The sequence below is a fragment of the Pseudothermotoga hypogea DSM 11164 = NBRC 106472 genome (assembly GCF_000816145.1).
In the GTDB taxonomy this organism is placed as follows: domain Bacteria; phylum Thermotogota; class Thermotogae; order Thermotogales; family DSM-5069; genus Pseudothermotoga_A; species Pseudothermotoga_A hypogea.
This window is the reverse complement of sequence record NZ_CP007141.1, coordinates 461,374-519,044: the sequence shown is the minus strand read 5'-3', so window position 1 is coordinate 519,044 and position 57,671 is coordinate 461,374. Positions and strand designations below refer to the sequence as shown.

The window sequence follows — 57,671 nt, the reverse complement described above, 5'->3', positions numbered from 1 at the left end:
CACCACCGCAAAGTGTGAAACTTCGTCGCCTTCATTCAGCTCCAGTATCTTGACCCCTTTCGCGGTCCGCCCGACGACGCTTACGGCCGAAACTTTGAAGCGTATCGAGTGTCCGTTCTTCGTGAGTACGATGACGTCGGATTCGGGATTACTGATGAGTTCAGCACCGCAGAGAAAACCGACCTTTTCGACGCTCGGCATCGTCTTCACACCGACTCCGCCACGGCTCTGAATTCTGTACTCGCTCAATGGCGTGCGCTTTCCAAAGCCTTTGGTGGTGATCGTCAAGATGTCACCTTCGTTGTCGGAAAGCACGACCATTCCAACGACCTCGTCACCATCCCTCAGTGAAATCGCTGTGACACCCATCGCGGAACGTCCCATCTGTCGTACCTCGTCGATGGGAAACCTTATCGACATTCCGTTTTTCGTGATGATCAGAATCTCCTTGTCCTTCTCATCACAGACGCTCGCTGCGACGACAGAATCTCCGTCATCGAAATTTATGGCTTTGATACCCCTTGCGGTTGCGTTTTCAAACTCCGACAGGGGCGTTCTCTTGATTTTACCCTTTTTCGTGACCAAGACGAGGTCTCCATGCCACTCGTTGAAGGGAATCATTGTGAGGACGGACTCGTCCTCCTCGAGGTTCAGATAAGCCCTGATTGGCTTACCCTTGCTGTCCCTGTTGCTCAGCTCGATCTCGTGGTTTTTCAGAACGAACGCTCTACCGTGGGAACTGACGAAGATGGTTTTGGAGTGCACACGGCTCGCACATACTATGGCGATTTCATCGTCTTCGGCGATCCGCGCGCCTATTATTCCCTTTCCACCGCGCCTCTGACTCCTGTAATCGTTCAGACTCGTCGCCTTTATGTAGCCTTTCTCCGTAAGCACGAAGACGATATCTTCATCCGGTATGAGATCTTCAGGTGTGTAGTCGAGGTCCTCTTCGGCGTTGGTGATCTGAGTTCTTCTCTCATCGCCGTATTTGCGCTTCAACTCCTCGAGTTCCTCGTACATGACCTCGTAGACTCTCGAATCGTTCGAAATGATGTCCTTGACGAAGTCGATCTTCTTGATCAGATCAGAATACTCTGCCTTCAGCTTTTCAATCTCCAGACTCGTGAGCCTGCCCAATCGCATGTCGAGGATCGCTTTCGCCTGTTCTTCAGTAACGCTCAGAAGATTCATCAGATTTTTCATTGCATCCTCGTTGCTCTTGCTACTCCGCACGATGTCCACGACGCTTCCTATGACCCGCGCGGCTTTCATGATTCCTTCCAGAACGTGTGCCCTCTTCGAATAGACCTTCAACTCGTACTCAGCCCTTTTTCTGATCACGTTGAATCTGTGCTGAACGAAGGCACGTACCAGCTGTAGCAAGTTCATGAGCTTCGGACGGTTGTTGTCTATGACGAGCATCTGAACGTTGAAGCTCGTCTGTAACGACGTGTGCTTGTAAAGGTTGTTCAGAACGAGTTTGTAGTTGCCGTTCTTGGGAATCTCTATGACGATCCTCAGACCCTTCTTGTCCGACTCATCCCTGACATTCTTTATCGGGATCTTCGGGTTCTTCTCCGCATATCTAACGATCTCTTCGATGAGGGCAGCCTTGCTGACCCCGTATGGGATTTCTGTCACGACGATCTGATCGTGTTTCTTACCTTCCTCGAAGTGCACTTTGCTTCGGACGACGATCCTGCCCCTACCCGTGGCGTATATCTCTCTCAGGCTGGTCGCGTTGACGATGATGCCACCTGTAGGAAAATCTGGACCTTTCAGATGCTGCAGGAGGTCTTCGACACTGCACTGTGGATTCTTTATGAAGAACTGTATGGCGTTGATGGTCTCAACAAGGTTGTGGGGTGGGATGTTGGTCGCCATGCCGACGGCGATACCTGAAGAACCATTGAGCAGTAGGTTTGGAACCTTCGAGGGCAAGACCGTTGGTTCTTTCAGCGTGCCGTCGAAATTGTCTTGCATTTGAACGGTGTCTTTGTCCAGATCTTGGAGCATCTCCTCGGCAATCCTTGAGAGCTTGGCTTCGGTGTACCTCATCGCCGCCGGGGGATCTCTGTCGATGGAACCGAAGTTACCCTGACCGATGATCAGAGGATATCGCATCGAAAACGGTTGTGCCAGCCTCACCAGCGCATCGTACACGGCCATGTCTCCGTGTGGATGGTACTTACCGAGCACTTCACCGACGATCCTTGCGGACTTCTTCGACTGAGCGTTGTGTGTCAGTCCGAGCTCGTGCATCACGTAGAGGATTCGCCTTTGCACGGGTTTCAACCCGTCTCGCACGTCCGGAATCGCGCGTCCTATGATGACGCTCATCGAATAGTTCATGTATTGCTGTACGAGTTCGTCTTCTATATTCTTTGTGAATATCTCGGACATCATCTTACCTCCTAAGAGATCTTCGAGCCCGGGGCCGCTCCACCGTCGACTATGATCAACTTGACTTGATCGTTGTCGTGGGCTGCCAGGAGCATTCCCTGAGACTCCACACCCATGAGTTTGGCAGGTTTCAGGTTCGCGACGACCACTATACACTTACCGACGAGCTGTTCTGGTTCGTAATACTTCGCGATACCTGCAACGATCTGTCTCGTTCCGAGCTCCCCAAGATCTATCGTGAGTCTCAGCAATTTCTCGGAACCCTTTATTCTCTCTGCGGAGAGAACTTTCGCCACCCTCAGGTCGACCTTCCTGAACTCGTTGATGTCCAAAAGTTGGACTTGAGAAGCGACTGTTTCCTGCGGTACTTTCTGCTCGCTCTTCAGTTCGACCTTCTGGAACAGAGGCGCACCATGGATGATCTTCTGTCCGGAACGCAGAGTCCTCCACTGCCTCAAATGCTGCGCGTTTGGCTGTGTTTCCTCACCGAGGCGGCGCAGCACTTCCAGCGATGAGTTCGGCATTATGGGATAGAACATGATCGCGACCTTCTTGACGGTTTCACACACGTTGTAAAGGACTGTGCCCAGTTTCTTCATCTCACCTTGCTTCGCCAGAAGCCATGGCTTGCGTTCGTCGAAGTACTTGTTCGCCAAAGTGAGTATCGCCATAACGGTCTCAATGGCATCAGTGAGTTGGTAGCTGTCCATTTGGGCCAGGTATCGCTCGACCTTGTCAAGCACTTGCTGAACAAAGCTTTCGTCCTCTTGTTCAAACGGACCCGGTTCTGGGATACTCGAGGCAAAATGTTTTTCAAGCATCGCGAGTGTTCTGTGCAACAAGTTTCCATAATCGTTGGCCAAATCAGAGTTGAGTCTGTTCACCAGACCCTTCTCGGAGAAATCGCCGTCCTTGCCGAAGACGATCTCTCTCACAAGATAAAACCTCAGCACGTCGTTCCCGTACTTATCCACAAAATACTTCGGATCTATTGCGTTGCCGAGAGACTTCGAGATCTTCTGGCCATCGACGGTTAGCCAGCCGTGGGCGAACACCGTCTTCGGAAGCGGTAGGCCAACGGACATCAGCATCGCGGGCCATATGATCGAGTGGAACCTGTTTATTTCCTTGCCTATCAGGTGCAGATCTGCGGGCCAATACTCGTTGAACCTCTCTGGATCCGTGGGATAACCGATCGCTGAGACGTAGTTTATGAGCGCATCCACCCACACGTATATGACGTGTTTCGGGTCGTCCGGCATCGGCACACCCCAGCTGAAGGTGGTTCTGGTTATGCTCAGATCCTTCAGACCGGATTCGAGTATCTTGATCATCTCGTTTCTTCTGAAGTCTGGTTGAACGAACTCTGGATGTTTCCTGTAGTGTTCCAAGAGCGCATCGCGGTACTTCGAGAGTCTGAAAAAGTAGTTTTCTTCCTCGATGAATCTCACTTCTCTGCCGCAACTCGGACACGTGTGGTTCGGCCCGAGCTCTTCTTCGCTCCAATAACTCTCACACGGGACACAGTACCAGCCTTGGTACACGCCCTTGTAAACGTCACCGTTCTCGAGCATTTTCTTTACGAAGTACTGGACCACCGCCATGTGCTTTGGATCCGTTGTCCTGATGAAACCGTCGTTGGTGATCTGTAGCTTCTCCCAGAGTTGTTCGAACTTCTGTGCGAGTTCATCACAGAACTGTTGCGGATCTTTCCCCGCGGCACGCGCCGCCTGGAAGACTTTCTGCCCATGCTCATCGGTCCCGGTGAGAAAGAAGACCTTATAGTTCATCATTCGTTTGTAACGTGCGATTATGTCGGCAATTATCGTTGTGTAGGCGCTTCCGACATGTGGTTCGGAATTCACATAGTATATTGGCGTCGTGATGTAAAACTTCAACCACTCCACCTCCAATCGATCCACTCACATTTTACACCGAAAAGTTGAAGTTCGAATAATCATAAGTATACTTCTTCTTGTGTCAAAACTTTTGTACCCCATCTCTCCACAAACCAGAATTTTTCCTCGGTATGGACTGGTATTATGACGTCTGGTTGGAGTGTCTCGATGAGCTTCTCCAGTTCCTGCGCGGATACATGTCCTGAAGCATGGAACTCATTTGTGAAGACGATCTCGTCGTTCTCGAAGGCCAAACCGCGGGGTTTTATTCCGAACCTCGTCAACCAGTTCTTGAACCTCTTGTAGTCCATCTGTTGCTCCTCCGTGTAAGCCTCGCTCGTCGAATGTATGTAGATCGAACCGTTCAAAACCGTTTCATCGATGTCGAGCATCTGTGGCATGTCGAAGTATCCGGCGGCCACGATGTATTTTGCAGGGCTTTTGTTGACCTCTTCTGGTCCAACGAGCAGACCACTGGACTTAGCGAAGTGGATCGCTTCCTTCTCGAGCTTTGAGAACTCCACTTTTCCTATGTGGTAAACGCGCAAGCACTGTATCTCTTGCTCCGAAAGTTGCCAGGTTGGATCGATCTTTTCCATGTACTGCAAAAGCGCAAAGTCTTTCGGTGTCAGGGCGAGATATCTTCCGCACATCTGTGCAACCTTGAGGAAACTCATGAGCCTCTCCAAGTGTTTGGTTGGAAAATCGGCTATGACCAGCGTGTTCGTTCTTGAGACTGCGTCGAGCACGTTTTGAAAAACCGTCCGCTCGTCATTGGTTGTATCGGCTTTCCTGCTCACCCTTGTTCCTTCGACAATGAGAACCAGCGGTTTTTTCAGTGAATCTCTGTAATCCTTGATCTCTCTTGCGAACTGTTCGGTCCTCTTCGAGAGCGCCAGTCTTTTCTCACCGAGTTTCGAGCGCCAGAATTCTTCCTCCTCTTTCGTCGGACTCGCCCTCAAATCACCTGTGTAGATCACGATCGCATCGTCGACCTCAACGCACAGCGCTGCCGCACCGAGCACCGAATGGTACACGGGAAGGATCTCGACGCGGTTGGGCCAGCATTGATGTATGTCGACAGGTTCGAATTCGTCCTCGAGTTGGTCTTCAACGTTTTCGAGGCAAATCTTCCTATTCTTTTTCTTTCTGTCGTTCACCAGCACGTCCGTGCGAATGTGTTCATCCTCGCTCCTCGTTCTGGTCCGGATCGTCAGCTGTTCCCAAATTGAGGGTTTCAGCTGGTCCATCACACTCAACAGCGCGAAGGTTTCCTTCGTCATGAGTAAAGGAATCTGCTCACTCAGAAGACCTATCAGACCGCAGTGGTCGGCGTGTGCGTGACTCACAAATACGAACTTCACGCACTCGTTGCTGTCAAAATCTGGGGCAAGAAGGTCCGATCTGTAGACGTTGAGCCGTGGTATCAAATCGAGTTTGAGCAGATCGTGCAGTATCTTACCCGTTCTGGGCTTCAAGTATTCTTCAAAGTAAAGCGACCATTTCTTAAAATTAACACCGAAGTCGAGCAAGAATCCTTCTCCGTTCTCCGAACACACCAGTATCTTGTTTCCTCCTATACAATCATGACCATCTATAATTCTTATGTGCATCTCAGGACCTCCACGAAAGATTCTAACACTTCGAACTTTTCGGCGGTTTTGTGGTTTAATAGAATGGAATAAGAAGACCAGAAAAAGGCAGTTGACGAACGTGAGGTGGGTAGTAAAGCGAATAGACCAGGACGAGTTGAAGAGACTCGTTTCGGAGTTGGGCATCAGTGAATTCATAGCCAGATTGTTGATCAATCGCGGGATCAAGGACCCCGAAAAGGCGATCAAATTCCTCGACCCATCCAAGCATGATCTACACGATCCATTTCTCCTGAAGGACATGGACCGGGCGGTTCAAATTCTTTTGCGTGCGAGAGAACAAAGCGAAATCGTCCTTGTGTACGGTGACTACGATGTCGATGGTATCACCGGTGCTGCCGTGCTCAAAGAGTTTCTTCAGAGGCATGGCTGGAAGGTTGTCCACTACATTCCAAAACGCATAGATGAAGGCTATGGATTGCAACCTCAGGTGCTGGAAGCTTTCAGAAACGAAGGAGCGAAAGTACTCGTCACGGTCGATTGTGGAGTCACAGCCATTGACGCCGTACAGATCGCCAAGGCGATGGGCTACGACGTCGTGATCAGCGATCATCACGAAACGGCAGAGACTCTGCCATTGGCGGATGCCATACTCGATCCGAAGCGAAAAGACGACGAATATCCCTTCAAAGACCTCGCCGGTGTTGGAGTGGCCTTCAAGCTCATAAGCGCCGTGGCTTTGCAATTGTCTCTCGATGAGGAAGAGGTCTTTCGGTATCTGGACCTGGTCGCGCTCGGAACCGTGGCGGACATGGTGAAGCTGATCGATGAGAACAGGTTCATAGTCAAAGAAGGTTTGGAACGTATGAGGAAAACCGATAGACCGGGTCTTGCGCTGCTGCTGTCGAGGCTTCAGATAGTCGATCCTGATTCCAGAGACATAGGTTTTCGCGTCGCTCCCAAGATCAACGCCGCGGGTAGGCTCGATGCCGCGCACGACGCCTTCGACCTTTTGACGACGCGAGATCCCACGCTCGCATCACAGCTGATCGATGTTTTGTTCGAATACAACGCGACCAGACAGGAGATCGAATCTCAGATCTTCGAGAAAGCGGTGGAACAGATCGAGCGTGGAAACCTCGACAAACACCCCATCATCGTGGTGCGTGGGAGGGACTGGCACGTTGGAGTCATTGGAATTGTTGCGGCACGTCTGTGCCACAGGTACAACAAGCCTGTGATAGTCATATCCGAAGGTGACGAAGGCGCCAGGGCCTCCGCTCGAAGCGTCTCTGGAGTGAACCTGATAGACGTCCTTCAGCCTTTCTTGGAATACTTCGAAGAGTTTGGGGGTCATCCCCTCGCAGTTGGATTCAGTCTCGAACCTGAGAGTGTTGATCGTTTCATAGAAGCTCTGAGAAGTTACGATATCCCCCTGGACGATCAATCGGCCGTGCTCGAGGTCGATGCGATTCTGAGGCTCGAAGACATAAACGAGAACCTGATTAGAGAGCTTCAGAGGCTCGAACCTTTTGGTCATGGGAATCCAGAACCACTGTTCTTGTGCGAGGGAGTGAAAATTGAAGCGGCGAAGCTTTTTGGGCAGAATCAATCGAACGTCAGATTGATTGTGAGTTCGAACGGGAAGAGGTTCGAGGCAACAGGCTTCGGTGTGGGACATCTGTTCGAAATGAGTCTGTACGAGCCCACTGGAATGGACGTCGTGTTCACCATCAGGGGCAGGGTACCGACACTGTACGTTGTTGACGCCGAGGTGAACGAGAGAAAGCTGTCACTGGGACGTGTCACTCCTCAGGAACCGGAGCTCAGACACAGACTCAATCAGCTGGAACAGATCTTGGAAGAGCCGTTGACAAGAAACCTGTTCGTTTTCGATTTGAGGATGAGGAATGCGTTCTTCTACTGGCTGTTCACGACGAGGAAGGAAAGATGTGCCGTGATTTCACTGAACAACATTCTCTCGACACAGCTCTACCATACACTTCTCAGATACTTTGATCGCTCGATAGATTATCTCAACTCTCTGAACCAGCAAGTCAAGAACAATCATGCTCTGATGACGCTCAGTTACTTCCTGGCGAACTTGGATGAGGTGCTCAGAAGGTACGATCTGTTCATCATCAACGAGCTCGCGGTATTCGGAGAACTCAGAGAAGAGCCAGAGATCCTCTCTTTCTTTGACGTGGTCAGCAGGATGTCTGACAGGTTCTTAGCGGTCAGTGTGAAGAGGCCCGACTGGTTGTACGATCTTGCCATGGTTCTGAACCTTTCGCCCGCTTACGAAAGGCTCTGCAGGCCGACGTACGGTTTGCTCGATTCTGCCGGCCAGATAGAGGACGCCCTGAACGAGTCAAACTGTTTTCTCTTCTCGGACAACAAGAACCTCGCCAGGTTCTACAGGGATATTTCTGGCATGAACCAGAGTGTGGTGGTTTATTCTCACAGCATGAAGCTGAACCAGAGACTCTCGGCTTTGAGTGTTATCAGGAAGAAAAAACCTAAACTCTTGCTGAGCTCCACGAACACCGACGGTATTCCCAATTTGCTTGGAGAAGAAGCCCAGATAACTGTTTCGGACAGTCCTCTGACTCTCTTCGAGTTGCTCGACGCCGTTTCCTTCGATGGTACGTTCCAGATTTTGAATCTGACCTTCTCACGGGACGATGTTGTCAGAAGAAAGCTGGAAATAGAAGAACTGTTTCCTGACGTCGATTTCATCGAGAAGATCGTTCGTGATATCGGTCCGAGGGTACAGATTGCGGAATTTCTGGATCTTCTGGTTGAGCGAAACTATGCGAGGAATGGCTCTTACGCAAAGATAATGCTCCATGTGCTCGAAGAGCTTGGTGCCCGTCAACAGAATGGAAATCTGGATCTGTCCGGTATCGACACGCAGAGAAATTCACTGAGAATCGGTGAGGGCAAACTGGAGAGGCAATACTTCGAACGATTCGTCGAAAAATTCCTTCTCCAGAGAGCCAAAGGTATCTACAAGGCTTTATCCAACCCGCGGGTAGTGATATGAGTGTGAATCTCATCGCCATAGACTACGGGGAAAAAAGGTGTGGCATCGCTCTGGGAGGAAACGTCCCATCGAGGATCTTCACCGTGGAGAGATCGAAAGTCTTCGAGGTGCTGACCCGATACGATGCTTCGACCGTCGTCGTGGGGATGCCTCTGTCCATGAGCGGTCGATACTCTCGGCAAACTTTCGAATGTATCGCCTTTGCGGAGAAGATCAAAAAGAAATTTCGCAAGGAAGTCTTCCTCGTGGACGAGCGTCTGTCGAGTAGAATGTTCCAGGGAAGGGAAAACGTGGACGGTCTGAGCGCGGCCGAGATCTTTGAAAGGTTTGTCGCACATGGCACGGGTATATACAAGCTTCGTGAGCCAGAGAAGGTATACGATGAAACGATCGAAGAAGTCCATAGATGTCCAGGTAAGTTGCTCATCGCACATCTGTCCGACACGAGACTCTGCAGGGAGAACTGTGTTGTGCTCCAGGAAGAACCATATCACGCTTATCTTTTTCACAAAAGAGGCTGTCACGTCGAACGTGACGAAAGGTTCTTGGAACAATTTGCACCTTTTGATATCATTGTTACGAGGCGAGGATCAAACCTGGAAAGGTTCCTGAAATCTGGTGGACGAATGGTGTGCCTGTAGCTCAAACGGATAGAGCGCTGGACTCCGGATCCAGAGGTTGCGGGTTCGACTCCCGCCAGGCACGCCAGAGATTTTTTGAGAACGATAGGAGGTGTGCCCTTTGCCCAAGGGTGATCTTGGAATAGATCTTGGCACTGCAAGTTTCATAGTGTACCAACGAGGGAAAGGCATCGTGATATTCGAACCATCAGTGGTCGCCATATCCGAGAAGACCGGCGAGATCGTGGCCATCGGCGAGGAAGCCAAGAAGATGCTCGGCAGGACCCCAGAGTCTTTCAAAGCAGTTAAGCCGATGAAGGATGGGGTGATCGCCGATTACAAAGTGATAGAGGCGGTGATCAGGGAATTCATAAACAGGACGGTGAAAAAATCTCTCTTCTTCAAGCCTGAACTCGTGATAGGCATTCCAACGAAGGCCACGAGCGTTGAGCGGAGGGCCGTGTTTGAAGCGGCCCTGAACGCCGGCGCGAGGCAGGTGCACGTCGTCACCGAACCCATAGCCGCCGCTATAGGTGCTGGAATCGATGTGATGAAGTCTCAGGGTAGCATGATCGTGGACATAGGTGGTGGCACCACGGACATAGCCGTCATAAGCCTTGGAGGCGTCGTGGTGGGAGATTCCATCAAACTCGCTGGTAATGTGATGGATGAAGCTATCGTGAGATTCGTGAGAAGGAAACACGGTCTGGTCATCGGTGAGCCAACCGCTGAGCAGGTAAAGATAAAAATAGGAAAAGTGCACGCGAGCTTAGAATCGTATGAAATGGAGATCAAAGGGAGGGACGCCGTGACGGGCTTGCCGAGGACCGATCTGATCACGAGCGAAGATGTTATGGAAACGCTGAAGCCTTTAGTTGAAACGCTCATTGCAAGGATAAAGATGGTGCTCGAGAAGACCCCACCCGAGCTCGCGGCAGACATAATAGAGCGCGGCATCGTGCTAACGGGTGGAGGAGCACTCTTGAGAGGCCTGGACATGTTGATGGCCGAGGAGCTCGGTGTGAAAACCGTCGTTGCGGAAGATCCGATCACTTGCGTTGCGAAGGGAACAGGAATCTTGCTCGAAGATCCGAACCTTTTGAAGGCCGTCGCGGTGTCCTACGCGAGGTGATCGAATGGTAAGGGGTATCTACACGGCCGCAATGGGGATGCTTGTCGATTGGTTCAAGCTCGATTCGACGGCGAACAACCTGGCGAATGTGGACACGGTCGGTTACAAAAAAGACATTCCCACTTTCAGCGTTTACGATGAACGCCATGTTTACTCTTCGCTGAACAGGAAAGTTCCCATAGGCAACTTACCTTACAGCGTTGTGGTGGACAGAGTGTACCTCGACGCCACGGAAGGATCGTTGCAGTACACGGGCAATCCTCTCGATCTTGCGATCGTTGGGAACGGATATTTCTCAGTTCAGAGGAACAACGAAGTTCTCTACACGCGCGCGGGTAACTTCAAGCTCGACGCGGAAGGTTTCATCGTCAACGCTGACGGTTTCAGACTGCTCGATGTGAACAACGAACCGATACGTTTCGAAGATGGTTTTTCGATCGACGCGGAAGGTTACGTGAGAGATCACGCGGGTAACGTGGTGAGCAGGATCGCCGTGTACGGTTTCGCCTCACAGCAGAACTTGAAAAAGGTTGGCTATACACTCTTTTTGCCAACCGAAGAGAGTGGCCCAGCAGTTGCCGTAGAAGATTTTAGGATTCTTCCCGGATACGTCGAACTATCAAATGTGAACGCGGTGGCGGAGTTGGTCAAGATGGTCGAGCTGCAGAGACATTTCGAGATCACGCAGAAAATCGTACTCGCCGAAGATGAAATGCTGGCAAAACTGTTCTCCCAGCTCGCCACGCTCAGATGACGGAGGTGTTGAACCATGATGGTCTCGCTGTACTCTGCGGCAACGGGGATGTGGGCCCAGCAGTACAAACTCGATACAGTTTCTAACAACCTCGCGAACGTTGACACAACCGGTTACAAAAAGATCCGCGCCGAATTTCAAGACTTGGTCTATCAGTACTACAAGAACGCGGGAACTCCGACCGCTCAGAACTCGACGATCCCAACGGGAATCTATGTCGGACACGGCGTCAGATTGAGCGCAACGAACAGGATCTTCACCATAGGTAACCTTGAACAGACGGGCAACGCGCTCGATCTTGCAATCGCGGGAGATGGCTTTTTCCAGATTCAGCTTCAAGATGGGAGGATCGCGTACACCCGTGACGGAAGCTTCAAGATAGACAGCGATGGTAGGGTCGTCACCGCCAACGGGCTCACGCTGGTTCCGAACATCGTGATTCCTGCGGACGCCGTTTCGATAAACGTCTCTCCAGACGGCATCGTGTCGGCGGAGATGCAGGATGGGACTATCGAGAACCTTGGGACCATCACCTTGGTGCGCTTCGTCAATCCTGCGGGTTTGAAGGCCATAGGTGACAATCTGTACCTACAGACCGCTTCTTCCGGTGATCCGATCGAAGGTACGCCGAACCAAGATGGCTTCGGTGCGATCCAACAAGGTTTCCTCGAAAAATCCAACGTGGACGTCGTCAAGGAAATGGTCGACATGATCATCGCCCAGCGTGCCTACGAACTCAACGCGAGGACCATTCAGACTGCTGACGACATGCTCAGAACCGTCTCCACCTTGAAGAGATGATCTTGAGTGAGGTTTGAATGACGCCAGGCGTAGGGCCTGGCGTTTTTCATGAGAAAGTCATTATCCTGTTTCATTTCATCAGTGACCTCGTCCGTATACATATTAATGGGAGCGCTCCAAAGGGACGATAGAGGTTTGAAAGGGACACGATGTCTCGTAGATGGCCCTCATTCTAAGGTTTCGTGGGCGCTCCCAAAACCAACGAATAAAAAGGAAAGTGATGAAGCCACACCGAAGAAAATTGTCATGGAATCAAGTTCAATTGATCCAAACGGTTGAAAAAGTACAAAATTGCTCCTTCAAATCATCGAGCCCAGCGATGGAGAAAAAATCAACGGTTCTGTGAAAACAAGGCCCCGAGTGGGGCCTTTTTGTTTGTGAACGCTTTGCCGGCCCGATTGGGTCGGCTTTTCTCTTTGTGTTTTGGCACTCAAGAGCAAACTTGGTAAAATCGTCTTGGCTGAGACTTGGTTGGAGGTGATCTCATGTACGATGCGCTGATCATCGGTGCAGGACCTGGTGGTTATGTTGCTGCAATAAAGCTCGCTCAGCATGGAAAACGCGTGGCGGTCGTTGAAAAATCGTTCGTCGGAGGCACGTGTACGAACTGGGGCTGTATTCCCACCAAGGCTTTGCTGACCTCAGCCCACTTGCTGAGAAGCATAGTCGAGAAGGGTGCTGAACTTGGAGTTCTGGCAGAGAACGTGTCCTTTGACTTTTCGAAGATTAGGAGCCACATGAACAAGGTCGTGGTGGCCTCGAGAAGGGGCATAGAGTATCTCTTCAAGAAAAATGGAGTCGAGCTGATCAACGGAGAGGCAATCGTGGAGTCTCCCAATTCCGTGAGGGTGCAGGATAAAAAGCTCGAGGCCAAGCACCTCCTGATCGCCACAGGTTCGGTGCCCACGCTCTTTCCTCCGTTCAACGAAGTTCCTGGGATCTGGACCAGCGACGATGTTTTCAGGATGGAACGTCTTCCAGAAAGTGTTCTCATAGTCGGCGGAGGGGTCATCGGAGTGGAACTCGCAACATTCTTCTCGAGCTTGAACGTGAAGGTCATCGTCGTGGAACTTTTGGACCACATACTTCCCAACGAAGATGCTGACGCAGCGCAACTCGTCGCGAAGACTCTGAAAAAAAGAGGCGCTGAGATCTACGAATCGTCTAAAGTGACGTCCGTTCAACCTATCGAGAACGGCTACAGCTCGATCATCGAGACCAAGGAAGGTCAGCTCGAGAAGACCACCGAGAAGGTCATCGTCGCCGTGGGAAGAAAGCCAAAGATCAGTGACGATCTGAAGTCCATCGGACTTGCCATAGAGAGAGGTATCAAAACGGATGAGACGATGCTCACGAACCTTCCAAACATATACGCAGTTGGCGACGTGAGGGGCCAGATCATGCTCGCTCATGTGGCAATGTACGAAGCCGTCGTGGCAGCGGAAAACATCTGTGGAAAACCAACGAAGATGGACTATTCAGCCGTACCCAGTGTTATATTCAGCGAACCGGAAGTGGCGAGCGTGGGAGTCAAGGAGAAGGACGTCGATCCTTCGACGGTCAAAGTCTTTTCGTATCCACTGATGGCCAACGGTCGTGCCAGGACCATGCTCGAAAAAGAGGGTTTTGCCAAGTTCATAGCGGATGCGAAGACGGGAAAAATACTCGGTGCGACCATAGTTGGACCCTACGCTACGGAGCTCATAATGGAAGCCACGATCGCGGTCAGAAACGGCTTAACGGCGGAACAGCTTGAGAGGACCATCCATCCGCATCCGACGCTCAGCGAAACCTTGCTCGGCGCAATCGAAGGTGTCGTCGACAGACCGATTCATCTGTGAAAGGAGTTGAGAACTTGAGACGCATCTTCGAGCATCCAATTCTCAAGAGAGAAACGGCGCGTACGGTGAGGTTTTACTTCGAAGGCAGAGAACTCGAAGCTCTGGAAGGTGAAACCGTTGCGGCTGCGCTGATCGCCAATGGGATAGACGTGTTTGGTGAGACTGAGCATGCAAGACCGAGGGGCTTTTTCTGTGCGATCGGCAAATGCTCTTCGTGCTTGATGGTCGTCGACGGTGAACCCAACGTGAGGGTGTGTATCACACCAGTGAAAGAAGGCATGAAGGTTCAAAGGCAGTTCGGTCGGAGTGATGTGTCGTGGTGAGAACACAGTTGCTCGTCGTGGGTGGTGGACCCGCGGGTCTCTGCGGAGCGATAGAGGCTTCAAAGCGTGGTGTTGAGACCCTCATCGTAGACGAGGGCGTCGAACTTGGAGGACAGCTGGTCAAACAAACACACAAGTTTTTCGGTCATGAAGGTTTCTACGCCTCGGTGAGAGGTTTCGAAATAGCCAAGAAGTTGAAGGACCAGCTGAACGAACACGTCAAGATCATGCTACAGACCACCGTGACCGGCATCTACGAAGACGTCGTGGTACTGTATGATCGGCAGAACGACGTGACCCTCGAGGTGCAGGCCGATTACATCCTGCTCGCCACGGGTGCGTCGGAGAGATTCATACAGTTTGAAAATAACCACCTTCCAGGTGTCTACGGTGCGGGTGCGGTTCAGACGCTCATGAACCAGTTCATGGTTTTGCCTGGCAAAAGGTTTCTCATGGTTGGTTCTGGGAACATAGGTTTGATCGTTTCTTACCAACTGCTGCAAGCCGGCGCAGAGGTTGCCGCGATCGTCGAGATAGCCGACAAGGTCGGAGGCTACGACGTTCATCTGCGCAAAGTGAAGAGGTTCGGCATACCTATCCTGTTGAGACACACGATCAAGAAAGCGCTCGGACAGGAGAGAGTCACTGGAGCCGTCGTCGTTCAGGTCGATGAGAACTTTCAACCCATCGAAGGAACTGAAAAAGAGTTCGCGGTGGACGCGATATGTATCGCCACGGGTCTGGTTCCCTCCGTGGAACTCGCAGCGATGGCGAATGTGAAGATCGAATACGTTCCAGAGCTTGGAGGCTTCGTTCCGTACAGGGACCAGAACATGAGGACCAACGTCGAGCACGTCTTCATCGCTGGAGATCTTGCAGGAATCGAGGAAGCAACGACGGCGATGATCGAAGGGCGGATCGCGGGTTTGACGATCGCTCAGTTGATAAAAGAAATAGATTTGTCCAAAGAGATAGAGTCACTCCAAAAAGAACTCATCGAGTTCAGATCCGGTCCTTTCTCGGAAAAGGTGCGAAGAGGTCTTGCGAAATTCTTCCCTCAAAGGGTTGTCGAGTACTCACGTGAGCCACAGACCGACACAGGTCCAATTGGAAAACTCAGACCCGTCATAGAATGCTACGAAAACATCCCGTGTAATCCCTGTCAAACCTCCTGTCCGACAGGTGCCATCGAGGTGCCGAAGAACATAAACAGCCTTCCGAGGATAGACTACGAAAAGTGCACCGGTTGTGGTATCTGTGTTTCCAAATGTCCTGGTCTTGCGATCTTCATGGTTCAGGAGAACGTTGAACCGGGTTTCGATCTCGTGATCGTTCCTTACGAGATGCTCCCGTTGCCAGAGAAAGGAGAACGAGTCATCGCACTGGACAGAGACGGAAAATATGTTTGCGAGGCACAAGTGATCAAGATCGTTCGCTTCCCGCACAAGACCAATCTGGTCCATCTCAAAGTGCCTGCAGGTTTTGCCGCACAGGTCAGAAACTTTCGTGTGAAGAAGCGAGAGAGCGTCTTCGTGTGCAAGTGCGAAGAGGTGACACTCGAAGAGATCGAAAAGGCTATAGATTTGGGATTCACAGATTACGAAGAGCTGAGACGGTATTTGCGCGTCGGTATGGGCATGTGTGGTGGCAGAACGTGCCGGGCCTCGGTCCTGTCGATTCTGTCCCGAAGGTTGGGTAAATCGCCCGAGGAACTTTTGAAGGGTCATTTCAGGCCTCCCGTGATGCCCACCAAATTCGAATCGATCCTGAGGGGTGAATCGAATGAAAACTGAGTACAGAATAATCGTTGTGGGCGCTGGCATCGTGGGCTGTTCCATCGCATACCATCTGGCCAAGTTCGGCGAGAGCGATGTTTTGGTCCTCGAGAAGAACTACATAAGTTCAGGTTCCACGGGCAGGTGCGCTGGTGGGATCAGACAACAGTGGAGCTCTCCACACAACGTTCTGCTCGCCATGAGGAGCGTGAAGCTGTTCGAAAGAATGAGTGAAGAAACGGGCTTTGACATCGAATACAAACAGGGAGGCTATCTCGTACTTTCCTACGATGAACGGGAAGCCTCACAGTTCGAAGAAAACGTGAAGATGCAGAAAAATCTTGGCTTGAACGTGGAACTGCTCACGCCGAATCAAGTCAAACGACGGTTCGAATACGTGAACGTGGAAAAGGTTCTGCTCGCCACCTTCTGTCCGACTGACGGTCATGCCAACCCTCATCTGGCTAACTTCGCCTACGCACACGCTGCAAAGAGGTTGGGTGTGACGATCCTCACGCACACGGAGGTCCTTGCGATCGAACCGACGGGTTCAAAGTTCAAAGTTCACACCAGCAGGGGTCGGTTCGAATCGAAGATCCTTGTGAACGCCGCAGGAGCGTACGCCGGTCAAGTTGCCTCCATGCTGAACGTGAAACTCCCAGTCGAGAGCTACAGACACCAGATTTTGGTCACTGAACCTGTAAGGAACTTTTTCGATCCCATGCTCATAAGTTTCTCCGGCAATTTTTACATCAGACAGACGAAGCACGGCCACTTCATCATGGGCCAAGGTGATAAAGATGAAAGGCCTGGGTTGAACTACAACGTGACGTTCAGATTCGAGAAAGATTTGGCAAGAAAGATTTGCTGGTTGCTCCCATTCTTGCGAAAACTTCGCATAGTGCGTCATTGGTCGGGACACTACAACATGTCTCCGGACGCTCAACCCATCATTGGTGAGTCTGCTGAACTGGCGAACTTCTATTATGCCGTCGGTTTCAGTGGCCATGGTTTCATGCTCGCACCGGCCGTCGGCGAAGCTCTGGCGGAGAAGATACTCTTCGGTGAAACGAAGCACGTCAGCATCACAGAACTGAACGTCGACAGGTTCGAAAAATCCATTGTCAGAGAGACGAACGTGGTGTGATGGCATGAAGAAAATCGTTGCACTGTGTCTCTGGCTTTCACTCGGCATCGCCTTGAACTATCTGGTCTGGCTCGGTCCTGACTGGCTAAAGCTTTTCTTTCTTCCGAGCCACTTTGTCACAGCGCTAAGTGTTCTTTGTCACGGTTTCTCAACAGGTCTTTTCGTCGCGCTGATTTTGCCAAATCTCTGTTATGTCGCTCTGAGATCGTTCGCGCCATCGCTGCTGGCTCTGCACATGTTCGAACTTGCGTTTCTGGCCTTCGTTCTTTCAGTTCTCGATCGTCGTATGAAACAGAAAATGTCCGTCCTGTTTTCTTTTGTCATCACCTGGGCGGTTTCACGAACCGTTGAGCATATCTTTTTCCGTTCGATCGACCTGCGGCAGCTTTCATTTTTTCTGGTGGGATTGGCGTTGAACATTTTTTTGCTACCCGAGGTTAAAAAACTTCTGGTAAAATCGAATGGATTCGAAAGGAGGTAGTGAGGATGAACATACTCTACAGTGCTGCACCAGGTGCGACTGCACCGAGTGGAACCAGTACGGCAACGGGCTCAGGTTTCAGTTTCATCTTCCTTCTCGTCATGCTCTTCGCGATGTTCTACTTTCTCATCATCCTCCCACAGAGGAGGAGAGAAAAACAGTTCCAGCAGATGATCTCGCAGCTGAAACGTGGCGATACGGTCGTTACGGTCGGCGGCATCGTGGGTAAGGTCATCGATATCAAGAAAGATACAGTGAAGATCAAAACCGCAATGACCACCGAACTCGAGGTCACGAAACGCTCCATAGCTTCCGTGTTCAGGGAAAGGGAAGAGGAGCAGAAGGAACAGGAAAAGCAAGAATAAAAAGAGGGGGCTTGAGACATGAAAACAGAACGCGTGAGACTGGTCATTGTGCTCTCAGTGTTCGTCTTGGCTTTGCTGGCACTGCTCTGGCCGACGACGGACAAGAGTTACAGCGGCCTGGCACGGCTCTTCCAGCGTGTGAGGCTTGGACTCGACATAAGGGGTGGAGCGAGACTCGAGTACAGGGTCGACGTCGAACCCGGCGTTGAGAATCCCAGCCAAGTGGTGGACGACGTCTGGACCGTTCTGAGGAACAGGCTCGACTCTGCAGGCTACACCGAGGCAACGCTCAGAAAGAGCTTCAGAGAGGATCATTCTTTCATCATAGTCGAGATCCCGGACGTCACGGACACGACCAAGGCTGAAAAGCTTCTTGGCTCGGTGGGTATCATGTACTTCGGACAGGTGCTCGATGAGAGTTCGTCCGATCCAACCACCGATCCCAGGTTGATGGACCTTGCGAGGATAAAGAAAGCACGCTGGCTTCCCTCGCGAGAAGGCAAAGCGTGGTATCTGGTGAGGGAAGAGATCATGCTCGTCAAAGATCTCAAACTCGTTTCACCGCGCATCGTCGCAGCCAGCCCTGTTCCAGAAACACGTGTCGGACGTTTCGGCTACAAAGTGACCTTCGAGCTGGCGAGTAAAGACGCCGAGATCTTCAAACGCATCACGCAACAATTGGTTGTTCCAGAATCCGCCATAGGTACGGCGGCTGCTAAGGAAAAGAGGCTCGCGATCGTGCTCGACGACGTCGTTCAGTTTGCAGGTTATGTGATTTCAGTCATTCCGGATGGTAAGGCCGAAATCACTGGAAATTTCTCGCTCGAAGAGGCGAAACAGCTCGCCGCGATACTCAGAAGCGGTGCACTGCCCGCCAGATTGGAAAAAGTCTCCGCGGGATGGGTCGCACCGTTGCTCGGATCTGACATCATCAAAAGCTCGCTCATAGCTGGATTCATAGGTCTTGTCCTCGTCATGATATACATGATCGTCTTCTACGGTATCCAAGGTGTCGTGGCGGACATCGCACTCATCTACAACACTATCCTTCTACTCGGCGTGATGGCGGCTACACGTTCCATTTTGACCCTGCCCGGTATCGCCGGTATTTTCTTCACCATAGGTACAACGGTGGACGGAAACATCATCATAGCCGAGAGAATAAAAGAAGAGCTCAAAGCAGGTAAGTCCGTCAGGGCCGCGATCAGTGCGGGTTTCGAAAGAAGCTTCATCACGCTCTTCGACGCAAACTTGACCACGATCATCGCTGGTTTAGTGCTCTATTACTTCGGTACAGGCACTGTGAAGGGCTTTGCGATCACTCTGATCATAGGTGTCGCTGGCAGCTTCTTTGTGAACATGGTCCTTTCGAGGTTGCTCACCGATGCTTTCCACAGCTTCATCCGTATTCCTAAGGCTGTAGAAAGGGGAGTCGAGCCATGAAAAAGATCGACGTTGTGAGCAAGAGAACGGTTTGGCTTGGTATAGCAGCCTTCTTCGTTGTGCTCTCTTTGCTCTTCATCTTCACGCGCGGTTTCAACCTCGGCGTCGAGTTCGTCGGTGGAAGCGAAATCCTCGTTCGCGCCGAGGGAAACATGGTCGAACAGGACCTGCGCCAGGTTCTGAGTGAGATCTCGCCTGATTTTGCCGCCGCACGCGTCACGAGGGTCAGATCCGTGGGTGATCCAGCCGGGGTTGTGAAGTTCTCAGTCACCGTTTCGAAGACCTTCGACGCGGAAGAGAAATTCAAGATCGTGGAAGAGCTCGAAAAGAAACTCGAAGTTAAAGGTTTCAAAGCGGAGGTCGTATCCTTCAACGAGACGGGTGGTAGCGCCGCAGAAGAGATCAGAAGGCTCACTTGGAGGGCAATTTTGATCACACTGGTCGCGATTCTGGCTTACATAACTCTGCGTTTCAACTTCATCTTTGGTGTTGGAGCCATAGCAGCCCTCACACACGATGTTTTGGTGACTTTGGGATTCTTCTCCATTTTCAAATACGAGATCAACGTCCCAGCCGTTGCTGCCTTGCTCACGCTCATAGGTTACTCGCTGAACAACACGATCATCGTCTACGACAGGATCAGGGAGAACATGAAAAAGTTTAGAGGTAGAGATATCCCGACGTTGATAAACGAAAGTGTGAGTCAAATTTTGACGAGAACAATAAACACTTCCTTGACAACCTTCATACTCGTCTTTGTCCTGCTGTTGTTCGCGGGTAACACCATCAAGCCGTTCGCCTTCGGCATGAGCGTAGGTGTGATCGTGGGAACTTATTCATCCCTCTTCGTCGCAGCACCTTTGGTGATGAGGTGGGTGAGGTACAGATGACCCCCAGCCACGCTGGGGGTTTTTCATAATTCCAAAGAGCTGAGGTCTCCAACGACGAACTTCATCGCTTTTGGTAATTTCCCGTTTTGACTTATACTAACACCCTTGCCGATCAGCGATGAATCTATTCTCGCAGACAAATTGCTCAGCTTGCTCTCGTCCATCAGTATGGAGTTTTCCACCTCGCAGTTTTCCAAGATGACCCCGTTACCTATGGACGTGTAAGGTCCCACGTAGGAGTTCACGATCCTACAGTTTTCCCCGATCACGACCGGTCCTCTTATGAGTGAACCAGCTATGATCGATCCTTTCGCGACACAGACTCTGCCTTGAACAATCGTGCTGTCATCGATCTTTCCAGCGCATTCGCCATCTTCCATGGCATCGAGTATGCGTCTGTTCGCTTCGAGTAGATCTTCAGGTTTTCCCGTATCCTTCCACCAACCTTGTATCACGTGCGCCCTCACGACGTAGCCTTTCTGGACCAAATAGCCTATGGCATCTGTGATCTCTAGCTCTCCCCTCCACGACGGTTTGATGTTCTCTATGGCCTCGAAGACGCTCTTTCTGAACAGATAAACCCCCACGATCGCCAGATCACTCTTCGGCTCTTTGGGTTTTTCCTCCACGTGAACGATCCTTCCATCTTCTAGCACTGCGACACCGTAAGCTCTCGGATCCTTCACGCGCGCGAGCAACACGTAAGCGTCGATGTTTTCCGATTCGAAGCTTTTCACCACGCTCGAGGTATCCTCGAACACCAAGTTGTCTCCGAGCACCAAGAGGAAGGGCTCGTCTTTTAAAAATTCCCTGGAAATGAACACTGCGTGCGCTATGCCTTTGGGTTGAGGCTGAACGACGTACTCGATGTGCATTCCAAGCTGCGCACCGTCTTTCAGAGTCTCTTTGAACAACGCTTCGTTTTCTGGGCTCACCACGATCGCGATCTCGTTCACATTAGCCTTTTTCATGAACTCGAGTGTGTAGAAGATCACAGGTTTGTTGGCCACAGGTATCAAATGCTTCGCCGTCGTGTACGTCAAAGGCCTGAGCCTCGTTCCCTTACCCGCACACAGAACCAAACCCTTCATTTGCAAACCTCCTCACATGTTTATAGACAAACTGAAGGAAAATCCAACGAAAGGTTGTGAATTTCTCACGCCAAGCGTTCCGGCGAAGAACACGTCTTCGAGATTGAACGCGTACACCTCTTGCGATCGGTAACTGATCGTGGCTCTCAACGTGTTCAGCGATGAGATCTCTCCGATCAACCATCTCGTACCGCTGGGCATGCTCCCACCGTGCCAGGGTAGATGGGGTGTTCTGGTTCCGAAAATGACAGATTCCCATCCCAAGCTGAAGGTCCAATTTGCAAAACGATACTCGAAATCGATCACGCAAGCTATGTTGTTCTCGCCGTACTTGTAACCGATCATGTTCTTCTCGATGGGATAACTCGTTCCTTCGAAGAACACGTACTCGTAAGGTTTGTCGGCTCTCGTTCTTTCGAACGTGTAAGCGGTCGCACCTGCCACCTCTATCGTGAACCTCACGGGATCTCTTCGCCCCGAAAAACCTATCAAGAACGCGATCTTGTCAGGATTTTGATAGCTTTCCGGTGAAAGGAACCTGTTCATGTTTATGTCGTCAATGAGGAGTTCAGCGTAAGTGCGCCACGAACCACCGTGGAGAACAGCGTACGCTCCGACCATGGAGTTGTCATCCAACTGGGCAGGCCTAACACCCCAAGGAGCTGAAAGATGCCAGAACTCTTGAATTCCTGGAATAGGTATCGGGACAAAATAATAGTACGGATCGAAATATCTGTTCAGAAAAAGTACCGATTCCTGATAACCGATCTCCAGACCTTCCAGGGGTAACAGTAACAGTCTTCTGTACACCAAACCTTTCGCAGGCTTGTCTTCAGTCGAAAAGGTTCTCAAAACTGCCCAAAGGGTTTCCACAGATATTTTTCGGGAAAGATAGAACCACGTTACTCTCACAGTGGGGTAAGAAAAATCCTTCTCTGAGAGGAAAAGGTTGTAAAACTCTCCCGGCCCGACCGTGTTCTTCTTCACGCCCACGTCGACTTCGATGTTTTGCCCTCGATACTTGAAATAACCCTCATCCCAATACCAATAATGTCCCCTGAGAAAGTCGCCATATGGTGGAGTGACGATGTTGTCTTTTCTGAAACCACCGCTCGCGATGAATTCAGTTCCCATGAGCGGCACTATGAGACGGAATTTGATGGAATCGAAAACCTGCTTGAAATCGTACTCGAGCTCTGTTTCAATTTGAAAAGTCGCACCGAATAAAACCGCGGAGAAAACGAACAGCGCGACGAGAGTTCCCCTCACGTTCTCACACCATCCTTAGTAAATTATAAAACAGCACCAGCAGTTCTTTGCGAGGTCCTCGAGCCTTTTTGATATACGCATTGTACTCAAATTGTCTTTTTGATATAATAAATTCAGACCACTTCGAGGGGGTGTGTTTATGAGGAAACTGGTGGTGTTGGTGGCAGTCTTGTTGTGTGTCCTCGTGCTTGCAGGTGAAGTCAACATCTGGAGCTGGAGGAGCCAAGACGCCGAGGTGTGGAAGCAGGTTGAAGAGGAACTCAGGAAGATGGGCAAAGACATCAAGATCAACTTCACGGCGTTCGTACCGACTGAGTACGACGCCAAGATCGCCGTCGCGCTTCAAACGGGTACTGGACCAGACATCGTCTATTCCAGAAGACTTCCCGGCGGACGAACCCAGACGATGATCGAGAACGGGCTGTATCTACCCATCGACGAGTACATCGACTTCTCGAACTTCTCGCAGACCATTCTGAATTCTGTGACCTTCCAAGGTAAGAAGTATGGCGTCCCGTTCGCTGTCCAAGTTGTGGGTATCTTCTACAACAAGGAGTACTTCAACAAGTTCAAACTCAAAGAACCAGAAACTTGGGACGAGCTCGTTGAGATCGCCAAGACTTTGAAGAAAAACGGTATCACACCTTTCTTCATACCTGGAAAAGAGGCATGGACATTGACTATGCAGCACGCCATGTGCGGTGTGAGCGTCCTTGGACCGGAATGGATCAAGAAGCTCATCGATGGAGAAACGGACTTCCTCGATCCGAAGTTCACCGATCTGAACCGCAGGTTGAACGATCTCAAGGTTTACTACCAAGACGGCTTCTTGGCGAACTCCACCACAGACATGGACGCAGCCTTCGCCTTTGGTCAAGCGGCGATGGTGTTCTACGGAATTTGGGGTTATCAGAACTGGAAGAATTTGAACCCAGACATCGAAGTGGGTTACTTCATGGTTCCACCGCTCACGAAGGATCAAAAACCTTACGCGTACGTTTACATGGACGGTGCCATAACGCTCACGTCGAACGTGAAGAACCTCAAGGACTCCATCGAGGTTCTGAAATTCTGTGCAACACCCAAGTTCGGTACCATCTTCGCGAACATCACCTACAACATCCCCGCTGTTTCCGGAGCCGAATTGCCGAAGGTACCGATACTGGAAGAGGTCGTCGATGTGTATCTCAAGCATGCTTCTCCCTATGTGTACTGGGTCGGCTCGGTGTTCGTCACGCAGAAACCTTCGCTCTACGACGACGTGCTGAGCCCAGGCATGCAGGAGATGTACGCGGGCAGGATCACACCTGAAGAGCTCTCCAAGAAGGCTCAGGAAGCCATATCTCAGTGGTACGAACCGCTGAAGAAGAGACTTGGAAAGTGAACAGGACACGCCCCAGCCTTCGGGCTGGGGCTTTTGAAAAATGGGGTGAACGTGGATGAAGGTGAAAGCGAGGTACGTTCTTCTTTTCATCCTTCCAGCGCTTGCTCTCTACAGTTTGTTCGTAGTCTATCCTCTGTTCGATAGTCTGATGTTGAGTTTCTATTCGTGGAAAGGCGTTGGACCAAAGATCTTCGTAGGTTTGAAGAACTTCAGAGAGATGTTCTTCGGTGGTTTTTCAAAAGAAGTCTTCAACGCCTTCTTCCACAACATCTATTTCTTCATCGTTGCAGCGACACTCGAGCTCGGTCTTGGTTTTCTGATAGCATTCCTTCTTGCGAGCAAGCTCAGAGGAGCAAAACTCTTCCGCACAGTGGTGTACATGCCCAACATGATACCTCTGGTGATCGTTGGCTTCATGTGGAATCTGTTTTTGAACCCGCAGATAGGACTCGTGAACAACTTTCTCAAATTCATAGGTTTGAAAAGTCTTGCCAGACCTTGGTTGGGTGATCCATCCACGGCGCTCTTGAGCATCATCTTGGTGAACACGTGGAGGCACCTTGGTTTTTATGTTCTGGTCATCCTCGCTGCGATTCTGAACATCTCACCAGATTTAATCGAAGCCGCGTACATAGATGGCGCTAACAACAGGAAGATAGCAACGAAAATCGTTCTTCCGTTGGTTCTACCGACCTTCAGAACTTTGCTGATACTGTTGTTCATAGGAAGCTTCAACGTCTTCGACATGGTCTACGCCATGACCGGTGTGCAAGCAGGGCCTTTCAGGAAAACCGACGTACTCGGCACGGTCTTCTACAGAACAGCCTTCGGTGGACTCGGCAGTGCTTACACAGACATGGGACTCGGCGCAGCAGTCACTGTGTTTATCTTCGCCATCGTGATGCCCCTTTCGATCCTGTACGTTTTTCTCGTCGAAAGAAGGGAAAGGGCATGGTGAGACTCACTAAGACTGGGACGATCTTAGCCTACGCTTTCTTGACGATCTACGCGTTGATCATAGTCGTACCCTTCACGATGATGGTCATGAACTCTTTCAAATCCATGAGAGAACTCTTCTTGAAACCTTTCTCGTTTCCATCCACCTTCAAGTTCGACAACTTCTCCAAGGCGTGGAACTTCGCCAAAATCGGAGTTGGTTACAGGAACAGTTTGCTCGTCGCTGGGGCGACTGTGATCGTCGTGGTTTTGCTTGCGAGCATGTTCGCTTACATGGTCTCGAAGTACGATTTTTCTTTCAGAAGGGGCGTTTTCCTGTACACCATGCTGGGGCTCGCTTTACCTGCGAGGCTCGCCGTTATACCCATATTCATCCTTCTCAGGAACATGAACTTGACCAACTCGTTGGCAGGTCTCGTCTTGATCTACAGCTCGGTCAATCTTCCCTTTTCGATCTTCATCTTGAAGAACTTCATAGATGCTGTGCCTAACGAGCTGTGTGAAGCGGCGCGCATAGACGGAGCGAGCGTGGGATACATCTATTACAAGTTGATTCTTCCGCTCACCAAACCTGCACTCTCCATAGTTGCCATCGTGACCTTCGTCAATGTCTGGAACGACTTCTTCTTCCCGTTGATCCTCATAAACGATCGATCCAAAGCCACGATCACGCTCGCCGTGTCCATATTCTTCGGTGAATACTCGATCCAATGGCCTCTGTTGTTCGCGGGTCTCACTCTCTCGATAGCTCCAACCGTTATACTCTTCTTGATCTTCTCTCGGTTCTTCATCGCTGGCATGACGCAGGGGGCGATCAAGTGAAGACTGTCAAACTCGGCTTGGACGTCTTTTTGGAAAAGTTCGTCGATCGTTACAAGAACTTGCGCATCGGTCTGATCACCAACGCGACGGGGATCAACTCTGAGCTGAAGAGAAACGTTGATCTCTTCATGGAAAAAGGTCTGAAACTCGTCAGACTCTTCGGGCCCGAACATGGGATCTTCACAGCGGCGGCAGACGGTGCAAAGGTGCAAGATTCGATCGAACCGAAATATGGCATAGTCGTCCATTCTCTCTACGGTGAAAGGCTCAGACCCACCGAGGAGATGCTTTCAGGCATCGATGCACTCGTTTACGACATCCAAGACGTCGGCCTTCGTTTCTACACCTACATCTACACGATGGCCTACTGTATGGAAGAGTGTGGCAAGCACAAAATCAAGTTCGTCGTCTTGGACAGACCGAACCCACTTTCGAAGAAAATAGAAGGGCCCACGATCGAGAAAGAATTTGAGAGCTTCGTCGGAGGTTATGAACTTGCACTCAGATACGGTTTGACGATCGGAGAGCTCGCACATTACTTGAACGAAGAATTTGACATGAACGCGGAACTCGAGGTAATAAAGATGGAAAACTACGATCCTGAGAGCTATTTCGACGAAACTGGCTTGCTATGGAACACACCTTCGCCCAATCTACCATCGTTAGAGCACACGATCCTCTACGCAGGTTTCTGCCTTCTGGAAGGTGTGAACGTCTCTGTGGGTCGCGGAACGACGCACCCGTTCAAGTTCATAGGCGCTCCTTGGATCGATTCAGCAAAACTCTACGAAGAATTGAGAAAGTTCAACCACGAAGGTGTTGCCTTCAGAGAGAGGTTCTTCGTCCCGTTCGCTTTCAAGTTGTCCAACCAAGTGTGTCGGGGACTAGAGTTCTTCGTCACGGATAAAAGGAAGATCAAACCTTTGCACCTTGCGGTCGATCTCATCTCGTGTCTGAAAAGGCTTCATCCAGAAAGTTTCCGCTGGGACAGCTACGTGCACGATGAAACTGAGAGGTATTATTTCGACCTGCTGGTCGGAAGCGACTTCTACAGAAAAGCGATCGACGAAGGCGCCACGTCGAAAGACTTTGATAGAATCTGGAACAAAGAGTCATTCAAATTCTCTCAGAGAATCGAAAAGCACAGACTCTATTGAGGAGGTTCACCGCGTGGCGCGCGTTTATTTCACCGACTTGAGCACAAACAGCAACATGAATCTGCTTCAAAAGTTTTCTCTCCTGCTCGATAAGATTGGAATAAACACCCTCGCGAGAAAAGACGAGTTCGTCGCGATAAAGCTTCATTTCGGCGAGTACGGCAATCTCGCGTTCGTAAGACCACAGTATCTGAGAGTGCTCGTGGAGAAGCTGAAGCCTTCCGGTGCGAAGATCTTTTTGACCGACGCCAACACCTTGTACGTGGGTCATCGCAGCAACGCGGTCGATCATCTTTTGAACGCGTACCTCAACGGCTTCACGATGGACGTGGTGGGTGCCCCAGTGATCATTGCCGACGGTTTGAAGGGAAACGATCAACTGATCGTGAAGGTGGATGGAAACTACGTCAAGGAAGCGAAGATAGCTTCTGCGATCGCGTTGGCCGACGTTCTGATCTTCGTCACGCACTTCAAAGGGCACGAGCAAACAGGCTTCGGTGGTGCGCTGAAGAACATCGGGATGGGTTGTGCGTCCAGACAGGGCAAGCTCGAACAGCATTCAGACTCCAAGCCGAAGATTGTCGAGAGCAAGTGCGTCGCTTGCAGGACGTGTGAAAGGTTCTGCCCTACGGGTGCGATCAGAGTTTCGAAAATCGCGAAGATCGATTATGACGTGTGCATAGGTTGTGGCCAGTGCATCGCCGTGTGCAACTATGGAGCCGTGGAGCCGAGTTGGGACAGCTCGGCGGAACTTTTGAGCAAGAAGATGGTCGAGTACGCAAAAGCTGTCTTGAAAGACAAGCGCGCGATCTTCGTAAACTTCATCGTGAACGTCTCACCCGATTGTGATTGTTGGCACGTGAACAGACCTGCGGTCGCACCTGACATCGGCATCGCGGTGAGCGATGATCCTGTGGCGATCGATCAAGCGTGCATCGATTTGGTGTTGAAAGCCACCCACCAAGATCCCTTCCTTCAGGTTCATCCCAACGTGAGTTGGGAAACTCAGCTTGCCTACGCAGAACAGATCGGACTTGGAAGTAGAAGATACGAGCTCATCGAGGTCGCTTGTCATTTGAAATGATCCCACTTGACGATCCAAGAAAGATCGGCTATCATATCAAAAAAGTTCGCACTGCAAATCAAAGGAGGGATCTCGGTGGAGAGTTTCGCGTTGCTCAACGCCACGGTTTTCGTCGGTGACGGTTCGATCCTCGAGAAGGCCGTCGTCTTGGTAGAAAAAGGTCGTATCGTGAAGGTTTCAAAGCTCGATTCAACCACCATCCCCGCCGGTTTTTCCCGCATCGATCTTGACGGTCTCTTTCTCATGCCGGGTCTCATCGACGCGCATTTGCATCTGACGGGCATGCGCTCTGGTGATTCTGTCAAGGAACATCTCTTGGTTCCGTACGAAACGCTCGTGGCGCGCGCCGTGAAGGACTTGGAATCTCTCATCAACGCGGGTTTCACGACCATCGTGGACGCAGGTGGTTCCATCGCCGTGAATTTGAAGAAAGCCGTACAAGAGAAAACGATCGTCGGACCGAGGATCGTCGCCGCAGGACCTTCTCTGTCTCAAACCTTCGGCCACGGAGATGCGCACTATCTACCCATCGATTATGTTGATCCAAGGACTTCGAAGTTCAAAACCCCCTTTGGTTCTTTGATCTGTGACGGTGTGGACGAGTGCCGCAAGGCTGCACGCTACGCTTTGCGTTGTGGAGCGGACTTCATCAAGATCATGTCCACTGGTGGTGTGCTGTCAGAAAAAGACAGACCCGAGCAGGTGCAGTTCACCATGGAAGAAATCCAAGCCATCGTTCAAGAAGCGAGACACGCGGGAACGTTCGTCCATTCGCACGCACAGGGCACAGAGGGTATCAAGAACGCGTTGCTCGCTGGCGTGAAGGTCATCGCGCACGGCATATTCATCGACGAAGAGTGTTGTGAACTTGCGAAGAAGCTCGACGCGATCGTTGTACCAACGCTCTCCATCGTGGAACACATCATGCGCTTTGGTAAAGAGATAGGCATACCCGAGTGGGGCTTGAAGAAGTCCGAAGAAGTTTACAGAGCTCACGTCGAGAACATAAAGTTGGCATACCAACGCGGTGTGAAACTCGCCACTGGCACCGACTTTCTTGGAGGGATCAAAGCTTTCAGACAGGGTGACAACGCGCTCGAGATACTGCTCTTCGTTGAGAAACTCGGTATGAAGAAAGAAGAAGCCTTGGTCTGTGCAACGAAGCACGCCGCAGAAGCCGCTGGACTTTCGAAACAGGTTGGTACAATAGAAGAGGGCAAGCTCGCCGATGTGATAGTGCTGGAGAAGAATCCTTTGGAAGACGTCGAATCGCTCTTGAACGAAAAGAACGTCGTCATGGTCATGAAAGAGGGAGAGATCGTCAAAAACTTGTTGTGAGGTAAGCACGGTGCGACAACTGGAAGCCGAAAGGAAGCTTACGCTGGAAAGGGTCTTGGAAGTCTTCTTCACTATCTTGTTGATGCTACCATTCGTGACGAGCCTCCTTCTCGGGAGGCTCGTTCAAAGTGTTGGCTACTTCCTCTACGTTCTGGCAGACAGGTTCATCGACGTCTACAGCCACATCGTTCAACAGGACTTGCCGAACGTGTTGAAAAACCTTCTGCGACTCCATTTGGTCCTTCACTCTTTCTTCGGCCATTTTCTCAAATTCTACGATTCCGTTCCACTCTGGGACAAGGCACTGCATTTCTTTGGTTCTTTCACCATCGCGTTCTTCTTCTACCACGTTCTTTGCAAAGATTCGAAGTTCTGGCGATCGCTCAGCGATAAGATGGCGCAACTTGTGTCTTTCTTGCTTGCCAACTTCGCTGGCGTGCTCTGGGAGATAGCCGAATTCATCGCGGACAAAATCTTTTCAGTCAACGCTCAACGTGGCTTGGACGACACCATGTTCGATCTGATCTTCAACGTTTTTGGAAGCTACTTTGCAGTTCGTATCGGAAGAAAATTTTTGAAGGAGAGAAGAACATGAGCCGAAGTTTGAAACAAGATGCGCTCACGATCGTTGAAGAATCGATTCGGCACGTTCTTCCAGACAACGCGGTGAAAGAGAAGTTGAAAGAGCTGAACCTTTCGCGCGTTGTGCTCGTCGCGATAGGAAAAGCCGCTTGGCGAATGGCGAAAGCTGCCAAAGAGGTTCTGAAAGAAAAGATAGAAAAAGGCATCGTCATCACCAAGTATGGCCACAGCGAAGGTGAGATCGAAGGTCTGGAAATCTACGAGGCCGGCCATCCCGTTCCAGACGAAAACACGATCAGAGCCACCGAACGTGCTCTCGAGATCGTGAAAGATCTGAGCGAAGAAGATACCGTTTTGTTCTTGATCTCTGGCGGTGGTTCTTCGCTCTTCGAAAAGCCCAAGGGTAGCGTCACCTTGAAGCAACTTCAGAATATCACCGATCAACTTTTGAAGAGCGGAGCGAACATAGGCCAGATCAACGCGGTGAGGAAGCATCTTTCTGAAGTCAAAGGTGGCAGGTTCGCGCAGAAGGTCTTCCCCGCGCGTGTGGTGTGTCTGATCCTCTCGGACGTTCTGTTCAACAGGCTCGATGTGATCGCATCGGGTCCAGCCCATCCAGACCTCAGCACGAGCGAAGATGCCTTGAACGTGCTCGAAAAGTACAACGTGCAGGTGGATGAGAATGTTCTCAAAGAGTTGAAAGATGAAACGCCGAAAATCCTTTCGAACGTGGAAAGCTACATCGTCGCAGATTTGAAGCTCGCCTGCGAGAAGGCCGTCGAAGTCGCCGAAAGGCTTGGCTACAACACCGCGATCTTGACGACGAGCTTGGAGTGCGAAGCGAGAGAAGCAGGCTTTTTCGTCGGCTCGATCGCGAAAGAGCTGGTCCTTCACGATAGACCTGTGAAAAGACCTTGCGCGCTCGTGCTCGGTGGAGAAACCGTGGTGCGCGTCAAAGGAAAAGGAAAAGGTGGAAGAAACCAAGAGCTCGCGCTCGCCGCGGCGTTGAAGATAGCAGGCCTCGATGGCGTCGTGGTTTGCTCGATCGGCACAGACGGCACCGATGGCCCCACCGATGCCGCAGGTGGTGTAGTGGATGGGAAAACGGTTCAAAGGATCAAAGACTCAGGCTTCGATCCACAAGCGTTCTTGGAAAACAACGATTCGTACAACGCTCTGAAAATCTCAAACGATCTTCTCATCACAGGTCCGACGGGCACGAACGTGAACGATCTAATCTTGATACTGGCGAAATAGATCTCGCCGTGCCACTTGAACCTTCTGGTTCGTTGTGGTATCATTCAAAGTGAGTGGCGGTGTAGCTCAGATGGTCAGAGCGAGTGATTCATAATCACTATGTCGTGGGTTCGAATCCCACCGCCGCCACCAAAACCCCCAAACGGGGGTTTTTTAGTTTCTCGAGTCAAGATGGGGCGTTTGTTGTATAATCTTTTTCAGTCGAAGCCTTGCAGGAGGTGGAAAGGTGAAAACGTTCATGATAATCGTTCATTCACTCATCAGCGCTGGGCTCATCTACATGGTGATCCAGCAGATGGGCAAGTTCGCAGAACTCGGAGGCGCCTTCGGCTCAGGTTCTCTCTACACGATGTTCGGAAGAAAGAAAGGCCTCGACACGCCCGGAAAGATCACACTCGGTCTTGCCATAGCGTTCATGGTCAGCAGCATTCTGACAGCCTTCTTCATCGCGAGGTGAGTCGATGGACCCACTGAAACAACTTCAGATCTTGAAGAAGAACGTGGTCGATCTGGTCAACGAGGAAGAACTTTTGGACAAGTTGAAGCGAAAAAAACAGCTTCGTGTCAAACTCGGCGTCGATCCCTCAAGACCAGACCTTCACCTTGGACACGCCGTGGTGCTCTTCAAGTTGAAACAGTTTCAGGAGCTGGGTCATAGGGTCGTGCTCATCATCGGAGATTTCACCGCACAGATAGGTGATCCTTCAGGAAGAGATTCGACAAGACCCATGCTCAGCGAAGAGGAAGTGAAGAAAAACGCGGAAACTTACGCACAGCAGGTCTTCAAAATCTTGGACCGAGAGAAGACGGAGCTTCGTTTCAACAGCGAATGGCTCGGAAAGATGAGCTTCGCCGACGTGATTAAGCTCGCGTCCAAGTACACTGTCGCACGTATGCTCGAGAGGGACGATTTTGCAAAGAGGTACAAAGAGAACGTTCCCATTTCGATCGCAGAATTTCTCTATCCACTCGCTCAAGCTCAAGATTCCGTGGCGATAGAAGCCGACGTGGAACTTGGAGGAACAGATCAGTACTTCAATCTTCTGGTTGGCAGACACATCCAACAACAGCTCGGACAAGAACCTCAGATCGTCATGACGATGCCCATCATAGAGGGCACGGATGGAAAGATGAAGATGAGTAAAAGTTACGGCAACTACATAGCCTTCAACGACCCACCCAACGAGATGTTCGGAAAGCTCATGTCGATCCCAGACTGGCTCATTGTGAAGTACATGAGACTTCTGACGAACGTGTCGGAAGAAAAGATCGAAGAGTACGAAAGGTTGATGAAAGAGGGAAAGATCAACCCAAGGGACGTCAAGATGAAGTTGGCGTTCGAGATCACCAAGTTCTTCCACGGAGAAGATGAAGCCAGAGAAGCACAAGAACATTTCGTCAAAGTCTTTTCGAAAAGAGAGCTTCCCGAAGAAATGCCCACCGTGCATCTTGACAGGGACCATGTCGAACTGGTAGAATTACTCATGAAGTTGAACGTGGCTGAGAGCAAAAGTGAGGCAAAGAGGTTGATCCAACAAGGTGGCGTCAAAGTCGACGGAGAAAAGATCACCGACATCCATGCGAAGCTCACACTGGAGACAGAAAAGATCCTGAAGGTTGGCAAGAGACAGTTCTTCAAACTGGTTCGCAGAGAGACGGATTGAAGACTTGATTTACATGTCGTTCGAGTGATATAATGAGTTCTGAGCTGGGTTGTTTCGGTCTTTGACAAGTGGGGGGGAGCAGTTCCCACCAAAGAGAATAATCAGAAGGGAGGTTGGCGCCATGAAGAAACTTTTCCTCACAGTCGTGGCATTGGTCGTTGCCGTAGGGGTGTTCGCTTCCGGGATGTTTCCAGACGTACCAGAAAAACACTGGGCCTATGAGTACGTGAAACATCTGAAGGATAAGGGTATCGTCATTGGATATCCCGATGGGACCTTCAAGGGAGATCGCAACATCACACGCTACGAAGAAGCCGCAATGATCAGCAGACTCATCGGGCTGATCGAAACACAGATCGTCGGTCCTTACATCAGCGATGTTTTGAAGGTCCTGGATGCCATCAGCGTCAAGCTCGGTTCGACCATTCAGAGGGTGGATCAGCTGGAGAAGAAAGTTGGAGAGCTCGCAGCCTCAACCAAGGTCGAAGAGCTTGCAAAATCGTTGGAGTCTCTCAAACAGACTGTGAACATCCATGACAAAGACGTCATCAAACTCTACGAAGCGATCGCCAATCTGCAGAGGAAACACGAAGAGGATCTTGCCAAACTGAGCTCTGCGTTCGAAAGCAAACTCGCCGACCACGCGGCAAACTGTGAGGCAGCGATCTCCAAGATCGAAAACAAGATCGCGGATCTGGACAAGAAACTGCTCGCGCTCGAGCCAGTGAAGAACATCGTCAAGGATCTCACATCTTACACACGTGCTCAGTCTAACAGGATAACCGCTCTCGAGGCTCAGGTGGGAGATCTTTCTTCGATGCTCGACAATGCGGTCAAGAATCTTGGCTATGTTTCCATCAAGCTGGACAGATTGAGTGAAAAGGTCGACAAGATCGATGCGAGAGTCAATGCAAACGAAGAAGCCATCGCCAAGTTGAACGCAAAGGTTTCGGCGAACGAAGAAGCCATAGCTTCCAACAGAGAAGCTATAGCATCGAACAAGCAACTGATAGAAGCTCAAGCCAAGAAGCTCGAAGAACTCGCTGGTAAAGTTGACGAATTCATGGCGATGCACGAAGAACAGATCGATTACATCCTTGACGAACTCGATTCTGTCAACACTCAGCTGAGCGAACTCAGAGACGGTTTGTTTGCGGTGAGATCCGATACGGATGAGAGATTCACTCAAGTTGGAAGCACCATCGACAGCGTCAAGGCCGAGCTGCTCAAGAAGATCGAGGATCTCTCCAAGGCCAATGCGGCTTTGACTGGCGCCGTCATAGGTGCTATAATCATTGCAGTCGCCGCCATGATAGTGGGTGCAATGTGAACCCCAGTGAGGGGTAAAATTTAAAGTGAAGGAGGGTGTTAACTTATGAGGAAACTGCTTGTTCTGTTGGTCGCCCTGGTAACGGTCGCAGCATTCGCAGCGGTGAACTTTTCTGGTCGTCTTGACGTGACACCGAAACTAACGTACACAGCTACACCAACCAGCATGAGCTTCTCAGTTGGTGTCGCTGGAGCACTCTACATCGAAGCATCGAATGAGGACCAAACGACAGGCTTCTACGTTTCCATTTCCCCAACAGTTACTACCTCTACCCCACCAGCGTTCTCTTGGAGCTACTGGGGATACGTCTGGCAGAAGCTCTACACATCTGATTCGTTCACGGTAACGCTTCAGGCTGGAAATCTCGAGCGCGGTTGGTCCAGCGCGTCAGGTGCCAACTTCAGCTGGCTTATCACCACGCCGTCCTTTACCGCGTATTCCGATGACGCAGCGGTCGGCTTGAAGTTTGATATCAGCTCTGGAGATCTCTCCGACAGTCTAAGTGTTTTTGTGACGCCCGATGCAACCAAGATCGTCAACGTTGATGTGTTTAACAGCTTGAGCTTTGGATTCTTGAGCACCGGAATACTTGTTCAAGATCTGCTGAACGCCACGTCAGGTTTGCCACCGTTTAGTCTCTCAGCAAGTGTTGATCTTGCAAAGGCTTTGGCAATTCAAGGTGCAACATTGAAAGGTTTTGGCTATTTCACGATTAATCCAGCAGGCTCGCCAATTCTCCAGAAATACCTCGTCGGTGCGGACGTTGGCATCGAAAAGCTGAGTGCGAGCGTCGCGTTCGATAATAACAACCAGCTTGGCATTGCGGTCAAAACGACAGCGCTTGCCCCAGTCACAGTTGGTGCGGATGTTGTGATACCAAACATCACAAGCATAACAAACTTCCTACTCGCAGGTTACGCTTCCTGGAAGACGGGTTTGATTGGCCACAGGTTGGCTCTCTCGTGGGATGGAACGATCGCTACTGTTGCTTGGAGAATGCGCGTAACGTTCTGATTGAAGTCAACACATAAAACCCCGGCCTTGTGCCGGGGTTTAATTTTTGGTGTATGATTCTCTTCGGTGGAGGTGATCGTTGTGATAGTGGTCGGCATCATCGTGGCGATAGTACTGATCCTTCTGATCTGGTTCGTTGGAACGTACAACTCGTTGGTTTCAAGGAAGAAGCGCGTCGAGAACGCGTGGAGTCAAATCGATGTTCAGTTGAAGAGAAGGCACGATCTCATACCCAACCTTGTGAACGCGGTGAAGGGGTATATGAAGTACGAGAAAGAAACATTGGAAGCCGTGATAAACGCGCGCGCCAAAGCTGTGTCTGGTGGTTCGATAGACGATCGCATAAAGGCGGAAGGGGAGCTTTCAGGTGCACTGTCTCGCTTGCTCGCAGTTTTTGAAAGATACCCAGAGCTCAAATCCAACGAGCAGGTGAAACAGCTCATGGAAGAACTCACCAGCACAGAGAACAGGATCACTTACGCGAGACAGTTCTACAACGACACTGTGATGAAGTACAACGCCTCTATCGAGATGTTCCCAACCAACGTCGTTGCCAAGATGTTCAACTTCAAACCCTTCCCCTTCTTCGAAGCCACCGCGGCGGAGAAGGAAACACCCAAGGTGGATCTGACGTTTTGAGAGAGTGATCTTATGGACTATCTGGTGCAACAGAAGAAGAATTTGAAAAAAACCTATCTTTTGGTCTTTTTGTTTCTGTTCTTGATGGCCACGCTCGGGCTGATCGTGGACGCTCTGTTCGGTGTTTTCCCGTTCGGAACGATCCTTCTGATCTTCATCGCCTTGATCCAGATTCTGGCGGGTATGTCGTCTGGACCAGCTTTGGTGCTCAGATCGGTCAACGCTCGGAAGATAAATGAGAAGAGCCTTGAAGAAAAACAGCTCAAGAACATCGTTGAAGAGCTCACGATCGCCGCTGGTCTTGAAAAAACCCCAGAAGTTTACGTGATGGAGGACGAGAACATAAACGCCTTCGCCACGGGCTTCAAGGTTGAAAAGAGTGCGGTGTGTGTCACCAGTGGCCTTCTGAAACATCTCAACAGGGAAGAGACCGAAGGTGTCATCGCGCACGAGATCAGTCACATAAAGAACAGAGACACGCTCTTGATGACCACCATAAGCGCTATTTTGGGCACCATGGTCTTGGTGCAACTTTTCGCGTGGAGGAGCTTGAGGTTTCTGGCGTGGAGTGGTGGGGGGAGAAGGTCATCGAAGAAAAAAGATTCTGGAGTGGGTTACATCCTTGTGGCGTTGCTCATCCTCGCGCTCGTTGCGACGCTCTTTTCTCTGATCGGACGCGTCAGCATCTTCGCAGTTTCAAGGACCAGAGAGTACCTTGCGGACGCGAAGGCCGTTGAATTGACAAGAAACCCAAAAGGATTGTCGGGTGCGCTGAGAAAGATCGCAAAGATGCAGAAGAATAAGGGGAAAGTCAAAGGTGCCACGATCGCGACGGCGCATCTGTTCATCTCAGATCCGTTGAAAAGATCGGTGAACAACAAGGAGGGATTCTTCGCGAACCTGTTCAGCACGCATCCACCCATACACAAGCGCATCGCGTTGTTGGAAAACGTTCCAGACGAGATCGTTTTGAGAGAGCTCCAAGAAGGTTGATATCAGATCTGTTTGAAACTTTCCACAGGATAACCCATCTGTTCGAGCTTTCTCGTTATGGGCTCAATGTTTTGTGCTTCCACGATCACTTTCTTCGTCTGTACGTCTATCTGGTAGTTCTTCACACCGAGTTCTTCGAGCGCTCTACTGATTTTGTTTCTGCAGTGACCGCAGGAAATGTCTGGAACGAGGAGTTCGTATTTCATCGTCCCACCTCTTTCATCCTCAGAGAGTTGAGCACCACGCTGATCGAACTGAACAGCATCGCGATTTCTGCCACCAGTGGGTGGATCAAACCCGCCATAGCCAACGGGATCGCAACGACGTTGTAGAAGAACGCCCAAAACAGATTCTGCCTGATCTTCTTCAACGTCCCCTTCGACACCTCTATGGCTTCCACAACTTTGAATATACCACCTTTCACCACGACGATGTCGGCACTGTCCATGGCGATGTCCGTACCGCTGCCCATCGCCACACCTATGTCGGCGGCTTTCAGTGCCGCGGCGTCGTTCATCCCATCTCCCACCATCATGACCTTCTTGCCGAAAGATTGGTACTTTCTCACCAACCCGAGCTTTTCTTGAGGTTTCAACTGCGCATGAACCTTGTCTATCGCAAGTTTCTTCGCCACGGCTCTGGCGACCCTCTCGTTGTCTCCCGTGACCATGATGGTTTCTATTTCCATCTTCTTCAGTTTTTCCACGGCTTCTTTTGCATCTTCCCTCAATTTGTCCTCCAAGGCGAGAAAACCTCTGATTTCTCCATCCACTCTCACCTCAACGATCGTTCTTCCCTGTTCGAGCTGCTTTTCATAGTGTGAATAATCCGAAGGCCTTCCAACGAAGTACTCTCTGCCCTTCACGATCGCTTTCACACCCTCACCGACGATCTCTTCGAAATGCTGTGTTTCGATATCTGCATTGACAAGCTTTGCGATCGCCTTGGCGAAGGGATGGTTCGACTTTTTCTCGATACCCGAAACGATCTTCAAAAGTTCTTCGTCCAAGTTGTGTTCGACCACCACGGGTTCACCTGTGGTGAGCGTGCCGGTTTTGTCGGTGAGAACGAAACCCACATCTTTCGCTGTCTGTATCGCTTCGGCGTTTCTGATGAGCAAACCTTTCTTCATCGCTTGAGTCGTTCCCACCAACAGTGCCATGGGTGTTGCGAGTCCCAGCGCACACGGACAGGCTATGACCAAGGTTGAAACGAAGACGAAGATCGAGAAGCTGAAAGCGTTCGTGTGGACGATCCAAGGAACGATGCGACTCATTTTCTCAAGAAAAGTCGAAAATCTTTCGTAGTTGAAGTACCAAAACACGGCACTGAAGACTGCCAAGATGAACACCAAGGGAACGAAAAAGTTCGTTATTCGATCCGCGAGCGCCTGTATCGGGACCTTGAATCCCTGTGCCTCCCGAACGAGCTTGAGCATTTGAGACAAGAATGTATCTTCACCCACCTTCGTGACTCGGATCTTGAACGAAGATGTGAGGTTCAACGAACCTGCCGTCACAGGATCTCCAGCCTTCTTGATTACAGGCACAGACTCACCAGTTATCATAGACTCATCGATGAGTCCTGATCCTTCCACGATCACACCGTCGACAGGGACACGTTCCGACGGCTTGACAACCACGACGAAGCCTTCCTTCACCGCTTCGATGGGCAAAAGAATCTCACCAGAATCTAACAGAACACACGCCTGTTTCGCTCGAAGTTGCATCAAAGATTTCAACTGCTTGCTCGCTTTATCCCGTAGACGCGATTCGATGAACCTGCCAGTGATGTTGAACGCCACGATCATGGCACCGACTGCGGCGAAGGAAGTGACTGGAAGATGAAGCATCGAAAGCAAACCCGTCATCCAAGCGCTGAACGCGCCAAGAAAAGTGAGAACGTCCATGTTGGCGTGTTTGTGCGTGATGGCGATCCAGGCGCCTTTGATGATCCTTCTTCCGACGAAGAAGATGACGAAGCTCAGCAGAACAAACTCGAGCCAACCGAGCCAAGGGATGTGAAAGAACATGTGAAGCAACATGAACGACATGAGTGGGCCAGTGAAAAGCCAGACCAAGATGACGTTCTTCTTCGCTTCAGCGTACCGTCTCGATTCGACGTCTTCTCCAAGCTCAGTTTCGACGCCATAGCCGACCGCTTCAACCGCTTTCTTTATCGTTTCGAAATCTATCTCTCTTTCAGCCAAAATGAAACCTGTAGAAGTCGCCAAATTCACAGAAGCGAACTTCACACCATCGATCTTCTTGAGCGCTTGTTCAACTATCCTCGCACACGTCGCACAGGTCATTCCCGTGACGAGGAAAGTTCTCTTGAACCGTTCTTCGTTCAAAGTGTCACACCTCCACAAATTTAGACGAATTCTGTGGCTGTCAGTTACCAAGATCTGAAAGTTCTGAACCTTGCGATTCTAACTCAGTCAAACAGATATCGAAGGCGAGAAGTTCTCCAACTTGTCCATCCATTCTCACTCCAACGATTGTTCTTCTTGAGAGTGCTGTTTGTAGTGAGAATGATTCAAGTGTCTTGCAATGAAGTGCTATCTCTTTCACCACTGCCTTCGTGCCTCTTTTGAAGGTTACCACGTCTCAGCCATGAACCATCTCACGATGGAACCAAGTCCCGCATAACCGACCGATGTCTGCAACGATCACAGGAGTATGATATCGTAAAGGGGGGGTTAGATGAGGACAAAGTGTCTTTGCTGCCTATGTGTTCTGCTGTTTCTGTTGGTGATGTTCATCGTTACATCCTGCGCCACGATTCAAGAACAAGATCAAATGAGATTGGCCGCGGTTGCCATTGCTGATCAACTTGGTTTACCAAAAACGAGTCAGTCGACGGACGACAGGTTCATAATCTTCTACGCAACAGAACTGAAAAGCGGTGATATCGTTTCGGAAGGTGCCCCGTTCAAGAGCCTGCGAAAAGCAGTGCCAGAGGAAGCAAGATGGCTCTTCGTTCTCGACAAGAATCCTCTCGGAAGATTTGCCCATGATGTTGTTTACATCTACTTGAACGAGGATTTTGAAATCGTCGAACAACACGATGCCGAATGGATGCCTTTCGTGAACGATCAACCACTGTTCCTCGGTGAAATTTATCGTCCATCGTTCTCGAAAATCAAGTGGAACAATTTCGAGCTGGCTGTCTCTGAGTCGGTCGTTGCTTCAGAAGTCGTGGTGAGTGTACCTGCCAACTGTGCGTTGGTGGTGAATGGCAACGACCCAACGCGCTATCCTGATGTCGGTATTTCCAAGGACAAAGAACACATGGAACAGTTCTACAGGCGCTTCTATGGGGAAAATGCTGTTAGGACGTTGGACTATCCAAACAATTCAAAAGCGAATTTTGAAAATGCTGTCGACGCTCTTGTTCAAGGCGGTGCTATGCGCGTGACGGTTTACATTTCTTCTCATGGTAGCAGAGATAAGTTGGTCATGGGAGAAAGTGTTTTGACCTCTGAGGATCTTCGTAACATCATCAGGAATCATTCTGGAACGAAGTTCTATGTGATCCTCGATGCATGTCATTCGGGAAGCTTCATCGATGACCTGTGGTACGATGGTTTGACAAATCTGTTGGCTATAATGACTGCAACTGATGCTGATCATTTATCTTACGGCGACTGCGATGGGAAGAAAGATCCAAACCCAGAAGATTCCGGCGGAGAGTGGACGAGCGGGTTCCATGAAACTCTGGTTTCTTACACTTCTTCTCACATAGCCTGGGATTTTGTGCGGTACATTGCATCGATCCACTACGTCGAATTGGAACAAGTTCTGTACAAGATGGCTTTTGATCGTGCTTGGGAGCTCGATTGTACTCGCATCTCAAGATTCTCTTTTCCACAATACTGTGGTTGGACTCCAACTGGTGAAGCTCAATAGGAGGACTCAAGATTTTGTGGACAGTTATAGAACCGTGGGTAAAGCTCTGTTGGTAGAGAAACTTCAATCAGTCTTTCGAGCTGAACGCCTCCCACAGGCCGAGTATGTAACACGCACCGAGTGCCCTGTCGTAAAGACCATAACCGGGCCTGGCTTTCTCGTTCCAGATCGTCCTTCCGTGGTCGGGTCTGAGATAACCGTCATAGCCAACTTCGTGCAGAGCTTTGACGATCTGGAACATGTCGAGCGAGCCACAAAAGCTTGGATGTGCGCTCTCGTAGAATTTTCTCTCCCCAAGCAGTTTGAAGTTTCTCAAGTGAACGAAGCTGATCCTCTTCATCGAACCGAAGTGTCGTATCATCTTTGGTATGTCGTTCTTCGTGTTGACACCGAGCGAGCCTGTGCAGAGAGCGAGCGTGTTGGACGGACTGTCCACACTCTTGAGAATTCTTTCTATGTTCTCTTGACATGTGACGATCCTTGGAAGGTTGAAAACGCTCCAAGGTGGATCGTCGGGGTGCAGAGCCATCTTCACATTCAACTGTTCACACACGGGAACGATTTCTTTCAGAAAGTACACCAAGTTCTCGAAGAGATCCTCCTCCCTCATGCCTCCGTACATGTTCAGAGTCTTTTCCAGTTCTGCGAGCCTGTCCCACTCCCATCCGGGTAAGACAAAGTTCGCGGCGTTCTGCTTCATCATCGCGACGAGTTGTTTCGGTGTGATGTTTCGCACCAGTTCATCGTCGTAGTACATCGTTTCTGAGCCGTCGCAAAGTTTGTATCTCAGATCCGTCCTGAGCCAATCGAACACGGGCATGAAGTTGTAGGTGACGATTTTTATTCCTGCCTTTGCGAGGTTCACGATCGTATCTTTGTAGTTGTCGATGTACTTTCTCCTTGTGGGAAGACCGAGCTTTATATCCTCGTGCACGTTCACACTCTCGATCACTTCGAGTTTCAAACCGTGGGATTCCACCTTCGCCTTCAGTTTCATTATCTTCTCCAAGGGCCAAACTTCACCCACGGGTACGTCGAAGAGCGCACCGACGATTCCTTCCACGCCTGGGATTTGTCTGATGTGTTCGAGCTTCACCGGATCGTCATCACCGAACCAGCGAAAGACGATCTTCAAGTTCTTCACCTCTACTTTGAATTCTACTTCGAAGAGTTGACAAGGAATTTGATCGTGGTATAATGTAACCAAAGTCGAGGTGAAGTTTCTGAGTCGAACAAAATCTTTAGTTGAAGAGATTCTCGTTCAGAAGAACTGGTGGTGGTGCTGCCCCGATTCGGTGGGGTAAGCACCGCGTGCCTTTACCTCGCATCGAATCGGGGCTCTCTTGAAAAAGAGAGCCCCTTTTTTATTTGAAAACCTACTGGAGGTGAAATTGTGAGAGTCAGGGTGGATTTGAAGGTTGAAGAAATGCCGAAATACTGGTACAACGTGCTCGCAGATTTGCCTTTCAAACTCGATCCTCCGCTGGATCCAAGAACCAAACAGCCCATTTCTCCGCAGGCGCTTTCCGCGATCTTTCCAGAAGCGCTCATCGAACAGGAGGTGAGCGAGAAGAGAGAGATTCCCATCCCCGAGCCTGTTTTGAGAGAGTACGCCGTCTTCAGACCGACGCCACTCTACAGGGCCACTTATTTGGAAGAATACCTTCAAACGCCGGCGCGCATCTACTACAAGTACGAAGGTGCCAGCCCCACGGGTAGCCACAAGACGAACACAGCACTCGCACAGGCTTACTACAACAAGATTTCCGGTACGAAGAGGTTGGTCACGGAAACTGGAGCGGGTCAATGGGGAAGTGCGCTGTGCTATGCGGGGGCGAAGTTCGGCTTAACTGTGAACGTGTTCATGGTGAGGATCAGCTACGAGCAAAAGCCCATGCGCAAGTACTTGATGAAGCTCTTCGGTGGCGATGTCGTGCCGAGCCCGAGCGACAGGACGAATTTTGGAAGGTCTCTGCTCGAAAAGAACGGGGACATGCCGGGCAGTCTGGGCATAGCCATCAGTGAGGCGATAGAAGTTGCCGTGTCCGACCCGGGCACGAAATATTCTTTGGGAAGCGTGTTGAACCACGTACTGTTGCACCAAACGGTGATAGGGTTGGAGATCAAAAAACAACTCGCGCTCTTGAACGAAACGCCCACAATAGTTCTGGGTTGTCACGGTGGAGGCTCGAACTTCGCAGGGACGATCCTTCCCTTCGTACCGGACAAGTTGGCGGGCAAGAACATAAGGCTCATCGCGTGTGAGCCAACGGCATGTCCGTCCTTGACGAAGGGAAGATACGAGTACGACTACGGCGATACGGCGGGCATGACGCCACTGTTGAAGATGTACACGCTCGGGAAAGATTTCATCCCTCCAAAGATCCACGCGGGTGGACTGCGTTACCACGGGGCTGCACCGATCGTTTCACGGCTCTTGAAGGAAGGTTTGATCGAGGCGGTCGCGTTCGACCAAGAAGAAGTGTTCAACGCAGCCAGACTGTTCGCAAAACTCGAAGGGATAGTACCCGCACCGGAGAGTTCCTACGCGATATACGGTGCGATCAAGGAAGCTCTAAGGGCGAAAGAAGAAAAGAAGGAAGAAGTCATCGTGTTCAACCTCAGTGGCCACGGTCTGTTCGACCTCATTGCCTACGTTTCTTGAAGGGGAGCGACTGCTCCCCTTTTTCCTCTTCGTTTTGAGCCAATCTTGAGTAAATCTTCAGCCGATTAAAAGTCAAATTTCAGCTCACTTTGAGCGAGATGGTTATCTTCTGAACCAGAAGGGTGTGGATAGCATGGGCGAGTGGTCGAGAAAGATTCTAAAAACATGGTTAGTTCTGTCTCTTTTGGTCTCATTCGTTTCGGTGACACTTGCCCAAGCGCCAACCGTCTACAGGTACGATTCACAAACGGGTCTTTGGAAAAGGGTAGATCCGAAAGAATCTGAAATTGCGGCTCAGTTGCCCTCCGTCAAGGATTTCTTGAACAGCAACGTTGCGATACCCATAACTGGAACGATAGTCTTACAGCCTCCAGAATCTGAAACCGTTTCTCAGATGACGAGTAAAGGTTCAAACAATCAAAACAGATGGTACTACTACATGACCTATCCTTTGGACGGGCTCGACAGGAACTACGAGATCCTGGCAGGTCAGACCGAGAAGATCGGAAGGGCAAAGGTGAAAAGTGAGAACGGCAGATTGATAGTCTCGTTCACTCTCTTTGGATCTTGGCTCGCGGACGAATCGCACCTGCTTGTCATGACTGAAGAGCCAACGAATCTGAGCAACATTGATCTGGCACCTGGCAGTTTCCCCCACAAGCAGTCGTACTCACCGACGGTGAATCACGGAACTTACGACGTAGCGCTCCCCGCCACACCGAACACGGACACAGTTTACGTGTTGCTACATCTTTCCATCACGAACGGAACGCGAAAAGAAACGGCCTGGGGGGCAGGGGAAGAAGAGAACGAGATGTGCATTGAATTCAACGGGGGAAAGATCAGCTGGTACATGAAGAAACCTGGAGAGTACGTTGCCAGTTTTTTGACGGCAACGATTGTGAGCAGTAGCCATCCTGTCACTGTCACTTTCTCGAATTTCGATGATCTTTCGTTGGAAGGAGGCGGAGAGGAGAGATTGTTGGTTCACTACACGTTCACAAATGATTTGGCGAACGTAGAGAGCTGGATAAGGGCAAAAGATCTGAACGGTATGTCATTGAACTTGCAATCTGGTGAGCGGTTGAACATGCTACACAAAGTCCAGCTTTCAGTTCAGCAGAGTGGAACGTACCGAAACTCGGCCACGATAACCTTCACACTCAGAGCGGTGGAAGATTACGTCGAAAAACAATGAATTCGACGGAAAGTTTCAACCACGAAACGAAAAGGAGGGAACAGGTATGAGGAAGATCGTACTGACGTTGGTGGCAATACTGGTAGCGTTCGCATTCACAGCGTTCGCACAATCACAGCTGGAAGTTTGGAAATTGATCAATGGAACTTGGGTTTCCATCAGCGACGGACCTGAGGACGTTGAGGCTGACGCATGGGCCTTCTCGCTGGGTGGAGCCGAGGGCAGATGCAACAAGCAAAGATGGACGATCAACGCAGAGGTTGAGGTCCAGGTCGCTCAGTGGATCGATTTCAAGGTCACTGGCACCAAGTGGGCTTGGTACGTGAGAAAACCTGGGACGTATTTGACAGACTGCATCACGGCGAACATCGCGAGCAACGGTGAAGTCGCAGTTTCTTTCGTTGGCCTTGGCAATCCAACTTACCAAGGACCGTACACGACGGTCAAGGACTTCATAGAGATGTGGGTTGGGTACGGTAGCAGCAACCAGAACGTCCAGTTCGTAGCTGCTTCCGATTTGTCAACCGTCAGTTTCATCATTCCAGACAGCAACCAACTGCACTACGGATTCGAAACGAAGCTGTGGAGCAAGATATTCGTTGCGGAATGCAATTCGGCGAGCACCTACAAAACGAGCGGTATGGTTGTTCTGACGTTGCAGAGGATCAAGCCCTGGATCGATCCAGAGACAGGTTTCTTCAAACCAGATTACAACTACACTCAGCTGCCGGGACAGTAAGAAGCGGATCGCTTTGAGCACGAGGGGATTCACGTCCCCTCGTTTTTTCTAAACTGAGGAAGACAGGGGTGAGTGAAGATGAGAAAGATAACAGCTGTGTTGATCTTATCGATGTGTATGATGATTTTTTCTTTCAACATACGTATCGATCCGATTTTGATAAGTAAAGTCGTCGGACAAGGCGAGAAAACTTCAGCTTCGATCTTCATCGAGAACGCAGACGAGTTCGAGACTATAAACTTCGAAGTCTCGATCATGGACATCGTTCAAAACAGAGAAGGTGGATACGTTGTGGCACCCGCCGGCTCGACCGACTACTCGGCTGCCAAATGGACCAAGGTGACGCCGGCGAAGTTCAGCGTGCAACCGAAAAGATCCGCTAAAGTTGACGTTGAAATAAACGTTCCTCGTGGTGTCATAGGTGGCAGGTACGCGGCCGTGGTGCTCAAGATCGTGACCAAGAAAGAGGAACTGACGGGGATGGAAGAGGCAACGGGCTTCGGCGTACTCTTAGACTATCAGATAGCGAGCTTCATCGAGTTGAACATCGACTCCTTGCGAAAGAGGCCAGAACTTTACGTTACAGGCCTTTCTCTGAGAAAGATAAGTGAGATACCATCGTTGGCGGAAGTACAGAACATCATCGGTCCGAACGCGAACGTTTTCGCGGTGACGGTTCTCAACAAGGGCAACGTTCATGTGCAAGCTCACGGTGAGCTGACCATCAAGACCAAAGACAATAGGACCTTGGCGAAGTTTCCCATGGGCAGTGGGAACATCCTGCCTGGAGCCGAGGTGGAACTGAGGAGCATAACGACTCGACAGTTTCCCGAAGGAAGCTACATCGCGAGGGCCGTGGTCAACTACGGAGGCTACAGGCCCGCGATCTTGGAAGCGGAGCTGAACATCGTTAAGGATGAAGCGGTTTCGAAGACTCAAAAACAGAGTGAGGCACCACTGATCTTCGTCGAACCTGGAAACATAGAACTGAAATGCCTTCCAGGTGCGTTCAGAAGCACGACGGTGGAGATCTTCAACAGGGGCAATCAGACGGTGAACATTTCAGCTTCCGTGTATCCTCTGGTGTACGACCTCGAAGGCGAACTGGTTCCCACCGAAACCAGAGGTCAAGCACCGAGTTGGATCGAGATCAGTCCAACTTCGTTTCAGTTGAAACCTAACCAGAGTAGAAAGCTGAGGATCAGCGTAAGACCATCGGAAGATGTTAAAGGAGGCCAGTACTTCGACCTCTCCTTCGTGGCGACGGCGGAAGATCTCAAGAGCGAACAGGGTGCAAACTTGCTCGTGTTCGTTGGGAAAGACGAAGAAATGATCCAAAGGGCTTCTATGCAATTTACGAAGGTCGTTCCCACGGAAGAAGGTTTGGAGGTTGATTTGGTAGTTAACAACGAAGGAAACATGCACTTTTCGCCTTCTATCAGTGTTGGACTCGAAAGAATCATACCGGAACGTGAAGAGGGCGGGATCGTTTATCCCGAATCGAGTGAAAGGATTGTGAGCGCTTCTTACAAAGCTGATAATCCAATGCTCCCCGGGACGCAGAGACTGTTCATGGTTGGTCTGAACGTTGATTTGAAAAGCGGAGAGTACGTACTCATAGCTCGATTGGACCTACAAAACATGGAACAAGTCATGATCAGAGAGAGGATCAGAATAGAAAGGGGCGAGGAACAATGAGAAAGGTGATGGCGTTTTCGTTTTTACTGTTGATCGCGATCACGTGTTTCTTTCAACAAGAACCGCTCGTGACGAACATCTTCCAGGATGCCTACATTCTGGACATTCTGGCCGATATGTCGGCTCAGACGGGTGTCTCGATCATAGCGGACACGACGGTCACTGGTTTTGTGACGGTGGAATTCAAAGACGTTCCACTCGAACAAGCATTGAAGATGGTGCTCATGCCCGGCGGTTACACCTACACAAAGTTGGACGGCTTCTACTTCGTCGGTTCACCAGATCCAAAGAATCCGGCGTTCAGGCACATCGCCCAGACGAAAACGTACAAGTTGAAGTATCTCACCGTTGATTCTTTGAGCAGTTTGATGCCCACCATGTACGAACCTTTCGTGAAAGTCGACAAGGAAACGAACCAAGTCACGATCACAGCTCCTGTGGAGTTTGTTGCTGAATTCGAAAAGATTTTGAGCCAAATAGACGTCGCTCCGAGTCAGATCAAAATAAGCGTTCTGGTGACGGAGATCTCCAAGGACAAGCTCTCAGAGCTCGGTCTTCAGGAAATAGGCTACAGTTTCGGTGCGAACCAGCAGTTCAACGAGAACTGGCAGGCGATAACTGGACTCGTTTCGGGCGCTTTGGCCATCCAGACGGACATCTTTGGTACGATCGTGGCCAAGATAGCGGCGCTCGAGGAGCAACGTCAAGCGAAGATAAAGGCAGATCCTTGGATCATAGCGAAGGAGAACAAACCAGCCAGATTGTTCGTTGGTCAGAGAGAGATCATCATAGTACAACCCGAAGGTGCCGCGGCCACGATACAGACTGTGGATGTGGGCATTGGGCTCGACATAATCGCGAGAGTCGTTGCAGAGAACGAGATAGAGGTTTCACTCACACCGAGTGTGAGCTACTTCTCCAACGGACGAACGACGAGGACCCTGTCGACGAAGAGGAACGAGATGTCCACGACGTTGATCATTCGAAGTGGTCAAACCGTGGCGGTGAGTGGCCTCACGGTCGAAGGCGATTCTCAGAGCAGTTCAGGTTTACCTCTGTTGTCGAGAATACCTCTTCTCAGATACTTGTTCGGAGTGAGGTCGGAATCGTCTGAACAGCGAGAACTGGTGATATTCCTGAGCGTCGAGAAGCTCTGAGAGGGGTATTCCTATGATGAGAACCCTTCTGTTCTTGTCGTTGTTGTTTGCCGTTGTCATCACGGCGACACAGGTTGTCATCTACCAGTTCGAGTTGGTGCAACTGAATCAAGAGTTCGTGACCAAGTTCAATTTGAAGGAGTTCGAGGCCAAGTTCCCAAAGGATGGAAGCTTCTTCTCCTTCAGCTATCTTCCAAAACAAATGGAACTGAACATCGCTTTGCCGTTGATCCAGATGAGCTTTGAAGTTGGTGAAAGGACAAGCAAGAGTAGATCTTCCACCAGACCGTGGTTGTCAACGATCGTGAACCGAAAGGCTGCGATAACGATCGCGAGTGAAGAGTTTTCACTCTTGACGGGTGTTCGAACGGGAAAAGGTTTGAAGTTCGAACTGACACCGGTGCGCATCCTTGATCGAGTTGTGGTGACGAAGGTCTCAATCTCTGATCCCTACGGTCCAACGCGTTTTGAAAACGAGCTGGAGATCAGCAGGGATGATTTTTCCTTGATCGGGCTCGTCACGCTCAAAAAAGATGATGGTTTTCAACACGTTGCTCTCTATGCGAAGGTGAGCGTTGCTTCTGCTCTGCCACAGGAAAACTTGTATTCGTCAGCTAGTCTCGACGAGATGGCGAAAATCTTCCTCGAAGAGATCGAGAGGGAACCGAGCGAGGTCTACGGTGTACTCATCTACGATGGTAACTTTCAAGGTCGAGTGGACCTCGTGCTCTGGACCGATGCGGGCATCGTCTTGAGCGCGAGTGTTTCGATACCGTCGATGAATTTCTCGGTAGGTTTAGAGAAGCTCGTCGGTGGTGAAGGTCTCAGGGCAGGGGCTAAGATCAGCTACGGGCAAGAACTGTGCTTGGCCTTGGGATTTTCAGACGTTTCGAAGCTGACGAATTTTCTCTCACTCTTTGCGAGTCTGTATCCCATAAAGATATCCTTACAGGATGCAACGTTCAAATCCCCAGAATGGTCGTTCGGAATGGTTCTGAGCTTCGATGAAGTCACCATCACATTGGGTATCTTCAGCGAATCTGCGATGGTCATTTCAGGCGATGTGAAGTTCAACTTCACGAAGAATTTCTTCGTTTTGGTGGGAATGGCGTACAATTTCTCGACGAACAGACCTTGCTTCAAAGTTGGATTCGGCGTGAACTTTTAGAGAATCACTCGCCCCTGTTTCAGGGTGTTTCTATTTCATCCGCGCGTTTTTTGCGCGGTTTTTTATTCGAAGCAGATGACCGCCTTCAGCGCTTTTCTTTGTTCAACACACTCGAGCGCTTCATTCGCTTGTTCGAGCTTGAATTTGTGCGTGACGAGTTTTTCGAACACCTTTGAACGAGAAGCCACGATGTTCACAGCTTGAATTAAGTGTCTCGTGTCGCTGACCCACACACCTTGAACTGTGATACCCTTGAGTACGAGGTTTTCATAGACTGAGAATGGGATTGGTTGCTGTGGTACGGCGACGCCTGTGACCAAGTAAGTGCCTCCGCGTCTGAGCAGGTTGAACCCTTCGAGCAGTGCTTGACTGTCTCCAGTGGCTTCGATGACGATGTCTGCACCTCGATTGTGTGTGATTTCGAGAACTCTCTTTTTTCTCTCTTCTTCCGAAAGCTCTCTTCTGTTGAGCGAAACATCGACAAATTCTTTAGCAACGCTCAGTCTCTCAAGAGAGCCACCTATGACCACAACGGTCGAAGCGCCCAAGGACTTGGCAGCCACGGCAATGAAGATACCCAGCGGTCCAACGCCTTGAACCACGACGGTCTTTCCAACGAGTGGTTCTGCGAGGGAATCGAGAGCGTTCATGGCGGTCGCACCAGAGCAAGACGCTGTCACGATGGTACATGGGTCGATGTCGTGAGAAAGCCTCAACACTTCAACCTCTGGAAGCAACACGATCGCTTCTGAATAACAACCCAGTAGGTGAGGATAGTCCTTGCAGGTCATGTTTATCCCGTAGACCTTCCTGTTGGGACAGAGGTGTCGTTGTTTCGCCACGGTACACCAGTAACATTTTTTGCACACGATGCCTCTGTTCCAGATGATTCGGTCCTTGGGACGGATCGGTTCGCCGTTGATGTCCTTCTTTTCTCCCACGACTTCGATGACTTCTCCCACACCTTCGTGACCCAAAATGATGGGAACGGGTGTTCTGGGATCTTCTCCTTTGGCGATGTGAACGTCGCTTCCACAGACACCACTCGCGAGCGTTCTCACCAGAACGCTACCTTCAGCAAGTTCCCTTATTTCGAACTCTCTCATTCTAAGGGGTTCTCCGAACGCTTCAAGAACCATCGCTTTGAATCTCACGTTCTTCACTCCTTGGGTCTCACGGGTTCTCTGATCTCGTGACGAATTTGCCCGTCAACGAGGCGAAGGACGATGTATCTGTTCCAATCTTCCCTTCTCTGTACGAAATTCATCGTCGGTGGATCGAAGGCTTCGAACTTTAGATGAGGTCCCCTGCTCTCGTTTCGAATCAGTTCGGCGGACAGGATGGCTCTGGCTAAGGTCAGCATGTTTCTGGTTTCGAGCAAGAAGGAAAGACCCTTTTCATCCTGCGCAACGCCTTGTTCTTGAAGTTTTTCTAACTGGCCGAGCGCGAGCTTCAGGCCTTCATCGAACCTCACCAAAAAACCGTGCTTCGAGATGAGGTCCACAACGATTCTTCGTGCCTCGCTCGCAGGAACTTCGCCAAAGAACTTCTCTTGCTCGATCGGAACGTCCGCAATCTGTTTGTTCATCGCTTCGAGCGCCGCGTTCTCTCCTGCGATCTTCCCGAACACCTGCGTGTCCAAGAGCGAGTTTCCACCTGGTCTGTTCGCCCCATGTTGACCTCCTGCACATTCACCTGCCGCGTAGAGTCCCTTCAAAGATGTTCGCGCGCGTTCATCGATCTTGACACCGCCTTGAAAGTGTTGAAGTGCGTTCTGAACTTCCAATGGCTCTTTTGACAGATCGATATGCCTTTCCTTCAACCATTCGACGACACGTGGATTTATCTTCAACAATCTCTCGTAAGGTGTGGGCAGTGAGAAGAGTTTTGAATCGACCTTCTCGCTCCATTTGAGTATTTCTTCTGGGACGGACTCGAGTGAAAGGTAGGAAGGATTCTTCATGAAGTCGAAGAAAACTCTGTGCCCTTTTTCGAGGTGCGCATACACGGCGAGGTCTATCACTCTGGTGGGTGATTCGTACGAGACGGGCCAATGCGCACCCTTTTTGAACTGTAACTCTGTGAGATGTCTTCTGTCTTCCTCAGAAAGGTACCTCGGTATGAATTCCTCGCCTTTCTCATCCACGATCCTTGGAAGGCTTCTGAACATGCTACCCGAGCTTGCGAACAAAATGTGCGGATGACATACACCTATCTGCATGAATTCGAGATTCACAAGCTCCGCACCGGCTCTCAACGCCGCCGCATAGCCATCTCCTGTCATCTCAGAAGGAAAGACGTTTCTTTTGAACAGTCTTCCCGCACCACCCGTGGCGAGCACGAAGGCCTTGGCGAACACGCAGAAAGGTTCGTTCGTTTCAACATCGACGAACTTCGCTGCGATGACTCTGTCATCTTTGACGATGAAGTCGTACAGCATGGCGTTCTCACGAAGGTCTATGTTCAAAGCTTTGAATTTTCTCAAAAGTGCCTTGTGTATCTCCACGGCGGTCTCAGGTCCAACGTAGCAAGCCCTCGGGTAAATCGATCCATCCGTCAAGAACTGATCTACTTTGCCGTCCTTCGTTTTCACGAAGGGAACATTCAAATTCAAAAGGTACTCCAGCGCGTCTGCACTCTCTCGAGCCAAGATCTCCGCCAAGTTGTAATCTGAGACTTCACCACCTATTCTGTATATGTCCATCGCGTGGTGACGCCAATTGTCCTTCTCGGGAAGTGTGTAAGGTAATGTTGCGTGGAAAGCCATTCTGTCCGAACAGGCGATCGCCGTTGTGCCACCAACACCGAGAGGCTTCTTGCTCAAAAGTAAAACTTTCAACGAAGGTACTTTTTCTTTAGCGGCGATCGCGGCACGGAGCCCCGCACCCCCACCACCTATCACGGCAACGTCCGCGAAGAACTTTTTCATCCTTCCTTCCCCCTCGAAACGAGGTCAATCGCCTTGGTTGGACACAACTTCACGCAAAGACCACAGCCATCGCATGTGTTGCCAATCACGTACGTTTTTTCAGATTTGTAAGGTGCATCGTAGATGCACACTTTTCTGCAAATATCGCACATACTGCAGAGCTTTGGATCGATCTTGGCGACGTATATGTGCCTTCTGTCGATCTGTTCGTTGCTCAGGATTTTGGGTCCACTCACTTTGCCCCTGAACTCGTCCAAGGATTTGTAAGATTTTTGCTCCATGAACTGCTGAAGTTCTTTCAATATCATCTCTATGGCTTCGTAACCCATCAGATAGATGAGACTGCACACTTCGACCACATCTGCACCAGCGTAGATGAACTTTGCCACGTCGATACCACTTCCCACACCACCAGAGGCAGCGATCGAGATGTTCAGATGAGGACTGCTCGCCGCGACCCATCTGAGCACCGCGTTGAACGACCAAGGACCTCCGTGACCCGCATAACCGCCGTGCATGATAGGCTTTTCGTTCTCGACGTCTATGTCGAGTCCCGTGAGACGGTTGAACATCACCACACCGTTCACACCGATTCTCTCCAGCATACCTGCCATAGAGATGGGAGAGGAGAGTTGCATGGGCAACTTCACGATGATCGGTATCTTGACCGTGTCGCGAACCACGCGGGCGACGTTCAATATCTTCTCCTCAACATCTCCACCCCTGAAGGATATCGAACCGTGTGGGCAAGACACGTTCAGCTCCAGCGCTGGTGCACCAGATTCTTCCGCCATCCTCGCGTATTTCCTCCAGCCCTCATCGCTGATGCAGTTTACGCTGGGAATAACGGGAATCGAAAGCACGTTCACTGCCTTTCGAATCTCTTCGAAGTACTCGCGTTCATCGAAGTTGCTCGCCTGCTCGAAGGAGTAGAACGTGTGTGATCTCAGCTTTCCCATCCTTCGCTCTATGATTTCAAACCTCGGTGTGGGAGAAATCCTGCACACTTCTTCTTCGAACAAAGATTTGACCACGACGCACGCAGCACCGTGTTCTTCGGCTTTCTTCATGTTTTTCAGATTCTCCGTCAAACCAGAAGAAGCCACGACGATGGGATTCTTCAGCTTCAGCCCCGCGTATTCGCATGATAGATCCATTCCGTTCACCTCACAGTAGATCGACCCTCACGCCTTTCTCCGCCGACAAGTACGCAGCGTAGATCACCTTCACCGTTTCTTTCGCCAGTTCGAAGTCAGATTCGGGCATCTTGTTTTCCAAAAGGCACATCGCGAAATCTCTCATCTCTTGTGGATAACCTCTGACCCAATCTTCATCGGGAGAGGGGAAGGTCCAACCCGCCTTGGTCTCTATCTTCTCGGCTATGTATTCGTCTTTCCAGGTTTCAGGATTAGGTGTGTAAGCCAACATCATGTTGTTGGGAGTCATGTTGCAGTAGATCATGCCGCTTGCAGTGTTTATCTGAAGCAAGTTTTTCACACCACCAAGGCTAACGTCGTTGGAGATCACGATCGCCTTTGAACCATCTTCGAAGGTCAAAACCGCACAGGACCAGTCTTCGACATCGAACCAATCCGTGACCATGCTCGCTTTGCCGAACTGTTTGACAGAATCAAGCTTGGTCAAACTTGCAGTCTCGGCAAAAACTGACTTGACGCGTATGGGTTTCCCATAGCGCAGTCTTCCCTCGAAGTGTTTCATGTGTATGACGGCACCCACGGGGTGCGAGCCCATGCGTAGCAAACTCCCACCGCCGGCGGTCCGCCATCTTCTCGAATAGGCCGCGTGTGAGCCAGAATGGCTCTCTTCGGCTCTCAGTTCCAAAATGGGAGCGTTGGAGGCTGCGATCAGTCTCTTAGCCTTCGTTACGGCGGGTGCGTAGACGAAGTTTTCCGCATACATGAACTTCGTACCGCTCAAAGTGACGGCTTCTTCTATCCTTTCGAGCTTCTCGAGAAGCTTTTGGTACATGTGTTCCTTGCTGATGTCACCCACGCGCTCAAACTCTGGCATGTCTTCACCGAAATAGCCAGTCAAAGGCTTTTCGCATATGATGTGTTTTTTATACTTGCACGCCGTCAGTATCACATCGTCATGAACGTTGGTTGGAACACAAACGTCCACGACATCTATCTGTTCACAGCTTGCGAGTTGCTCAAAATCGTCGAAGACCTTCTCGATGCCGTATTGACGTGCGAGCCTTTCCGCGCTCTGCTTGTGTGCAGCACAAACACCCAACACTTCGAAGTACTCTCTGTTCTCCCTGTAGGCGGCGATGTGTATGTGAGACACGAAACCTGCACCAACGATACCAACTCTGATCTTCTTCATCGTTTTTCACCTCTCTTCTTCGGTAAGTACTTCGAAAGAACGATCAGCACGATCGCGACGATGAGAACGAGAGAAATGGGTCTGGTGAAGAATGGAGATATATCACCGTTCTTGAGCATCAACGCCCTTCTGATGTTCGTGTCGGCCATGGGTCCAAGGATGAATCCGAGAACGAAGGGTGCCGCAGGAAAGTCGTTGATCCTCATGAAATATCCCAGCAGTCCAAACAACAGCATGACCCACACGTCGAAAAGCCTTCCGTTCAAAACGTAGGTACCCACGACGCATAGGACAAATATTATGGGCATGAGTATCTCTGTCGGAACCAGAAGGATCTTCAAAAACAGTCTCGTCACGAGCAAGCCAAAGACGACCATGAGGATTGTGGCAATTACGAAAGATCCCGCGACGTATCCTATCATCTCGGGATGCTGAATGGGAAGTAGCGGGCCAGCCTTTATGCCGTGTATCCACATCGCAGCCAAAAGCACCGCCGCTGGCGCACTACCCGGTACGGCGAGCGTGAGCACGGGTATTATGGCCCCACCAACGCAGGCGTTGTTCGCAGTCTCTGCAGCCGTGAGCCCTTCTATGGAACCTTTTCCAAACATTTCAGGTTCCTTGCTCATGCGTTTTGCCGCATCGTAGGCAACCCACGCGGCAACGTCCTCACCCACGCCGGGTATGACACCTATGAAAACGCCTATGATGCCAGATCTCACAAGATTCAGCGCGTTCTTCTTTATGGTCTCCAGATAAGAAAGCTTCCGTTCACTCTTTGAGAAATCCAAAACTACCTCTGCTTTCGTCACGCGCTTGAGGCTGGTCAATATCTCTGGAACCCCGTAGACACCAACGAGCACGGGCAAGAGTGAAATACCACCGTACAGTTGAATATTCCCGAAGGTGTAACGTGGGAAAGAAACGATCTCGTCCAAACCTATCATCGCGATCATGAGACCAAGAAAACCAGCGATCCATCCCTTCAACGGGTCTTTCGGAGCGGTCAAGCTCCCAGCGATGATCGTTCCGAAGATCGCGAGGATCGCGAACTCCCAAGAACCGAACTTCAGCGCGAGGGCACCGAGTGCTGGAGCCAACGAAACGATGAAGATCGCACCTATGATCGAGCCTATACCACTCATGATCGTGGCCACGTTCAGTGCGAAGCCCGCCATACCAGAACGAGCCAGTGGAAATCCATCCACCGTCGTGGCCGCATTCGCCGGTGTTCCGGGTATGTTCAATACGATGGCTGTTCTACTACCACCGTATATCGCACCGACGTACACGCACAAAAGCATCGGTATTGCAACCTCTGGTGGGAAACCGAACGTGAGCGTGGTCAGTATCGCCACACCGAGCGTGGCCGTCAAACCTGGTAGGATTCCAACCAAGATTCCAAGGAGTGTGGACCAAGACAGATGAAACAGAAGAAGCGGGTTCGAAAGTGTAGAGATCATGGACTCGAAGAAGACCTTCGTTGTGTACATGCTTCAAGACCCCTTTCATGGGAGAGGGAGCAGAAAAACTCTGGAGAAAAGATAATATATACCCAACGTGACAGCCAGTGAAACTGCAGCTGTCAGCACGAATCTCTTTCTCAAGAACACCATTGAGGCCGCACTCAAAAAGATCGATGTCAGTACGACGAAGTTTATCTTTCCAAGCAAAAACACGTAAGCTAAGAACATCGCAGACGCGAGCAAGAGCCTTCTGTTCTCCGCGCGTTTCACTTCCGCAGACTTGGAAGAGATATCGGGGCTCACTTTTTGTTTTCGAACGAGCATGAAGAAACACAGAAGAATGACCATGATCGAGAAGAACGCAGGTACGATCCCCGGGGCACCATACTTACCGTACTCGGTGATCCTCGGCATTTTCAATGCGCCGATCAAAAAGAAAATCCCAAGGAATATGAAGACCGAAGCAGAAATTCTGTCCTTCATCGCGTGGGCCTCCAAAGAGGTGCCCGCAAGAGCGGGCACCCAAGCTTCACTGACCTATCCTTGGAATTCCGAACTGCTCTGGCGATATTGTTGCGATGCCTCGATCGTAAAGCAGCCAAGTAACCCTTCTTGCAACTTGTTCAACGATGTCTTCTGCCTCTTTGCCGCAGTAGCAGACGGGTCTGAGCCCCTGTTTGAGTGCCCATTCTTTGTAAGCATCTGTGTTCGCAGCCTTCTCAAACACCTCTGCAACGGTCTTCAACACTTCTTCAGGAACGTCCTTCGGGATGATCAAGCCGAAGTGGAAACGCACGTCAGGGAAGTCGGGATACCACTGTCTTATCGATGGAACTTCACCGTAACCTTGCAGGTTGATAGGTTCTGATGCGAGTGTGCACAGGATTCTGAGTTTTCCAGCTCTGGCCATGTCCGCCACTTCGTGGATGAACTGCATGTTTCCAACAACTTCGCCACTCACCACGGCAGTCGTTGCGGGAGCTCCACCTGCGTACGGAACATGTTTGTACTTCAGTTTCAGATGCTCTGCAAATATCTCGAGAGCTACGTGTCCACCGCTACCAGTGCCTGCGGAACTCAAAGGTATCTCTGGATTCTCCCTCATCGCTTTGACCAGATCTTCGATGGTTTTGTAAGGTGTGTTGGGATTCACGACGACCACGTTCGGTGCCTCCGCGCACAAAAAGTACGTCCAGTCCCTGTGTGTGACGTTCATGTAACCGAGCACGGCGTACTTGGTGATGTCAAGTGTTGCGTTCGCTGTCCAAGTATAGCCATCGTGTGGAGCCTGCCATG

At 50.5% G+C, this 57,671-nt stretch carries 49 protein-coding genes and 2 tRNA genes (2 of these 51 only partly in view); 36 read left to right on the top strand and 15 right to left on the bottom strand.

Features of this window, described 5'->3' with window-relative positions; translation table 11 throughout:
• The 3 genes in view from gyrA to AJ81_RS02695 are tightly spaced (at most 59 nt apart) and all read right to left on the bottom strand, a layout consistent with a single transcriptional unit that may run on beyond the window.
• Window positions 1-2,409, bottom strand: the 5' portion of a protein-coding gene (gene gyrA, locus AJ81_RS02705; RefSeq protein WP_031503840.1) for a DNA gyrase subunit A. The gene continues 21 nt to the left of window position 1, outside the view; 2,409 of the gene's 2,430 nt are visible here — the first part of the coding sequence; the start codon lies at window positions 2,407-2,409; its stop codon lies off the left edge, out of view.
• Between the two features lie 8 nt (window positions 2,410-2,417).
• Window positions 2,418-4,304, bottom strand: a complete 1,887-nt coding sequence (gene metG, locus AJ81_RS02700; protein WP_031503839.1) for a methionine--tRNA ligase — start codon at window positions 4,302-4,304, stop codon at window positions 2,418-2,420.
• A gap of 59 nt (window positions 4,305-4,363) precedes the next feature.
• A complete protein-coding gene (locus tag AJ81_RS02695; RefSeq protein WP_031503838.1) occupies window positions 4,364-5,917 on the bottom strand; it encodes an MBL fold hydrolase in 1,554 nt (517 codons plus the stop codon).
• 100 nt (window positions 5,918-6,017) lie between these two features.
• On the opposite strand from AJ81_RS02695, the gene recJ reads away from it, so the two are divergent.
• The 14 genes from recJ to secF all read left to right on the top strand — a co-directional run bounded on the left by recJ (window position 6,018) and on the right by secF (window position 20,514).
• Complete coding sequence (gene recJ / locus AJ81_RS02690) at window positions 6,018-8,942, top strand: single-stranded-DNA-specific exonuclease RecJ (protein ID WP_031503837.1); 2,925 nt, start codon at window positions 6,018-6,020, stop codon at window positions 8,940-8,942.
• Entirely contained in the window at window positions 8,939-9,583 is a 645-nt protein-coding gene (locus tag AJ81_RS02685; RefSeq protein ID WP_031503836.1) for a RuvX/YqgF family protein, read from the top strand. The genes recJ and AJ81_RS02685 overlap by 4 nt, the downstream gene beginning before the upstream one ends.
• Window positions 9,574-9,650 (top strand) — tRNA-Arg (locus AJ81_RS02680). Before AJ81_RS02685 ends, AJ81_RS02680 begins: the two co-directional genes overlap by 10 nt.
• Before the next feature lie 33 nt (window positions 9,651-9,683).
• On the top strand, window positions 9,684-10,694 hold the full coding sequence (gene mreB, locus AJ81_RS02675; RefSeq protein WP_031503835.1) for a rod shape-determining protein: 1,011 nt from the start codon (window positions 9,684-9,686) through the stop codon (window positions 10,692-10,694).
• A 4-nt stretch (window positions 10,695-10,698) separates the two neighbouring features.
• Window positions 10,699-11,448, top strand: coding sequence for a flagellar hook-basal body protein (locus AJ81_RS02670; RefSeq protein ID WP_031503834.1), 750 nt, complete (start codon window positions 10,699-10,701; stop codon window positions 11,446-11,448).
• A gap of 15 nt (window positions 11,449-11,463) precedes the next feature.
• Complete coding sequence (flgG, locus tag AJ81_RS02665) at window positions 11,464-12,249, top strand: flagellar basal-body rod protein FlgG (RefSeq protein WP_031503832.1); 786 nt, start codon at window positions 11,464-11,466, stop codon at window positions 12,247-12,249.
• A gap of 485 nt (window positions 12,250-12,734) precedes the next feature.
• Window positions 12,735-14,090, top strand: a complete 1,356-nt coding sequence (gene lpdA, locus AJ81_RS02660) for a dihydrolipoyl dehydrogenase (RefSeq protein ID WP_031503827.1) — start codon at window positions 12,735-12,737, stop codon at window positions 14,088-14,090.
• 14 nt (window positions 14,091-14,104) lie between these two features.
• Window positions 14,105-14,413 (top strand): (2Fe-2S)-binding protein, encoded by a 309-nt coding sequence (locus tag AJ81_RS02655; protein WP_031503824.1) that lies wholly within the window; start codon window positions 14,105-14,107, stop codon window positions 14,411-14,413.
• Window positions 14,407-16,206, top strand: coding sequence for an FAD-dependent oxidoreductase (locus AJ81_RS02650; protein ID WP_031503822.1), 1,800 nt, complete (start codon window positions 14,407-14,409; stop codon window positions 16,204-16,206). Before AJ81_RS02655 ends, AJ81_RS02650 begins: the two co-directional genes overlap by 7 nt.
• Window positions 16,196-17,335: an NAD(P)/FAD-dependent oxidoreductase gene (locus AJ81_RS02645; RefSeq protein WP_031503820.1), complete on the top strand. Its 1,140-nt coding sequence runs from the start codon at window positions 16,196-16,198 to the stop codon at window positions 17,333-17,335. The genes AJ81_RS02650 and AJ81_RS02645 overlap by 11 nt, the downstream gene beginning before the upstream one ends.
• A gap of 4 nt (window positions 17,336-17,339) precedes the next feature.
• Window positions 17,340-17,816 carry a hypothetical protein gene (locus tag AJ81_RS02640; protein ID WP_031503818.1) on the top strand — a complete coding sequence of 159 codons (477 nt, stop codon included), beginning with the start codon at window positions 17,340-17,342 and terminating at the stop codon, window positions 17,814-17,816.
• 5 nt (window positions 17,817-17,821) lie between these two features.
• Window positions 17,822-18,181, top strand: coding sequence for a preprotein translocase subunit YajC (yajC, locus tag AJ81_RS02635; protein ID WP_031503816.1), 360 nt, complete (start codon window positions 17,822-17,824; stop codon window positions 18,179-18,181).
• An 18-nt stretch (window positions 18,182-18,199) separates the two neighbouring features.
• Window positions 18,200-19,624 carry a protein translocase subunit SecD gene (gene secD / locus AJ81_RS02630; RefSeq protein WP_031503814.1) on the top strand — a complete coding sequence of 475 codons (1,425 nt, stop codon included), beginning with the start codon at window positions 18,200-18,202 and terminating at the stop codon, window positions 19,622-19,624.
• Window positions 19,621-20,514: a protein translocase subunit SecF gene (gene secF, locus AJ81_RS02625; protein ID WP_031503812.1), complete on the top strand. Its 894-nt coding sequence runs from the start codon at window positions 19,621-19,623 to the stop codon at window positions 20,512-20,514. Before secD ends, secF begins: the two co-directional genes overlap by 4 nt.
• Before the next feature lie 23 nt (window positions 20,515-20,537).
• Here the strand turns inward: secF and AJ81_RS02620 are convergent, their stop codons facing one another.
• Both AJ81_RS02620 and AJ81_RS02615 read right to left on the bottom strand, forming a co-directional pair.
• Window positions 20,538-21,605: a glucose-1-phosphate thymidylyltransferase gene (locus AJ81_RS02620; protein WP_031503810.1), complete on the bottom strand. Its 1,068-nt coding sequence runs from the start codon at window positions 21,603-21,605 to the stop codon at window positions 20,538-20,540.
• Window positions 21,606-21,617: 12 nt separating this feature from the next.
• Complete coding sequence (locus AJ81_RS02615; RefSeq protein WP_031503808.1) at window positions 21,618-22,874, bottom strand: hypothetical protein; 1,257 nt, start codon at window positions 22,872-22,874, stop codon at window positions 21,618-21,620.
• A gap of 139 nt (window positions 22,875-23,013) precedes the next feature.
• On the opposite strand from AJ81_RS02615, the gene AJ81_RS02610 reads away from it, so the two are divergent.
• The 15 genes from AJ81_RS02610 (at window position 23,014) to AJ81_RS02540 (ending at window position 37,095) form a co-directional block, all read left to right on the top strand.
• A complete protein-coding gene (locus AJ81_RS02610) occupies window positions 23,014-24,258 on the top strand; it encodes an ABC transporter substrate-binding protein (RefSeq protein ID WP_031503807.1) in 1,245 nt (414 codons plus the stop codon).
• Between the two features lie 55 nt (window positions 24,259-24,313).
• A complete protein-coding gene (locus AJ81_RS02605; RefSeq protein ID WP_031503806.1) occupies window positions 24,314-25,216 on the top strand; it encodes a carbohydrate ABC transporter permease in 903 nt (300 codons plus the stop codon).
• Window positions 25,210-26,037 (top strand): carbohydrate ABC transporter permease, encoded by an 828-nt coding sequence (locus AJ81_RS02600; protein ID WP_031503804.1) that lies wholly within the window; start codon window positions 25,210-25,212, stop codon window positions 26,035-26,037. The genes AJ81_RS02605 and AJ81_RS02600 overlap by 7 nt, the downstream gene beginning before the upstream one ends.
• A complete protein-coding gene (locus AJ81_RS02595; protein ID WP_031503802.1) occupies window positions 26,034-27,194 on the top strand; it encodes an exo-beta-N-acetylmuramidase NamZ family protein in 1,161 nt (386 codons plus the stop codon). The genes AJ81_RS02600 and AJ81_RS02595 overlap by 4 nt, the downstream gene beginning before the upstream one ends.
• A 13-nt stretch (window positions 27,195-27,207) precedes the next feature.
• The gene (locus AJ81_RS02590; protein ID WP_031503800.1) at window positions 27,208-28,278 is read left to right on the top strand and encodes a DUF362 domain-containing protein; all 1,071 of its coding nucleotides are present in this window, start codon (window positions 27,208-27,210) and stop codon (window positions 28,276-28,278) included.
• A gap of 75 nt (window positions 28,279-28,353) precedes the next feature.
• Entirely contained in the window at window positions 28,354-29,616 is a 1,263-nt protein-coding gene (locus tag AJ81_RS02585) for a metal-dependent hydrolase family protein (RefSeq protein ID WP_031503798.1), read from the top strand.
• 10 nt (window positions 29,617-29,626) lie between these two features.
• Window positions 29,627-30,211 (top strand): hypothetical protein, encoded by a 585-nt coding sequence (locus AJ81_RS02580; protein ID WP_051368806.1) that lies wholly within the window; start codon window positions 29,627-29,629, stop codon window positions 30,209-30,211.
• Entirely contained in the window at window positions 30,208-31,455 is a 1,248-nt protein-coding gene (locus tag AJ81_RS02575; RefSeq protein WP_031503794.1) for a glycerate kinase type-2 family protein, read from the top strand. Before AJ81_RS02580 ends, AJ81_RS02575 begins: the two co-directional genes overlap by 4 nt.
• A 55-nt stretch (window positions 31,456-31,510) precedes the next feature.
• Window positions 31,511-31,587 (top strand) — tRNA-Met (locus AJ81_RS02570).
• Window positions 31,588-31,681: 94 nt separating this feature from the next.
• Window positions 31,682-31,912: a preprotein translocase subunit SecG gene (secG, locus tag AJ81_RS02565; protein ID WP_031503792.1), complete on the top strand. Its 231-nt coding sequence runs from the start codon at window positions 31,682-31,684 to the stop codon at window positions 31,910-31,912.
• A gap of 4 nt (window positions 31,913-31,916) precedes the next feature.
• Window positions 31,917-33,119: a tyrosine--tRNA ligase gene (gene tyrS, locus AJ81_RS02560; RefSeq protein WP_031503791.1), complete on the top strand. Its 1,203-nt coding sequence runs from the start codon at window positions 31,917-31,919 to the stop codon at window positions 33,117-33,119.
• A 121-nt stretch (window positions 33,120-33,240) separates the two neighbouring features.
• A complete protein-coding gene (locus tag AJ81_RS02555) occupies window positions 33,241-34,449 on the top strand; it encodes an S-layer homology domain-containing protein (RefSeq protein WP_031503790.1) in 1,209 nt (402 codons plus the stop codon).
• 45 nt (window positions 34,450-34,494) lie between these two features.
• Window positions 34,495-35,463 carry a hypothetical protein gene (locus tag AJ81_RS02550; protein ID WP_031503788.1) on the top strand — a complete coding sequence of 323 codons (969 nt, stop codon included), beginning with the start codon at window positions 34,495-34,497 and terminating at the stop codon, window positions 35,461-35,463.
• 81 nt (window positions 35,464-35,544) lie between these two features.
• On the top strand, window positions 35,545-36,102 hold the full coding sequence (locus AJ81_RS02545) for a LemA family protein (RefSeq protein ID WP_031503784.1): 558 nt from the start codon (window positions 35,545-35,547) through the stop codon (window positions 36,100-36,102).
• Window positions 36,103-36,114: 12 nt separating this feature from the next.
• Complete coding sequence (locus AJ81_RS02540; protein ID WP_031503782.1) at window positions 36,115-37,095, top strand: M48 family metallopeptidase; 981 nt, start codon at window positions 36,115-36,117, stop codon at window positions 37,093-37,095.
• Between the two features lie 2 nt (window positions 37,096-37,097).
• Here AJ81_RS02540 and AJ81_RS02535 read toward each other — a convergent pair whose 3' ends face one another.
• Together AJ81_RS02535 and AJ81_RS02530 are read right to left on the bottom strand one after the other, a co-directional pair.
• Window positions 37,098-37,301, bottom strand: a complete 204-nt coding sequence (locus AJ81_RS02535) for a heavy-metal-associated domain-containing protein (RefSeq protein WP_031503781.1) — start codon at window positions 37,299-37,301, stop codon at window positions 37,098-37,100.
• Window positions 37,298-39,448, bottom strand: a complete 2,151-nt coding sequence (locus AJ81_RS02530; RefSeq protein ID WP_031503779.1) for a heavy metal translocating P-type ATPase — start codon at window positions 39,446-39,448, stop codon at window positions 37,298-37,300. The genes AJ81_RS02535 and AJ81_RS02530 overlap by 4 nt, the downstream gene beginning before the upstream one ends.
• 352 nt (window positions 39,449-39,800) lie before the next feature.
• Between AJ81_RS02530 and AJ81_RS02520 the strand changes: the two genes are divergently transcribed.
• Window positions 39,801-41,006, top strand: coding sequence for a C13 family peptidase (locus AJ81_RS02520; RefSeq protein WP_031503775.1), 1,206 nt, complete (start codon window positions 39,801-39,803; stop codon window positions 41,004-41,006).
• A 67-nt stretch (window positions 41,007-41,073) separates the two neighbouring features.
• On the opposite strand, the gene AJ81_RS02515 is transcribed toward AJ81_RS02520, so the two are convergent.
• The gene (locus AJ81_RS02515; protein ID WP_031503773.1) at window positions 41,074-42,141 is read right to left on the bottom strand and encodes a mannonate dehydratase; all 1,068 of its coding nucleotides are present in this window, start codon (window positions 42,139-42,141) and stop codon (window positions 41,074-41,076) included.
• 258 nt (window positions 42,142-42,399) lie between these two features.
• On the opposite strand from AJ81_RS02515, the gene AJ81_RS02510 reads away from it, so the two are divergent.
• The 6 genes from AJ81_RS02510 to AJ81_RS02485 all read left to right on the top strand — a co-directional run bounded on the left by AJ81_RS02510 (window position 42,400) and on the right by AJ81_RS02485 (window position 49,631).
• Entirely contained in the window at window positions 42,400-43,671 is a 1,272-nt protein-coding gene (locus tag AJ81_RS02510) for a TrpB-like pyridoxal phosphate-dependent enzyme (RefSeq protein WP_031503772.1), read from the top strand.
• 133 nt (window positions 43,672-43,804) lie between these two features.
• On the top strand, window positions 43,805-44,869 hold the full coding sequence (locus tag AJ81_RS02505; protein ID WP_031503770.1) for a hypothetical protein: 1,065 nt from the start codon (window positions 43,805-43,807) through the stop codon (window positions 44,867-44,869).
• Between the two features lie 46 nt (window positions 44,870-44,915).
• Window positions 44,916-45,608: a hypothetical protein gene (locus AJ81_RS02500; RefSeq protein ID WP_031503768.1), complete on the top strand. Its 693-nt coding sequence runs from the start codon at window positions 44,916-44,918 to the stop codon at window positions 45,606-45,608.
• A 78-nt stretch (window positions 45,609-45,686) separates the two neighbouring features.
• Window positions 45,687-47,306: a COG1470 family protein gene (locus AJ81_RS02495; RefSeq protein WP_031503766.1), complete on the top strand. Its 1,620-nt coding sequence runs from the start codon at window positions 45,687-45,689 to the stop codon at window positions 47,304-47,306.
• A complete protein-coding gene (locus AJ81_RS02490) occupies window positions 47,303-48,463 on the top strand; it encodes a type II secretion system protein GspD (RefSeq protein WP_031503765.1) in 1,161 nt (386 codons plus the stop codon). The genes AJ81_RS02495 and AJ81_RS02490 overlap by 4 nt, the downstream gene beginning before the upstream one ends.
• 13 nt (window positions 48,464-48,476) lie before the next feature.
• Window positions 48,477-49,631, top strand: a complete 1,155-nt coding sequence (locus AJ81_RS02485) for a hypothetical protein (protein ID WP_031503763.1) — start codon at window positions 48,477-48,479, stop codon at window positions 49,629-49,631.
• Window positions 49,632-49,693: 62 nt separating this feature from the next.
• On the opposite strand, the gene AJ81_RS02480 is transcribed toward AJ81_RS02485, so the two are convergent.
• The 7 genes in view from AJ81_RS02480 to AJ81_RS02450 are tightly spaced (at most 46 nt apart) and all read right to left on the bottom strand, a layout consistent with a single transcriptional unit that may run on beyond the window.
• The gene (locus AJ81_RS02480; RefSeq protein ID WP_031503761.1) at window positions 49,694-50,785 is read right to left on the bottom strand and encodes a zinc-binding dehydrogenase; all 1,092 of its coding nucleotides are present in this window, start codon (window positions 50,783-50,785) and stop codon (window positions 49,694-49,696) included.
• Window positions 50,786-50,790: 5 nt separating this feature from the next.
• On the bottom strand, window positions 50,791-52,560 hold the full coding sequence (locus tag AJ81_RS02475) for an FAD-binding protein (RefSeq protein WP_031503760.1): 1,770 nt from the start codon (window positions 52,558-52,560) through the stop codon (window positions 50,791-50,793).
• Window positions 52,557-53,717, bottom strand: coding sequence for a 4Fe-4S binding protein (locus AJ81_RS02470; RefSeq protein ID WP_031503759.1), 1,161 nt, complete (start codon window positions 53,715-53,717; stop codon window positions 52,557-52,559). The genes AJ81_RS02475 and AJ81_RS02470 overlap by 4 nt, the downstream gene beginning before the upstream one ends.
• Before the next feature lie 10 nt (window positions 53,718-53,727).
• Window positions 53,728-54,909, bottom strand: coding sequence for a Gfo/Idh/MocA family protein (locus tag AJ81_RS02465; RefSeq protein ID WP_031503756.1), 1,182 nt, complete (start codon window positions 54,907-54,909; stop codon window positions 53,728-53,730).
• Window positions 54,906-56,402, bottom strand: coding sequence for a tripartite tricarboxylate transporter permease (locus AJ81_RS02460; protein ID WP_031503754.1), 1,497 nt, complete (start codon window positions 56,400-56,402; stop codon window positions 54,906-54,908). Before AJ81_RS02460 ends, AJ81_RS02465 begins: the two co-directional genes overlap by 4 nt.
• Before the next feature lie 15 nt (window positions 56,403-56,417).
• Window positions 56,418-56,858: a tripartite tricarboxylate transporter TctB family protein gene (locus AJ81_RS02455; RefSeq protein WP_031503753.1), complete on the bottom strand. Its 441-nt coding sequence runs from the start codon at window positions 56,856-56,858 to the stop codon at window positions 56,418-56,420.
• A 46-nt stretch (window positions 56,859-56,904) separates the two neighbouring features.
• Window positions 56,905-57,671, bottom strand: partial view of a Bug family tripartite tricarboxylate transporter substrate binding protein gene (locus tag AJ81_RS02450; protein ID WP_031503752.1) — the 3' portion only. Its footprint extends 220 nt past the window's final position; the window shows 767 of its 987 coding nt (coding positions 221-987); the start codon falls outside the window, past its right edge — the gene reads right to left on this strand; the stop codon is at window positions 56,905-56,907.

What these genes read in the sequence shown, in the direction of transcription:
- AJ81_RS02695 (WP_031503838.1), bottom strand. Translation starts at nt 5,917, where the DNA reads ATGCACATAAGAATTATAGATGGTCATGATTGTATAGGAGGAAACAAG.
- AJ81_RS02685 (WP_031503836.1), top strand. Translation starts at nt 8,939, where the DNA reads ATGAGTGTGAATCTCATCGCCATAGACTACGGGGAAAAAAGGTGTGGC.
- AJ81_RS02670 (WP_031503834.1), top strand. Translation starts at nt 10,699, where the DNA reads ATGGTAAGGGGTATCTACACGGCCGCAATGGGGATGCTTGTCGATTGG.
- flgG (WP_031503832.1), top strand. Translation starts at nt 11,464, where the DNA reads ATGATGGTCTCGCTGTACTCTGCGGCAACGGGGATGTGGGCCCAGCAG.
- lpdA (WP_031503827.1), top strand. Translation starts at nt 12,735, where the DNA reads ATGTACGATGCGCTGATCATCGGTGCAGGACCTGGTGGTTATGTTGCT.
- AJ81_RS02645 (WP_031503820.1), top strand. Translation starts at nt 16,196, where the DNA reads ATGAAAACTGAGTACAGAATAATCGTTGTGGGCGCTGGCATCGTGGGC.
- AJ81_RS02640 (WP_031503818.1), top strand. Translation starts at nt 17,340, where the DNA reads ATGAAGAAAATCGTTGCACTGTGTCTCTGGCTTTCACTCGGCATCGCC.
- yajC (WP_031503816.1), top strand. Translation starts at nt 17,822, where the DNA reads ATGAACATACTCTACAGTGCTGCACCAGGTGCGACTGCACCGAGTGGA.
- secD (WP_031503814.1), top strand. Translation starts at nt 18,200, where the DNA reads ATGAAAACAGAACGCGTGAGACTGGTCATTGTGCTCTCAGTGTTCGTC.
- secF (WP_031503812.1), top strand. Translation starts at nt 19,621, where the DNA reads ATGAAAAAGATCGACGTTGTGAGCAAGAGAACGGTTTGGCTTGGTATA.
- AJ81_RS02620 (WP_031503810.1), bottom strand. Translation starts at nt 21,605, where the DNA reads ATGAAGGGTTTGGTTCTGTGTGCGGGTAAGGGAACGAGGCTCAGGCCT.
- AJ81_RS02610 (WP_031503807.1), top strand. Translation starts at nt 23,014, where the DNA reads ATGAGGAAACTGGTGGTGTTGGTGGCAGTCTTGTTGTGTGTCCTCGTG.
- AJ81_RS02605 (WP_031503806.1), top strand. Translation starts at nt 24,314, where the DNA reads ATGAAGGTGAAAGCGAGGTACGTTCTTCTTTTCATCCTTCCAGCGCTT.
- AJ81_RS02600 (WP_031503804.1), top strand. Translation starts at nt 25,210, where the DNA reads ATGGTGAGACTCACTAAGACTGGGACGATCTTAGCCTACGCTTTCTTG.
- AJ81_RS02575 (WP_031503794.1), top strand. Translation starts at nt 30,208, where the DNA reads ATGAGCCGAAGTTTGAAACAAGATGCGCTCACGATCGTTGAAGAATCG.
- tyrS (WP_031503791.1), top strand. Translation starts at nt 31,917, where the DNA reads ATGGACCCACTGAAACAACTTCAGATCTTGAAGAAGAACGTGGTCGAT.
- AJ81_RS02555 (WP_031503790.1), top strand. Translation starts at nt 33,241, where the DNA reads ATGAAGAAACTTTTCCTCACAGTCGTGGCATTGGTCGTTGCCGTAGGG.
- AJ81_RS02550 (WP_031503788.1), top strand. Translation starts at nt 34,495, where the DNA reads ATGAGGAAACTGCTTGTTCTGTTGGTCGCCCTGGTAACGGTCGCAGCA.
- AJ81_RS02540 (WP_031503782.1), top strand. Translation starts at nt 36,115, where the DNA reads ATGGACTATCTGGTGCAACAGAAGAAGAATTTGAAAAAAACCTATCTT.
- AJ81_RS02535 (WP_031503781.1), bottom strand. Translation starts at nt 37,301, where the DNA reads ATGAAATACGAACTCCTCGTTCCAGACATTTCCTGCGGTCACTGCAGA.
- AJ81_RS02520 (WP_031503775.1), top strand. Translation starts at nt 39,801, where the DNA reads ATGAGGACAAAGTGTCTTTGCTGCCTATGTGTTCTGCTGTTTCTGTTG.
- AJ81_RS02505 (WP_031503770.1), top strand. Translation starts at nt 43,805, where the DNA reads ATGGGCGAGTGGTCGAGAAAGATTCTAAAAACATGGTTAGTTCTGTCT.
- AJ81_RS02500 (WP_031503768.1), top strand. Translation starts at nt 44,916, where the DNA reads ATGAGGAAGATCGTACTGACGTTGGTGGCAATACTGGTAGCGTTCGCA.
- AJ81_RS02495 (WP_031503766.1), top strand. Translation starts at nt 45,687, where the DNA reads ATGAGAAAGATAACAGCTGTGTTGATCTTATCGATGTGTATGATGATT.
- AJ81_RS02490 (WP_031503765.1), top strand. Translation starts at nt 47,303, where the DNA reads ATGAGAAAGGTGATGGCGTTTTCGTTTTTACTGTTGATCGCGATCACG.
- AJ81_RS02485 (WP_031503763.1), top strand. Translation starts at nt 48,477, where the DNA reads ATGATGAGAACCCTTCTGTTCTTGTCGTTGTTGTTTGCCGTTGTCATC.
- AJ81_RS02475 (WP_031503760.1), bottom strand. Translation starts at nt 52,560, where the DNA reads ATGAAAAAGTTCTTCGCGGACGTTGCCGTGATAGGTGGTGGGGGTGCG.
- AJ81_RS02470 (WP_031503759.1), bottom strand. Translation starts at nt 53,717, where the DNA reads ATGGATCTATCATGCGAATACGCGGGGCTGAAGCTGAAGAATCCCATC.
- AJ81_RS02465 (WP_031503756.1), bottom strand. Translation starts at nt 54,909, where the DNA reads ATGAAGAAGATCAGAGTTGGTATCGTTGGTGCAGGTTTCGTGTCTCAC.
- AJ81_RS02460 (WP_031503754.1), bottom strand. Translation starts at nt 56,402, where the DNA reads ATGTACACAACGAAGGTCTTCTTCGAGTCCATGATCTCTACACTTTCG.
- AJ81_RS02455 (WP_031503753.1), bottom strand. Translation starts at nt 56,858, where the DNA reads ATGAAGGACAGAATTTCTGCTTCGGTCTTCATATTCCTTGGGATTTTC.